This is a genomic window from Candidatus Omnitrophota bacterium (genome assembly GCA_040755155.1).
Taxonomy (GTDB): Bacteria; Hinthialibacterota; Hinthialibacteria; order Hinthialibacterales; family Hinthialibacteraceae; genus JBFMBP01.
The window spans coordinates 57,672-114,051 of record JBFMBP010000139.1; the positions used below are offsets into that span (position 1 = coordinate 57,672).

The 56,380-nt window shown below is 50.3% G+C and carries 46 protein-coding genes (1 of these 46 running past the window's edge); 14 read left to right on the forward strand and 32 right to left on the reverse strand.

Going from position 1 to position 56,380, the window contains the following annotated elements; genetic code table 11:
* The 3 genes from AB1656_21045 to AB1656_21055 all read right to left on the reverse strand — a co-directional run.
* Positions 1 to 143, reverse strand: partial view of a hypothetical protein gene (locus AB1656_21045; protein MEW6237882.1) — the 5' end (the start) only. The gene continues 1,477 nt to the left of window position 1, outside the view; the window shows 143 of its 1,620 coding nt (coding positions 1-143); the start codon lies at positions 141 to 143; its stop codon lies beyond the left edge, outside the window.
* A gap of 691 nt (positions 144 to 834) precedes the next feature.
* Complete coding sequence (locus AB1656_21050; protein ID MEW6237883.1) at positions 835 to 2,196, reverse strand: phosphomannomutase; 1,362 nt, start codon at positions 2,194 to 2,196, stop codon at positions 835 to 837.
* Positions 2,197 to 2,265: 69 nt separating this feature from the next.
* On the reverse strand, positions 2,266 to 3,381 hold the full coding sequence (locus AB1656_21055) for a sugar phosphate nucleotidyltransferase (protein MEW6237884.1): 1,116 nt from the start codon (positions 3,379 to 3,381) through the stop codon (positions 2,266 to 2,268).
* 357 nt (positions 3,382 to 3,738) lie between these two features.
* On the opposite strand from AB1656_21055, the gene AB1656_21060 reads away from it, so the two are divergent.
* Positions 3,739 to 4,500: a class I SAM-dependent methyltransferase gene (locus AB1656_21060; GenBank protein MEW6237885.1), complete on the forward strand. Its 762-nt coding sequence runs from the start codon at positions 3,739 to 3,741 to the stop codon at positions 4,498 to 4,500.
* Positions 4,501 to 4,782: 282 nt separating this feature from the next.
* On the opposite strand, the gene AB1656_21065 is transcribed toward AB1656_21060, so the two are convergent.
* From AB1656_21065 to AB1656_21080, 4 genes are all read right to left on the reverse strand, one after another.
* Positions 4,783 to 5,649 (reverse strand): ABC transporter permease, encoded by an 867-nt coding sequence (locus AB1656_21065; protein MEW6237886.1) that lies wholly within the window; start codon positions 5,647 to 5,649, stop codon positions 4,783 to 4,785.
* The gene (locus tag AB1656_21070) at positions 5,646 to 6,590 is read right to left on the reverse strand and encodes an ABC transporter ATP-binding protein (protein ID MEW6237887.1); all 945 of its coding nucleotides are present in this window, start codon (positions 6,588 to 6,590) and stop codon (positions 5,646 to 5,648) included. Before AB1656_21070 ends, AB1656_21065 begins: the two co-directional genes overlap by 4 nt.
* A 31-nt stretch (positions 6,591 to 6,621) precedes the next feature.
* On the reverse strand, positions 6,622 to 7,518 hold the full coding sequence (locus AB1656_21075) for an ABC transporter permease subunit (protein MEW6237888.1): 897 nt from the start codon (positions 7,516 to 7,518) through the stop codon (positions 6,622 to 6,624).
* 407 nt (positions 7,519 to 7,925) lie between these two features.
* Positions 7,926 to 8,849 carry an ABC transporter ATP-binding protein gene (locus AB1656_21080; protein ID MEW6237889.1) on the reverse strand — a complete coding sequence of 308 codons (924 nt, stop codon included), beginning with the start codon at positions 8,847 to 8,849 and terminating at the stop codon, positions 7,926 to 7,928.
* Between the two features lie 234 nt (positions 8,850 to 9,083).
* Between AB1656_21080 and AB1656_21085 the strand changes: the two genes are divergently transcribed.
* The 3 genes from AB1656_21085 (at position 9,084) to AB1656_21095 (ending at position 13,884) form a co-directional block, all read left to right on the forward strand.
* Positions 9,084 to 9,812, forward strand: coding sequence for a sigma-70 family RNA polymerase sigma factor (locus AB1656_21085; GenBank protein MEW6237890.1), 729 nt, complete (start codon positions 9,084 to 9,086; stop codon positions 9,810 to 9,812).
* A 160-nt stretch (positions 9,813 to 9,972) separates the two neighbouring features.
* Positions 9,973 to 10,698 (forward strand): hypothetical protein, encoded by a 726-nt coding sequence (locus AB1656_21090; GenBank protein ID MEW6237891.1) that lies wholly within the window; start codon positions 9,973 to 9,975, stop codon positions 10,696 to 10,698.
* A gap of 168 nt (positions 10,699 to 10,866) precedes the next feature.
* On the forward strand, positions 10,867 to 13,884 hold the full coding sequence (locus AB1656_21095; protein ID MEW6237892.1) for a hypothetical protein: 3,018 nt from the start codon (positions 10,867 to 10,869) through the stop codon (positions 13,882 to 13,884).
* A gap of 122 nt (positions 13,885 to 14,006) precedes the next feature.
* On the opposite strand, the gene AB1656_21100 is transcribed toward AB1656_21095, so the two are convergent.
* From AB1656_21100 to AB1656_21135, 8 genes are all read right to left on the reverse strand, one after another.
* Positions 14,007 to 14,633 (reverse strand): metalloregulator ArsR/SmtB family transcription factor, encoded by a 627-nt coding sequence (locus tag AB1656_21100; protein MEW6237893.1) that lies wholly within the window; start codon positions 14,631 to 14,633, stop codon positions 14,007 to 14,009.
* A 142-nt stretch (positions 14,634 to 14,775) separates the two neighbouring features.
* The gene (locus AB1656_21105; protein ID MEW6237894.1) at positions 14,776 to 15,843 is read right to left on the reverse strand and encodes a PASTA domain-containing protein; all 1,068 of its coding nucleotides are present in this window, start codon (positions 15,841 to 15,843) and stop codon (positions 14,776 to 14,778) included.
* Positions 15,844 to 16,160: 317 nt separating this feature from the next.
* The gene (gene rsmB, locus AB1656_21110) at positions 16,161 to 17,507 is read right to left on the reverse strand and encodes a 16S rRNA (cytosine(967)-C(5))-methyltransferase RsmB (protein ID MEW6237895.1); all 1,347 of its coding nucleotides are present in this window, start codon (positions 17,505 to 17,507) and stop codon (positions 16,161 to 16,163) included.
* Positions 17,508 to 17,629: 122 nt separating this feature from the next.
* Complete coding sequence (locus AB1656_21115; protein ID MEW6237896.1) at positions 17,630 to 18,322, reverse strand: zinc metallopeptidase; 693 nt, start codon at positions 18,320 to 18,322, stop codon at positions 17,630 to 17,632.
* A gap of 191 nt (positions 18,323 to 18,513) precedes the next feature.
* A complete protein-coding gene (locus AB1656_21120; GenBank protein MEW6237897.1) occupies positions 18,514 to 19,854 on the reverse strand; it encodes a sulfatase-like hydrolase/transferase in 1,341 nt (446 codons plus the stop codon).
* Between the two features lie 32 nt (positions 19,855 to 19,886).
* Positions 19,887 to 23,435 (reverse strand): DUF4175 family protein, encoded by a 3,549-nt coding sequence (locus tag AB1656_21125; protein MEW6237898.1) that lies wholly within the window; start codon positions 23,433 to 23,435, stop codon positions 19,887 to 19,889.
* A 41-nt stretch (positions 23,436 to 23,476) separates the two neighbouring features.
* Entirely contained in the window at positions 23,477 to 24,487 is a 1,011-nt protein-coding gene (locus AB1656_21130) for an HD domain-containing protein (GenBank protein ID MEW6237899.1), read from the reverse strand.
* A gap of 403 nt (positions 24,488 to 24,890) precedes the next feature.
* Positions 24,891 to 26,678, reverse strand: coding sequence for an ABC transporter permease subunit (locus AB1656_21135; protein MEW6237900.1), 1,788 nt, complete (start codon positions 26,676 to 26,678; stop codon positions 24,891 to 24,893).
* A 233-nt stretch (positions 26,679 to 26,911) separates the two neighbouring features.
* Here AB1656_21135 and AB1656_21140 point away from each other — a divergent pair, with 233 nt between their 5' ends.
* The 3 genes from AB1656_21140 (at position 26,912) to AB1656_21150 (ending at position 30,242) form a co-directional block, all read left to right on the forward strand.
* Positions 26,912 to 28,741, forward strand: coding sequence for a heparinase II/III family protein (locus AB1656_21140; GenBank protein ID MEW6237901.1), 1,830 nt, complete (start codon positions 26,912 to 26,914; stop codon positions 28,739 to 28,741).
* A 309-nt stretch (positions 28,742 to 29,050) separates the two neighbouring features.
* Positions 29,051 to 29,221 carry a hypothetical protein gene (locus AB1656_21145; GenBank protein ID MEW6237902.1) on the forward strand — a complete coding sequence of 57 codons (171 nt, stop codon included), beginning with the start codon at positions 29,051 to 29,053 and terminating at the stop codon, positions 29,219 to 29,221.
* Between the two features lie 346 nt (positions 29,222 to 29,567).
* Entirely contained in the window at positions 29,568 to 30,242 is a 675-nt protein-coding gene (locus AB1656_21150; protein MEW6237903.1) for an HD domain-containing protein, read from the forward strand.
* Between the two features lie 211 nt (positions 30,243 to 30,453).
* Here AB1656_21150 and AB1656_21155 read toward each other — a convergent pair whose 3' ends face one another.
* Entirely contained in the window at positions 30,454 to 30,903 is a 450-nt protein-coding gene (locus tag AB1656_21155; GenBank protein ID MEW6237904.1) for a hypothetical protein, read from the reverse strand.
* A 749-nt stretch (positions 30,904 to 31,652) separates the two neighbouring features.
* Between AB1656_21155 and AB1656_21160 the strand changes: the two genes are divergently transcribed.
* The 4 genes from AB1656_21160 (at position 31,653) to AB1656_21175 (ending at position 37,298) form a co-directional block, all read left to right on the forward strand.
* Positions 31,653 to 32,639, forward strand: coding sequence for a DnaJ C-terminal domain-containing protein (locus AB1656_21160; GenBank protein MEW6237905.1), 987 nt, complete (start codon positions 31,653 to 31,655; stop codon positions 32,637 to 32,639).
* Positions 32,640 to 32,842: 203 nt separating this feature from the next.
* Positions 32,843 to 35,485: an ATP-dependent chaperone ClpB gene (clpB, locus tag AB1656_21165; GenBank protein ID MEW6237906.1), complete on the forward strand. Its 2,643-nt coding sequence runs from the start codon at positions 32,843 to 32,845 to the stop codon at positions 35,483 to 35,485.
* A gap of 170 nt (positions 35,486 to 35,655) precedes the next feature.
* Entirely contained in the window at positions 35,656 to 36,423 is a 768-nt protein-coding gene (locus AB1656_21170; GenBank protein MEW6237907.1) for a hypothetical protein, read from the forward strand.
* Positions 36,424 to 36,482: 59 nt separating this feature from the next.
* Complete coding sequence (locus AB1656_21175) at positions 36,483 to 37,298, forward strand: hypothetical protein (protein ID MEW6237908.1); 816 nt, start codon at positions 36,483 to 36,485, stop codon at positions 37,296 to 37,298.
* Between the two features lie 79 nt (positions 37,299 to 37,377).
* Here AB1656_21175 and AB1656_21180 read toward each other — a convergent pair whose 3' ends face one another.
* The 5 genes from AB1656_21180 to AB1656_21200 form a co-directional block, all read right to left on the reverse strand.
* Positions 37,378 to 37,533, reverse strand: coding sequence for a type II toxin-antitoxin system HicB family antitoxin (locus AB1656_21180; GenBank protein ID MEW6237909.1), 156 nt, complete (start codon positions 37,531 to 37,533; stop codon positions 37,378 to 37,380).
* A 9-nt stretch (positions 37,534 to 37,542) separates the two neighbouring features.
* Positions 37,543 to 37,776 carry a type II toxin-antitoxin system HicB family antitoxin gene (locus tag AB1656_21185; protein ID MEW6237910.1) on the reverse strand — a complete coding sequence of 78 codons (234 nt, stop codon included), beginning with the start codon at positions 37,774 to 37,776 and terminating at the stop codon, positions 37,543 to 37,545.
* Position 37,777: 1 nt separating this feature from the next.
* Complete coding sequence (locus tag AB1656_21190) at positions 37,778 to 38,893, reverse strand: hypothetical protein (GenBank protein MEW6237911.1); 1,116 nt, start codon at positions 38,891 to 38,893, stop codon at positions 37,778 to 37,780.
* Positions 38,894 to 38,950: 57 nt separating this feature from the next.
* Positions 38,951 to 40,360 (reverse strand): FAD-binding oxidoreductase, encoded by a 1,410-nt coding sequence (locus tag AB1656_21195; protein MEW6237912.1) that lies wholly within the window; start codon positions 40,358 to 40,360, stop codon positions 38,951 to 38,953.
* A 304-nt stretch (positions 40,361 to 40,664) separates the two neighbouring features.
* On the reverse strand, positions 40,665 to 41,387 hold the full coding sequence (locus AB1656_21200; GenBank protein MEW6237913.1) for a hypothetical protein: 723 nt from the start codon (positions 41,385 to 41,387) through the stop codon (positions 40,665 to 40,667).
* 560 nt (positions 41,388 to 41,947) lie between these two features.
* Here AB1656_21200 and AB1656_21205 point away from each other — a divergent pair.
* Both AB1656_21205 and AB1656_21210 read left to right on the forward strand, forming a co-directional pair.
* Positions 41,948 to 42,241 (forward strand): hypothetical protein, encoded by a 294-nt coding sequence (locus tag AB1656_21205; GenBank protein ID MEW6237914.1) that lies wholly within the window; start codon positions 41,948 to 41,950, stop codon positions 42,239 to 42,241.
* A gap of 189 nt (positions 42,242 to 42,430) precedes the next feature.
* Positions 42,431 to 45,244, forward strand: coding sequence for a beta-L-arabinofuranosidase domain-containing protein (locus AB1656_21210; protein ID MEW6237915.1), 2,814 nt, complete (start codon positions 42,431 to 42,433; stop codon positions 45,242 to 45,244).
* Between the two features lie 26 nt (positions 45,245 to 45,270).
* Here the strand turns inward: AB1656_21210 and AB1656_21215 are convergent, their stop codons facing one another.
* The 11 genes from AB1656_21215 to AB1656_21265 all read right to left on the reverse strand — a co-directional run bounded on the left by AB1656_21215 (position 45,271) and on the right by AB1656_21265 (position 55,979).
* Positions 45,271 to 45,906: a prepilin-type N-terminal cleavage/methylation domain-containing protein gene (locus AB1656_21215; GenBank protein MEW6237916.1), complete on the reverse strand. Its 636-nt coding sequence runs from the start codon at positions 45,904 to 45,906 to the stop codon at positions 45,271 to 45,273.
* A 152-nt stretch (positions 45,907 to 46,058) separates the two neighbouring features.
* A complete protein-coding gene (locus AB1656_21220; protein MEW6237917.1) occupies positions 46,059 to 47,330 on the reverse strand; it encodes a glycosyl hydrolase family 28-related protein in 1,272 nt (423 codons plus the stop codon).
* A gap of 37 nt (positions 47,331 to 47,367) precedes the next feature.
* A complete protein-coding gene (locus AB1656_21225) occupies positions 47,368 to 50,268 on the reverse strand; it encodes a TIM barrel protein (protein MEW6237918.1) in 2,901 nt (966 codons plus the stop codon).
* Positions 50,269 to 50,432: 164 nt separating this feature from the next.
* Positions 50,433 to 51,131 (reverse strand): SOS response-associated peptidase, encoded by a 699-nt coding sequence (locus tag AB1656_21230; GenBank protein MEW6237919.1) that lies wholly within the window; start codon positions 51,129 to 51,131, stop codon positions 50,433 to 50,435.
* A 76-nt stretch (positions 51,132 to 51,207) separates the two neighbouring features.
* Positions 51,208 to 51,678: a hypothetical protein gene (locus AB1656_21235; GenBank protein ID MEW6237920.1), complete on the reverse strand. Its 471-nt coding sequence runs from the start codon at positions 51,676 to 51,678 to the stop codon at positions 51,208 to 51,210.
* A gap of 49 nt (positions 51,679 to 51,727) precedes the next feature.
* Positions 51,728 to 52,087, reverse strand: a complete 360-nt coding sequence (locus AB1656_21240; protein MEW6237921.1) for a type II toxin-antitoxin system HicB family antitoxin — start codon at positions 52,085 to 52,087, stop codon at positions 51,728 to 51,730.
* A 68-nt stretch (positions 52,088 to 52,155) separates the two neighbouring features.
* The gene (locus AB1656_21245) at positions 52,156 to 53,415 is read right to left on the reverse strand and encodes a uroporphyrinogen decarboxylase family protein (protein ID MEW6237922.1); all 1,260 of its coding nucleotides are present in this window, start codon (positions 53,413 to 53,415) and stop codon (positions 52,156 to 52,158) included.
* A 20-nt stretch (positions 53,416 to 53,435) separates the two neighbouring features.
* On the reverse strand, positions 53,436 to 54,119 hold the full coding sequence (locus tag AB1656_21250; protein ID MEW6237923.1) for an SdpI family protein: 684 nt from the start codon (positions 54,117 to 54,119) through the stop codon (positions 53,436 to 53,438).
* A 1-nt stretch (position 54,120) separates the two neighbouring features.
* A complete protein-coding gene (locus AB1656_21255; GenBank protein MEW6237924.1) occupies positions 54,121 to 54,393 on the reverse strand; it encodes an autorepressor SdpR family transcription factor in 273 nt (90 codons plus the stop codon).
* A gap of 239 nt (positions 54,394 to 54,632) precedes the next feature.
* Positions 54,633 to 55,328 carry a hypothetical protein gene (locus tag AB1656_21260; GenBank protein MEW6237925.1) on the reverse strand — a complete coding sequence of 232 codons (696 nt, stop codon included), beginning with the start codon at positions 55,326 to 55,328 and terminating at the stop codon, positions 54,633 to 54,635.
* A 39-nt stretch (positions 55,329 to 55,367) separates the two neighbouring features.
* Positions 55,368 to 55,979: a hypothetical protein gene (locus AB1656_21265; protein MEW6237926.1), complete on the reverse strand. Its 612-nt coding sequence runs from the start codon at positions 55,977 to 55,979 to the stop codon at positions 55,368 to 55,370.
* Between the two features lie 67 nt (positions 55,980 to 56,046).
* On the opposite strand from AB1656_21265, the gene AB1656_21270 reads away from it, so the two are divergent.
* Positions 56,047 to 56,380, forward strand: a 334-nt coding sequence (locus AB1656_21270; protein MEW6237927.1) for a hypothetical protein, incomplete at its 3' end; no start/stop codon positions are given.

Sequence of the window (56,380 nt, forward strand, 5' to 3'; positions counted from 1 at the left end):
GAGACGCTGAATATCCGTCCTAAAGCATCCAGTATCAAAATACCATCTTGATTGGCTGTGGTAGGTTCGAATTGAGCGCTGGCGTTATTTACAAATACAACCGACAATACACTGATGCCGAGGAGCAGCCGTCTTAAGGCCATTTCGACCTCCTTAGAATGCGCATTGATAAACTTTTCCCGCATTATACTCTTATCCCTTGACTTGGCCTATTCGCCAACAAGGGGGCCCATACATAATTTTTATAATTAACCACCTTACCGAATTGGTGAGCCAGACTCAAGTCTTAAACCAGAAAAAAAATCCAAGAAATTTGTCCCGGTATCTCAATAAATTCATCCCATTCGAAGCGAATGAGGCTAAAAATCCTCAGTGCAGTATAAGGAAAAGTCCTCTCTATGTCAAGTGATAAATTTCGCTCAAGTACTGTAAAAACCAGGATCTGCGTGATTATTTTCTTGAAACTTGCCTCTTCCGGGATAAGAAGCGTTGTTGCTTGACCGCAATGCTGCGGGGTAGGAAATCCCCCGTTTCCTCTTTCTTACCGCCATTATTCCTTTGTTCTCTGCGGCCTTTTTATGTTTTTTGTTTTAACCTCCACGAATTAAAGAATTTAAATCGTTAGGCCGCCCAGAAGTTACATCGTTTTTAATATACCATAGAATATCGTACATCTCCAGAGTAAGTTTAATATTTTTTTAATGGTTGATAAAATATTTCTCTTCGATAATAGGAAAACGAGTATTCCCATGGCCGGGATTACAGTATTCGCCTTACGTCCTATCCTGCAAGGAATAAGTTTTCTCGACGATATGGCTTTCTGTGCGTTTTGAATCAACCGGCGCCGATAAGGTCGAGAACCTCCTCCGTTTTCGAACGCATCAACCGAATGTCTCCCCGCGATTCCACGTTCAATCGTATAACCGGCTCCGTATTCGATTTCCTTAAATTCATTCGCCAGGTCTCGAAGGCGATGGAGAGACCATCGATCTCATCGACGATGGGATTCATGCTCTCATAATAACGGCGGACTCTTTCAAAAATGGAGTCCGGTTCCTTCACTCGCCGGTTGATCTCGCCGCTGACTGGGTAGCGTTCGATGCGTTCTGCGATCAATGCCGACAGCGGATTTCCTCGTTGGCTCAAGATTTCCGCCATCAGCAGCCAGGGCGTCATTCCGCTGTCGCAATAGAAAAAGTCTTTGAAATAATGATGCGCCGACATTTCGCCGCCGTAGACGGCGTCTTCCCGCCGCATCATTTCTTTGATGAAAGCATGGCCCGATTTGCATGGTAGGGGAACGCCTCCGGCTTCCTCCACAAGTTCGATCGTATTCCATACCAAACGCGGATCGTAAACGATTTTAGCGCCGGGACGCTTGGCCAGCAACGCTTGGGCTAGAAAACCAACGATGTAATAGCCTTCGATAAACTCCCCATTCTCGTCGAAGAAAAAACAGCGATCGAAGTCGCCATCCCATGCGATGCCTAGCTCCGCATGGGATTCCTTTACCGCCCGGCTGGTATTAAAACGGTTTTCCGGCAAAAGAGGATTGGGAACGCCGTGGGGAAAGGAGGGATCCGGTAGATGATGGATTTTTACGAATTCGAAGGGCAAATGCTTCTCCAATTGGTCCAGGATAATACCCGCTCCGCCGTTGCCTGCGTTGACGACGATTTTCATCGGTTTGAGTTGGCCGATATCCACGCCGCCTAATAGGCGTTGGATATAGGCGTCCGTACAATCGAACGTCTTAACCTGACCGATTCGCTCCGGCGCCGCAAATACTCCCGCCAGACAAAGGCGCTCGATCTCCTTTAGTCCCGTCTCGGAGCCTACGGGCCGCGATTCGCGGCGAACGATTTTCATGCCGTTGTATTCTGGGGGATTGTGGCTGGCGGTGATCATGATTCCCCCGTCCATTTGTTGATGGGCGACGGCGAAATAGACCATTTCGGTTCCGCACAAACCCATGTCGAAAACATCGGCGCCGCCTTCGGTCAGCCCTTTCGCCAGCGCTTGGCTCAGCGCCTCGCCCGAAGCGCGGATATCGCGCCCAATGACGAATGTTTTCGCCGAGAGATATTGCGCGGCGGCGCGTCCAATTTTGTACGCCAATTCGGGATTCAGTTCCGAAGGGACGACGCCCCGCACGTCATAAGCCTTGAAACACGGAATCGAGGATATGCGGTTCATAGGCAGCGCTCATTGTTTTTCTATTTCATGTTTATTCGTGGTTTCAAAATTAATTCGCGTCTTCGCGATTCAAATTTGCGTCGCTCCGCGATTTTTCAATTCCTCTACAATTAGGCGTACATCCTGCGCCCGGTCGCGGCGGCAGACGAGCACGCCGTCTTCCGTAACGGCGATGATGGCGTTTTCCATTCCCGCCGCGCCCACGGCCATTTTCTCCATTCCCGGCTCATTGTAAACGATGACGTTGCGGCAATCCACGAGCGCCGCTCCCCCATAGACGGTGTTTCGATTCGAATCGCGGGATTGGAAGCGGGCGAGCGAATCCCAGGCTCCGGCATCGTCCCAGGCGAAATCCCCCAGGGCGACGTATACGTTTTCCGCTTTTTCCATCAGGCCGTAGTCGATGGAGATATTGGGCATTCTTTCGAAAATTTCCGCAATTTCTTTCTCGGCGCCGGTATTCCGCTGCAATATTTCCGCCATCCGCAAAACGCTTTGCGCCAGATCGGGCAGAGCGCGTTGCAGACTTTTAAGAAAGGTGGAGATGCGCCAAAAGAACATGCCGCTGTTCCAGTAATAGAATCGAGAGGCCTGATACCGTTCCGCATCTTCCTGGTGGGGTTTTTCCAGAAACTGGGCCGCGCGATAGATGGGAACGCCGCCGCTTTCGGTAACGGGCTTGTTCAATTCGGCGATTTGGATATAACCGAAACCCGTCTCTGGGCGCGTAGGATGCGTCCCGATCGCCACCAGCGCTTCGTTCTCCTCCGCCCACCGCAGCGCGGCGGCGAGAGTGCTCCGGAAGCGCCCGTTGTCGCCGATGCGATGATCGGCGGTCGTTACTGACATAAGAATATCTTCCGCATCGGGAAAACGGGCCAACGCATGGGCGGCGGCGAAAGCGATGCAGCCCGACGTATTGCGCCGCATCGGTTCCCCCAATACATTTTCGGCGGGGATTTGCGGCAAGGCGGAGCGAATAACCGCCTGCAAATCGGCGTTGGCGCCGATGAAAATCCGTTCGGGAGGAATTAGGGGCGCCAACCGATCGACGGCTTCCTCCAGCATCGTTTTCGTCTCGCTGGTCAGACGCAACAGCTGCTTGGGACGCAAACGGCGGCTGATAGGCCAAAATCGCTCCCCCGACCCGCCCGCCATAATAATTCCGACGGTAGGAATACTCATCCCGATTCCTCCTAAAAAATTTTCTCTATTGTAACGCGGAATAGACGCAGAAGGAGCCTTGCGGGACAGTGTGACTGCGGAGACGGGGAGAAAGATTGATGGGTCACGTTTTTTGATCCATCAATCTTTTCATCATTCATCATTCATCATTCATCACTCCTCATTCATCATTCATCGAAACAGCCTTTTTTCCCCTTCCAATTTCGGATAGAGTAATCGAATCAGCAATTCCGACTGTTTTTTGTGATAAGATTGGTTGCTATATTGCATAGAACTCGGCTCGGCGGTTAATCCGCTTCCTCCCATAAACCTATGGAGTCGTCAAAGCCGTCCTGATCCCTATCCAAGGAAAAAACGATGAAATTCTACGACCAAATGGCCCAAACCTACGATTACTTCATTGATTGGCCGGAGCGAATAAAGAAGGAAGATCCCTTCTATCAGCATCTTTTCCAAGAATGCTTGGGCAAATCTATCCTCGATCTCGGCTGCAGCACGGGAGGCCATGCGCTTTATTGGGGGGAAATGGGATATAACGTTGTCGGAATCGATAGTTCCAGCAAAATGATCAAATACGCCCAGGAATTGGCGGAAAAGGAAGAAGTCGATATCGAATTCCAGTGTATGAAAATTACCGACTTCGCCTCGCGCTTTCAGCAGAAATTCGACGCCGTCATCTGCGCGGGCAATACGCTCTCCCATCTTTTAGACAAGCCGTCAATCATACGCCTATTCACGGAGTCCATCGCCGTAATGAAGATAACCAGCGTGGCGATTTATCATCTCCTCAACTATCGGCTCATTCTGGAAAACCGGCGCCGCGATTTTCCCGTCAAATCCCGCATCGTGGAAGGAACGGAATACGTCTTCGCGAGATTTTACGATTTCCAAACGGAACATCTCGAATTCAACATGGTTTCCGCCGTGAAGGACGAAAACGGATGGCATTCGCGCAGTTCGCAATTGCTGCATCATCCCTGGCTGGCGGATGAACTGATCGAAATGGCCAAAGAGGCGGGATTCACAGAGATTATGACCTACGGCGATTACGATTTTTCCGAATTCGATCCCGAAACCAGCCAAGACCTATTGCTGGTGTGCGAATTGGGAGAAGCGTAAAAACACTGACGAGTGACAAGTTATAAGCCCCCTACCGAGGAAAGACCCTCGGCGATTGCAGGAAGAAAAGCCCTGCCGCCCCGCTGTTGAAACGGCGGGCTAGTGTCGTTTGCCCCTTTAAAGGGGCATTTGAAAATAGCCCAGCCTTTCAAGGCTGGGATGACGATGAGGGACTGGGTGGCGGGTGGCAAGGGCAAGGTTGTATCCGCCTTTGAATTATCCTCTTTCATCTTTCATCTTTCATCATTCATCATTCATCATTCATCACTTATCATTCCCAGTTCATCCCGTTTCCTGCTGGCCGCCTTTAAATTCCTTGTATTTGAGCGCTAGAACGGTGAGGACGATGCTAGCGGCGATGATGCCCAAGAGAGTAACGATCGAAACCGTTGCAGAGGAAGGTTTATGTTCGCTGAGAAGCGCGATCATAATTTCTTTTACGTCGTTGCCGCCTCCGGAAGCGAAATCCTGCCGTGGAAAAATGGATTGCAGGTAATGCTTGATGGTGAGTTTGTGGGCTGTGCCGGGAATATAAGCGGCGAAGGCGTCCCAAACAAAGAGAAGAAATGCGCCCACTTTCAAAGAATGCTTGAAAAAAATCCCTACTAGCATCATCACGGCGCCGTAGGATGCCAATCCAAGAGCGAAGATGCGCATATCCCTCAATAAAACCCTATACTCGCTGAGAATCATATCCGCCCCGGGCATCGAACCGAGAATCAGATAAACCGCTGTCAGAGAAATGCCGGTTAGAATGACGACGGAAAGAACGTATGCCATGAACTTGCCTAGGACGATGACGGTTCGAGGGATGGGGCGAAGCCGCAGAAAAATCAACGTCCCCTCGTCCACTTCCTCTGACATGACCGATAGGCCGCGCAAGAGCGAAAGCAAGGGAACCACGAATTGCATAAACATACTGGCGCTGCATAAAGTGTAGATATTGAACGGATCGCCTCCGCTCTTGGAAGGTGGAAAGCCATAGATGGCGACAATCAACCGCCAGAACAGCACGGGAAACAGTGGAATCAGCGCCACAATGGCGGGAAAGAGGATTTTCCGCCGCAGCAGCGTCATGCGCAGGTTGATCGTAATCAGGGCGGATAGTGGATAACTTACGCGAGAGAGAAAGACGGTGGATGGGTTCATTTCACTAAGTACTCGAAAACGGATTGGAGATTGTCGTCCATCGTGATCAATTGATCCACGGGAATTTGGCGGTCGAGAACGATTTCGTCGAAGCGGTTGTAGAATTGATCGGGAGACAACGTTTGCACGATCAATTCGTCCGACGTTTCGCCGAAGGATAGACTTTGCACTTCCGGGAATCCCACGAGTAGATTGGAAAGGCGCTGCCTTTCGGGAGTGATGATGCGGACGTGGCGCGGCTGTTCGTCGATCAACTCGCGGATTTCCTGCACCTCGCCTTCCGCCAGAAGCAAGCCGTGATTGAGCACCAGGATGCGGTTGGTCATCTCTTCGACCTCGTGAAGAATGTGGCTGGAGACAAGGATCGTTTTGCCCATCTGCCCATAATGGCGGATGCGCTCGGCGCATTCGTGGCGGCCTATGGGATCCATGCCGGAAAACGGCTCGTCGAGGAAGAGAACTTGGGGATCGTGCAGAATGGCTTGGGCGAATTTAATGCGCTGGCGCATGCCCTTGCTGTAAGCTCCGATCGGCTTGCGCGCCGCTTCCCGATCAAGACCCATAATAACCAGGGTTTCTTTCGCCGTTTCTAAGGCTTTGGCTTTGGGCAAGCCGTGCAGCCGGGCCATATACGTTAAAAATTCCTCGCCGGATAGGGTTTCGTAAAACGTCTCCTGGTCGGGGCAGAAGCCGAGAACTTCATAGATAGGAGAATGATCCCAGACGCAATGGCCGTCGATCTTCACCTCGCCGGTATCGGGTTCCAATTGGCCGGTCATCAACTTGAGCAGCGTAGTTTTTCCGGCGCCGTTCGGTCCCAACAAGCCGGTAACGCCCGGAGCGATGCGCGCCGACAAGTTGCTGACGCCGATCACTTCGCCGTACCACTTGGAAAGTCCTTGAATTTCGATAATAGCCATAGTATTTGATACGCTTTTCAAATCAAATTTTCGCAACCAAAACAACGCACTATCACTTCACGATCTCCACGGCGCGAATCTGCCGGTAAAGCAGCATGGAAGCCAATACGCAAAACAGCAGTAAAGCGGCTAGGTGATATCCCCAATGGATTTCGTAAGGAATTTCCTGATGGAAGATCTCCGCGCCCAGCTGGCTCCATATAGTCTGGAAGGAGACGAGCGACCACCATTCCTTGCTGAACAAAGAGGAAAACAACGGATCGTAGAATAATTGCCGAAAGATGTTGGAAATCGCAAAGGGAACGAAATAGAGGACGCAAAACATGGTCCCGGAGGATATGCGCGATTTCACCAGGGAGGATAGCGTCATAATGCTCAAAAGAATCGGGATAATCAAGATATGCGAGAAAAGGGCAATGCGCAGCATGAGGGAAACGTTGGAACTCAAGTATCCCCAATCCTCGGTAAAGAAGGCATGTAAAAACATCAAAAACAAACCGGGGACGAGCGTGATGAGATAGAGATAGAACAATACGATCGCGCCCTTGCCGAAAAGATAATCCAGACGGGTGATAGGTTTGGAAAGATAAAGCGCCAGAGCTTTCGTGCGCCGGTCTTGGGCGATGAGATCGGCGCCGAAAACGAGCGGTAAGAGAAAGCAGAAAAATTGCTGCGATTGCAGAAAATTGTAGTAGAAGCGTTCGTTCACTTTCAAAAAATCCGTTAATTCCTCCCTGATGCCCATCCATTTCAATAATTCGGCATTGGCGCTCAAATAGAGCTGGATGCTGAGAATAAAGAATACGAATAAGGATACGAACATCAGGATGCGGAACCCTTTTTCCTTCAATAGATGTCCGATCCCTTTCATGGCGATTACGCTCCAGGAAAGTGCGCGCGGGCGGTACGCTCCGGCGTAATGGCTATAAGATTGTTCGTAAACAGGCACAGCGAAACCTCCAAAAGCTTAATTCTTAATTCTTAATTCTTAATTTTTAATTCTAAATTCTTAAATCGCGTTAAGCACGATTATAAACATGATGGAGTTGTTTTGCTTTTCGGATTGAATCGCGAAGACACGAAATGAAAATGAAAAACACAAAAAAAACAAATAGCGCAAGGGATCGCGCCGTAAAAAAGGATTTTTCCGTGGAATCCAAAAGAATCCGTAATATCCGCGATTCAATAATTTCGAGAAATTCGAGCCTTTTCGTGTTTTCGTGATTCAATAACGTAAAAAAATGACGCCCTTCCTCCTCTCTTGAATGGTTTCTCCAACGAGCAGGGGGGATGCCTGCATCCAAAAGCTGCGTAACGTGAGTTTTTAATTCAAAATTCATAATCCAAAATTCAAAATCAAACACTGTCGATGGCGGAGGAAAAAACCTCTTGCAGCGTCATCTCTTCGCGGGCCATGTGGCGGATTTGCACTCCCGTCTCGCGGGCGGAAGAAAAGATCGCCTCCGTTCCCAGCGTTTCGGTCATCTTCACCTGCATCAGCCCGTCGCGCTTGTTGGCGCAGACGCCGCCGCGTTTTTCCAAAGCGGCGCGGAAAGGAGCGTTATCCCCTTTCACTCGCACTTCGTAGGAAACGTAGGCGAGTTGTTTCAGGTCTTTGATCTTTCCCGCCGTCGCCAGCTTGCCTTTGAATAAAACCATCATATATTCGCAAACCATTTCCACATCGTGGAGAAGATGGCTGGAGAGAATAACGGAAATATCTTTCTTGGTGGTAATATCCTTGATTAAATTGAGCAAATCCTTGCGTCCTTGGGGATCGAGGCCATTAGTCGGCTCGTCGAGGAGCAGCAGGCTGGGATCATGGACTAGCGCCTGCGCCAATTTGATGCGCTGCCTCATGCCGGTGGAATAGGTTTCCACCTTGCGGTAGCGGGCTTCGCCCAGGCCGCAGTAATGCAGAACCTGATGCGCGCGCAGCATGGCTTCCTTGCGTGGAAGACCGCAAAGCATCCCATTGTAGGAAACGAATTCCACCGCCGTCATGCCGGGTATATAGGTGTCATCTTCGGGCATATAACCGATCAACTGCCGGATATGAGGGCCTTGGAAGATGGAATCGTAGCCGAAGACCTTGGCGCCGCCGCTCCGGGGCTTGATGAAGCCCATGAGCGTTTTCAACATAGTGCTTTTCCCGGCGCCGTTGGGACCGAGAAGGCCGATGGCTCCGGCGGGCATCTCGATCGTCAGGTCCTGAAGAATCGCCTTAGGGCCGAAATTGACGTTAAGATGCGATAATTCGAAAGCGGATTTTATTTCCATTATGATTAAGGCTCTTCAATCGTTTAAGAAAAAATTATTCCTCGCGCTTGGGAAAAAACATGATTTTCAATGTACGTAACGCCTTCGCGAAGATTTTGTTTCGCCATGAAATTTCTACTAAAATATCGCGTATTCATTTTATACGAATAAGTACGGGCGAATATTCATTTTAAAAAAAACTTTTTTCTATCCATTTTCCCTTAAAAATATGCGCCGGCGCCTTCGTAACATATTATGAACGATAAGAGAACGCTTGAAAACAGCAATCGCTCGTTGGCAAGAAAGAATGAACGGTACGGCATGAATGCTTCAATAGCGGAAGCAGTCCAGGCGGGAAGCGCCTTAATGGCGGAAGCGGCCGAAAATCCGGATGCGCTCTCCTTGCGTTTGTGGAAAAACGGCAATATGCGGGGCTACAATGAATTGGTTCAGCGTTACGAACGCCCGCTGATTCATTTTATTCTCCGCATGATCCGCGACGCCGACGAGGCGAAGGACATTCTCCAAGAAACTTTTGTCCGATTGTATCGGTCGCTGGCCAAATTAAGGGAAGATAAAAGTTTAAAAGCCTGGCTTTACCAAACGGCCAACAATCTATGCATCGATTGGCTGCGCAAACGCAAGCCGGACAAAGTTTTCGCCGCCGATCATCAGGATCCATCCTTCCATGCGATGGTGGAAGAGAGCAGCTTGGAACGCCCTAAAAGGCCGGACGATTGTTATCAAGACCAATGGCTGCAAGAAAAAATCATCCTGGCGATGGAGCAACTGCCTAAGAAACAAAGAACCGTCATGACGCTGCGCAGCTGCAAGGGGCTGTCGATCAAAGAGATCGCCGAAATTTTGGACTGCAACGAAGGCACGGTAGGCACCACCTTGTTCGCCGCCCGCCAGAAACTAATGAAGGTTTTGAAACCGGTTTTGAGCGATTATTATGGCGAATCCTTCGCGGAAATGTTATAGATCGTTCGCGGTGGATGGATTCGAAATGGGAAAAATTGCGCATCGTTTGTTCATAGATATTTGTTAACGCCTTTCCCCCCTCGCCCTCTGGGAGAGGATTGGGGTGAGGGAAACGAAATCGAATATTGCGATGTTCCGGCAAGATAGAAGGAGCAGGGCCATGAAAGAAAAGGAACGTCCCACTCTGCAAGAGATTTCTCTCTATTACGATGGATTGCTGGAGGGGGAAGCGAAGCGGCGGGTGGAAGAATCGCTGGCGGATGGCGGCGCCAGTCAAAAGGCGCTGAAACTGTTCCAGCAATTCGATTGCGCCTTGGAGCCGAAACTGTCCGACGCCGAGATCGATAGTTTGCTCAGCGATACGGTGCAGCAAGTCCGCGTCCGGATTCACCAGGCGCCCCGCCGCAGAGAAGGGGGATGGTATTTTCTATTGAATCCCCGCTTTCTCGCCGCCGCCGTGGGATCGATTCTCCTATTCGCCTTCATCATGACGGATTGGCGGGGAACAGAGCAAGCGCCTTCCGACCAAATAACGTATGATCCGGCGGATTCGTTTGGGAATATCGAAAGGCCCGAGTTAACCTTAGTCCAACAACAAGCGATGCTAGCGGTAACGAATACCGCCAAGTCCTACCTCAGCAAAGGATTAGATTACGCTTCGGAAAAATCGTCCGTACTGAAAGATTCGCTGGCCGTTCTGCCAAAGGATATGGATGCCGTAGTGGCGGTGGATCTTCTCCGAGACGCAGGAAGCGGGAAATCCGATTCGGACAAACCTAACGGCTCCTCGACGCCCTCGAAAGCGAAAGAGACTCTAGCCTGGATGGGAAGACAATTAGTCTTAGGGCTGAGCGTATCGCTTATGACGCTGTTGTCGATTCTCTAAGGAATGATGAATGAAAAAGTAGGATGGGTCGCGTTTTTTGACCCATCTTTACGTAAGGATTGGATTAATCGATGGGTCAAACGGCATGTCCCATCCTACGATCCTTCAAATTTCAACAATCGAACGTTAATCGAAAAATATCCTATCTCCATTGGGAGTAATCGAATCATGACGCGCAAATTCATTTATTCTTTTATTTTCTTGTTTTCCTTCGTTGGATTGGCGGAAGCGGATAAAGCGCCATTCGACCGGATCGTTCCCGCCAACATTCTTTTTTACATGGAAAACAATCCCGCTTCGCCGCAAGGTCCATCTTTTCCCAAATATGAAGAAGCGTTTTCGAAATTCCTGGAAACGATGGACGATTTTCTGGAATGGCGAGTCCTAAAAGCGGAATGGCAAACCTTGCGCGAACAAATGCAAATCGTCCAAAACGGCGAAAAATTGTTCGGCGGCCAGTGGATTTTCGCCTTGTCCGGATTGGACGATTCCGTGAAACTGCCGGCGGCGATTTTCATGGCGCGGCTGGAAAAACCGGAAGAGACCGATAAAGCGATAGCGCAAACGTTTAAAAGCCTTACCGACATGTTCCCCATGCTTCAAGTTGAACAAGACGAATATTCCGGCTATCCCATCCGGTTTCTCTACGGTCCCGGACGCATTCCTGGAATGGGATTGGCTTACGCCTATGATGACGCGTCCCTCTACGCCTGCACCAGCAAGCCCAAACTGATTAAGTTGCTGGATAATATCGAATTTCAGGAAAAATGCCTGGCGGAAGACGAATCCTACAAAACCGTCGTTTCCCATCTGCCCTCCGAACGTTCCTCGACGATGTATTGGAACCTCGCTCAATTGACGCAGCCCCTGAAATCGATTACTTCCGCCATGTTGGGAACTTTAAATTTGATTCCCCAGAATGACGAGACGCCGAAAAATATTGGAGAAGCCATAGAAAAGAACGGCGGAGATGCGCCGAAGGAATTGATCGATGTATTGAGATCCATCCCCATTAGCATCCCCGATCTTCGAGAAGCTAAAGAAGCGGTAACGGTCGTCGACGCGATTCTTTCCTATTTGACCAGCGTGCAAGCGATCGGTTTTTCTACGGTTTACGATGAAAACGGCAATAAAAAAACCACGAGTTATTCGTTGTTGAGCTCCAATTGGAAAGACACTTCTTGGTCGAAAGTATTCGACCGTCCGCCCGCCGTTTTCTCCTTTGAAGATTACATGGTCAGAAATACGGGATCGTTGAGTTCGGGCAACGTCTTTGGACCGAAAGATCTATGGAATACGGTCCATGCGCTGATCGAGCCAATTCCCTTTTTGAAAGAACCCATCGAAACGGCGGAGAAATATCTCGCCGATCGCGGCATTTCGCTTGAAGAAGACGTTTTCTCCTGGATGGGGGACGAATGGTGCATCATGCGCCCGGTGATGGACCTGGAATCCGTCATGCCGATGAACAACGCGGCTTTATTGGTCAGAACGCAGGATGCGGCCAAGGCGGCGGCGGGATTGCAAAAAATTCAAGAGGGGCTTATCGGCTCGTTCGGCGATTTTCTGATCTGTTCGAAGGAAACCTATCAAAATACTCCCATCTCCACCCTGCAATTGAAACTGCCTTTTATCCCCATCACTCCCAGCTGGTGCGTCCACGAGAATGCATTCATCCTCACCAGCAGCAGCCAGTTGCTGAAGGAAATGCTGGACGTGAAGAACCAATCCGCCAGCGGCATTTTGCGCAACCGCTATTATAAAGTGTTGCGTGACAGCGTGATGCGGCCGGCGAATAAAGTTTCGTTCCAGGATAATGAGGCGGAATTCTACGCCTACCGGGAAGGCGTGCGCCGGGCCGCTTCGCTCGCTTCTCTCGGCAAAGGCGAATCGGAGGATGAAAAAGCGCTGCCCTTAATGATCTTGGACCGCGCCTCGTACTTACTCACTATTTTTCAAGCGTTAAAAGGAACGGCGAATCGGACGACGTTCGGCGGCCAGGAAATCCGTTCCGATAAAACGCAACTGATCCAGGACCTGCGCCTGGTTCCCGATACGGAAGCCGTCTTCCGTTATAAGATTTCGCTGGGGGGAGAAAAACTGATCGCGGAATTGGCGGAACAATGCGCAAAGCGGAACGATATAGCCCGCGCCGCCCGCCTCTATTCCGCTATATGCGATTTTTTCCCGAATAACGGGAAATATCTCTCACGGTTAGCGGATCTATATCGGCGAAACAACGATCCCGAATCGGCTATGAAAGTCTATGACCGGGCGTTCGCCGCCGCGCCGGAAACCGCTCTCCTCATCGGCCGCGAATTGCTGCGAAAGGACGCGGGGGCGCAGGAAATCATCGGCAATATTAAAGCCGCCGCCTCGGAAACCCAACGCATCGACGAGAAAACCGCCCTCTTCGGCGTCGCCTTGGGCAAGCGGGACGCAGGAGATCAATCCAACGCCTTGGCCTTGTTCCAAGACATAGACAATCGTTTTTCTCCAAACTCCCAGGCTCAGGCTGCGCGCAACGAAGCGGCGTTGATTCAAGGCCAGAATCCAGGAAACGCGATCCGCCTCGCCATAGCCCTCACGCCTCCTGCTATCGATGGGATCATGGAGGAATCGTGGAATAATGCGGAGGTATGGCCATTGGTCGGCGCTCCCGAAGACTGGAAAGGGGAAATCCGGTTGATGAAAGACGCCCGCAATCTCTACGTTCTCTTCTTGGGTGAAAATCCGGTTCATCCGGATGCGATAGAAAAAGAGACGTTTCAGGTGATGATCGATCCCCGCCGCGATTATACTCATGAAAGCGTATGGACGGTCGTTTTGCAACAGGATGGAGACGATTGGAAGGTGGAGAAAAGCCGAGAGCAAAAGATCGTCGATCCATTAGGAATGACGTTGAAAATAAAAGACGGCGGCGATAAAAAGGCTTTATTCAATATCATTGAAGTGCAAAATCGGCAGGAAAATCTCGAAACCGGCTGGCAGTTCGCTTTTACCCGCGACAACAACTCCTGGTATGCGGAAATGGAGATTCCCTTCGAGCAAATCGATCGGGAAAACCAATCGAAAATTTGGTTGTTCAACGCGGTTCGCGAAGCGATAAGCGAAGGCGAATCGCGCAATCAAGCGCTGACAAAAGCGGACGATCCGTTTTCCTGTCTCATGCTTCGTTTGGATTGATCGGGATTCCGTTTGCGACGATCGGAGAAATGGCGGAGCCATCCGCCGTTTCGTTTTGATCCCCCCTGCCGAGGAAAGGATCTCGGCGATTGCAGAAAGTAAAACCCTGCCGCCCCGCCACATCAGGGCTTTTTCTTTTGGATGCGATAAACGCAGGCCTTCTCGGTTTGGACGAGATGCTCCAATCTCTCGACCGGACAATTCAACAGTTGGCGGTACAATTCCAACTCATTGCGGCAAATTTCTGGGTAATTCTCCGCCACGCAATGAATCGGGCAATTGTGTTCTTTCAAGATAAAATAATTCTCTTCCTCTTCCATCTCCGCCATATAGCCCTCTTCCTCGCGCAAATGCGTAAGGGTCTCGACCTTCTTTTTTAAATCGTCGCCATTAAGAAGAGGAGCGTATTTCTTCAGTAGTTTTTCCCGGCGGTAGTTGAGGACTTTTCCGATTTTATCCCGGCCATCCAATTCTTCCAAATTCCGCAGAAGATCCACAATGAAATTGGAATAACTTTGGGGGAAAAATAGATCCGATTTTTCCGACAGTTTAAAATAAAGGGCTGGACGTCCGGCTTTCTGCCGCACGAATTCCGACTCGATGTAGGAATCCCTCTCCAAGGCGATGAGATGTTGACGCGCTCCCATGGTCGTAAATCCAAGAATCTCTCCCACCTGGCGAGCCGTCATCCTTCCGTTTTTTTTCAGAAGGGTCAATATTTGGAGGGACGTGGATGGTTCTTTTTTCATTATTCCAAATACCGTAAACGAATTAAAAAAACATTAATGGAAATTTAATAAAAATCAAACCATTTTTGGGAAAATCTTGCCAAAATTGCATTGTTAGCTATCCCTTATCGCGCGATAGAGCGAAATCTGTCCTCTCCACCTCTTATCGATTCGTTGAGGGATAGTATTGCGCCGTTAAGGGATAAGCAAAAGAAAGCGAATTTTCGTCCCACCCTTCCATCAATCCCGCCCACGCATCGCCGGAAACGGGAATCCAAACGTCAATATCCTCGGACCAAGGCGATATCTCCAGCGGGAAAAGCAAAGGACGATTCGAGACGGAAACCGTCTCGTCCCACACGGAAACCGTCTCGTCCCACACGGCGATATAGAATTGGCCGGAAAGGGATGGATAGGGTAAAGGAAAAACGATGTGAATCATCCGCGGGAGAGCGATTTCCGTTCCGCTGGAGCCGACGTCAATCGCGATCGGCTCGCCGGTCTCGCCGGTAACGATTTTGGCCCCAGGCTCAGGATTTTGCTTGAGGATGATATTCCATTGGGAGGATTCGGTTTTTACATAGTGGATGTTTTCTTTTACCAGGGGAAAAGGTTCCATTTCCGGGCGATTGAGTATTTCGTCTACATGGACGCCGATCAATTTCGGCATAATATATTCTTCCGGCTGAGGTCCCAAACTGACTAGAAGGTTGATTTTTTTTCCGATGACAAGCCTCCGTCCATAGGGCGGATCCTGGAGAATCACCGTTCCTTTGGGATAGGTGGGATGGTAGACGAAGGCTCGTTGGCCCAATTCCAAACCTGCGCTGCGGATCATTCCCGATATCTCTTCCAGGCGGGCGTCGGTGAGATCAGGTATGAGGATTTCCTGAGGACCGGCGCTGACGGTGATCGCAACGCTGCGTCCCTTTTTAACGAACGTATCCGGATAGGGACGCTGTTCGATGACGATGCCCGGCGGGGCGTTGTCGCTGACGACTTCTTTGACCGGCAAATGGGGAATAAGCTCGTTCTCCACCAGCAATTCCACGGCTTCCGATTTGGTCAGGCCATACAACCGGGGAACCGTTACTTCTTCGCCGCGAATAAGATAATCCATTAGCCATATGCCGCCGCCTGCGATTCCGGCGACGAGCAGCCCTATAAACAATACAATCAAGAAAAATCCATTGATTAATCGCAGAATCGCTTTGGAGATTTTCTTTATCATTGATTTTTGACGAATTAGCTATTGCGGACGATTTTTGAGGCTCTTGCAAAACTATATTATTCCTCCCCCAAGCTTGGGGGAGGTTAGGAGGGGGTTGAGATAAGTTAAACAAAATCAACCCCCCTCTAACTCCCCCCAAGCTTGGGGGGAGAATGGAAAAGAAAATTATACCATTTTTGCAAGAACCTCTTTTGTTACGCTTTTTTATAGAGAAACAAAGAAATTATATCTTTTTCTTGCGCGCTTGGGAACATAATGAATGGGGTAAACGAAACAAAAAATGAGAAATAGCGATTTGAATATCTTATATCTCTACGTTATTCCTTCTTACGCAAACGGGCGGCGAAAGCGCCGTCCAGATTCCATCGTTGAGGAACGAGGCGCATCCATCCTTCCACTGCTGTGGTCTCGCATAAGGCTTCCGGTAAAAAAGGCGCCGCCGGTTCGATTTCATAGCTGGGATGACGGTTCAAAAAACGCTCAACGGTTTTCTCGTTTTCCTCTGGAGAGAGAGTGCAAGTAGAATAAACCAAAACGCCGCCCGGCTTCAAATAAGGATGCACTTTCCCCAGCATCCGCTGCGCTTGTTCGGCGGAGTGCTTTTCTTCTTCCGGCCGCAGCCGCCAGCGCAGATCGGGATGGCGGCGGAAAGCGCCCCAGCCCGTACATGGAGCGTCTAACAGAATGGCGTCAAAGTCGCCAAATCCGGCGGGAGGATCACCGCGCAAAACGTCCAACAATAATGGTTTTATACAAGAGAGGGAAAAGCGTTTTTGCTGATCCCGCAATAGATCCAAGCGAAGTTCGCTGCGATCCGAAGCGGCGATTTCACCCTGATTCCCCATCATATCGGCGAGGAAAAAGGTTTTCCCGCCGGGAGCGGCGCAAACGTCCCATATTTTCCAACCGGCTTTGGGCGCAAGCAGCATCGGAACCAGCATCGCAGCGCCATCTTGCACGGCCCATTCTTCGCATTGCAACGCATCTGGTTTTAAATGTTGGTCGGGAGCAATCTGAATGCGGTTGGGAAACCTTTCATCCCGTTCGAAGACGATTTCCAACGAGCGCAGTTTTTCCAACGCCGCCGTTTCGTTTCCTCTCAGGCGCAGGGAAAGGGGCGCGCGTTCGTTGTTGAAGCGGCAAAACGCTTCGGTTTCCTCTTCCCCCCAAAGATCGAGCCAGCGTTCCACTAGCCATTGGGGATGGGAATGATGCGCCGCCAGATGCACCGCCAGATTCTCCTCGCGTTTGGGATAGGGAATGACGTCCACTTCCCGCTGTAGACGCCGCAGGATGGCGTTGACGGCGGAAGCTAAAGCGGGCAGACGGCGGCGCCGCGTCAGTTCCACGGCGTCAGAAAGGACGGCGTAAGCGGGAGCGCGATCAAGAAAGAACAATTGATAGACGGAAAGTTCCAAGATTCTTTTTACCGCATCGGGCAGGCCGTCGAAATTTTTGGCGGCGTAACGCAAAACATGGCGGATGCGTCCCAGCCAGCGGCAAGTTCCCGATACGATTTCGCGCGCCAGAGCGAGGTCTCGGGCATCGCGGCATTGTTCCTCCAAAGCAGGGAGGACTTCCAACAGAATCCGCTCCTCCGTCAACACCTTATCCAGAACGAAAAGCGCGGCGCAACGAGCGGGAGAAGGCGGTTTTTTCGGCATAATTCGAATAAAACAGGGGATCGCCTGCTAGCAAGCTGCCTGCGATCCCCGGCAAAATCTTCAAGAATGTATAGTAGGGTGGGCTAAAAGCGAAGCGTAGCCCACCATTTTGACTAGTTGCATCAATCCCGGTTGCCAAAAATAATCATGGCGTAGTAAAGCAAAGTCAGTATAGAACCGACAGCCGCCGCCACATACGTCAACGCCGCCGCGTTGAGAACCTTGCGGGTTCCAGCATTTTCTTCCTCATTAACGATGCCATACTCTGTCAGACAAGCGAGCGCCCGGCGGCTGGCGTTGAATTCGACAGGCAGCGTGATGATGGTGAAAAGCACGGCGCAAGCGTACAATACCAAGCCAATTAGAGCGATGGTAAAGCCCGTCGCGCCAAGCTGGAACAAAGTGGCGGCGAATAAACCAATAAAAATCAATCCCATGCCCAAATTGGACCCAACGCTAGCGATAGGGTAGAATCCCTGCCGCAACTGCAAAGCAAAATAGCCGCTTTTGTCCTGCAGCGCATGGCCTGCTTCGTGAGCGGCGACGCCGACGGCGGAAATGGAGGCGCTATTATAAACCGGTTCCGACAAGCGCAAAATCTTGCTGCGCGAGTCGTAATGATCGGTCAAAGCGCCCGCTATGCGCTCGATGGGAATATTCTGCAAGCCGTTAGAGTCGAGAATATACCGCGCCGCCTGGGCGCCGGTAATGCGCCGCCGGATGGGAACTTCGCTGAATCGCCGGAACGTCGCCTGAACGTTTTTGCTGGCGATAGCCATTATCAGAATGATAAAGATCATTAAAATGAATTCCATGATAGGAATCTCCTTTCTCCACGAGAGAGGCCGTTCGTTTCTTTATTATACTCTATTACGATAGAACGGCGAATAAGTTACCGCGTGAAATGACGTTATTTCCCAAAAGAATATCGTTGGTTTTTCGAAAAATTCCTTTTGCGAGCATATCCTTTTTCGCGCGGAATTGCATGGATCAATACATGTAAACGTCAATGGGTATGGAAGCGTTGCAAGGAATCGGCGAGTTTCTTTTTGATCGGAGCATAAGCGGAATCCGCTGCGAGGTTCTTAATCTCTCCCGGATCGCGATCCAAGGCGTACAGTTCCTCGCCGCCTTGAAGATAAAGATTGTACTTCCATTCTTTCGTTCGAATTGTATTAATGGGATTGATCCATTTTTGCTTGCCGTAATATTCCGCATAAATTTCTTTCCGCAAGGGTTGATTTGGCTGGCTGAACAAGGGACATAAACTTATCCCCGGCAATGGTTTCGGCCAGGCGATCCCGCTCATTTCGCAGAGAGTGGGAACGATATCGATAAGGCTGACAAGCGAATCGCTGACGCCGCCCTGAGCAAAGCGTTGGGGATAGGATAAAGTCAGCGGAACGTTGAGCAGTTCGTCGTACATGAACGGCCCCTTGAAGGGCAGCCGGTGAGCGCCAGCCATATCGCCATGATCGGACGAATAGATCGCTACAGTATCCTCGCTTTGCCCTTTAGCCTCTAAAGCATCGAGGATGATTCCGATATGGCTGTCCACCTTCTCAATGAGATTCAGGTAATAACTTCGATAACGCAGCCACTCTTCTTTTCCCCAATTCAGAGTAACCTTGCCTTGGTCTTTTTCCAAATATTGGCGCTGTGGCGCCGGTTTCCCAGCAAGATCGTCATGGAAATTATCGGGAAGAGTCACGTTGTCGCAGATAGGTTCTTGTATGTGATTCGAGATTTGATATATATCATGTGGATTGATGAAGGAAACGACCAGCAGCCAAGGCGTCTCCTCTTGGTTCCGAATCCAATCCGCCGCCGCATTAGCCAGTTCCTCGCCCCGCAAAGCGCTGCCGTCATGCTTGTTCGGAAAGCCGAAAGCACCCAATCCATTCTCATCATTACCCAAATGCCACTTCCCCAAATAGCCCATAATATATCCTTGATCGCGAAAGACGCTCCCAAGGCAGGGAATCGAGGGAGAAAGCGGTTTGCCCAACGAACCGGAATCCACATTCGCCACAACGCCCGCCTGGTGAGGATTAAGACCCGTTAAAAGTGAGGCGCGCGAGGCGGAGCATTGGGGCGTCGCGCAAAAGGCGTTCGTGAAGCGCATTCCCCGCGCCTCCAACCGCCGCCGGTTGGGCAGACGCAGCCAGGATCGGGAAATCCGCTCCGTCTCCTGATCGGAAAGCAGAATCAAGACGTTAGGCCGCCGGGAAGACTTCTCCAATCCCGCAAGCGAGAAGGGCGCCATCGCGGAAACGAAAGCCGATGCGCTGGTCAATAGAAATTGACGGCGGGTTAACATGGTTTGAACTTCGTTTTTTCTGTTCAAGCAGAAGACTCCTTATAATAGGAGAACAGACCTCATCTCCCCGTCTCTTCCGCCAAGCGCACATAAAGGTATTTCAACGCTTCTCGGTATTGCGGGGGGATGTTTTCCGGCAGGGGGCGATCGACGGCGCGGCGCATTTTTTCTTTCAGCGTCATGGCGTAATCGCCGCTGGGCTGAGCGCCTTCCGTCCCGGTTTTCGCCGTCTCTTCCTTGCGGTCTTTGCCGTACTGGTCTTCTTCCTGCATGGTTCCGGCTTCCAACATGCGCGTGAGGATGCGCTTTTGCTTATTCTGCACCTCTTCGTTGTTTTGCCCGTCCTTCAGCAGTTTTTCTACTTCGCGCATTTCGTCGTAAATGCCTTCCAGGCGGTTGCGCAGCTGCTTCGAGTAGCGGTATTGCCGCATCATCTTTTCAATCTCTTGGCGGATGGCGGCCTGGCGCTGCGCCATTTCTTGGAGTTGTTGCAGCATCTCCTTTCCCTTCTCTCCCATCTTCTGCAATTGCTGCATCATCTGGTTCAAGTCCTGCTGTTGGGAAATCATCTGCTGCATTTGCTGCTGCAAATCCTGCGATTGGGCCATTTGCTGCTGCATGGATTGCATGTCCTGCATCATCTTGCTGACAGCCGTATTGAGCGCCATCATCGATTGGCGCGTTTCGTGCAGACCCACCCATTGCACGCCCTGCCCCGCGTCTACCGCCTTTTGCAGCCGTTCTTCGCCGCGCCGCAAAAACGCTTCCACATCCCGGCTCATGAAGGGATTGCTTTGGGATAGCGCCGTCCATTCGCCCTCGATGCGCCTCAATTCCCGATGGAAAGCGCTGGCGCGGCGCAGAGCTAGCGACGCGGCTCCCCGGCCTAGAGGCGATTCTGTCAGCGATTCCATCTGCTCGGAAAGGAACAAGCCGCGATCCACCAACCGCTTGAGGGCGGTCATATCCATCTGCATGTTCATTCCGCCCAAATCGAACGAATTATCCTGAAGTTCCTGCGCCATTTCCTGCAATTGGTTCTGCGCATTTTGTTGATGGGGCTGGGCTTGTTGGCTTTGACCTTGTTGCAGTTTCTGCGTCGCCTGCGCCAGTTCGTTTTGCAGATTCTGCGCCATGGCCTTTTCCGCCATTTCCTGGAGTTTTTGGGAAATGACGGGATTTTTCTCTTGCAGATTTTTTTGCATCCCCTGCATCTTTTGCATCATCTCATTTGCGTCTTTTTCCAGGTTGCGCTGCCGTTCCGCCAGCATGGATTCCTGGTTTTCCAATTCTTTTTTCTGGGCTTTCAGTTCCTCCAGTTTTTGGGCGGCTTCATCGCTTTTAGCAGATTCGTCTCCTTCTTTTTTGCCCTCATCAGGACTTTTTTCGCTGGCGTTTTCGCCGGTTTTAGCGGCGTTTTCCGCTTCTTTTTCCGCCTGCGCGATTTGATCGTCCAAAGATTGCTTGGCTTGCGCGATTTCTTCCGTCTCTCTTTTCAAATGTTCCTGGCGCTGGGCGAGTTCTTCCGTCATTTGGCGCAGCCCTTCCAATTGGCGGACGTCGTAAGCGTCCTCGAGCATATTCAGCGTACGTTCCAGTTGCTGTTCGAAATTCTCCATAGAAAAATTCAAATCCTGCAATTGTTCCGCATTGATCTGCTTGGAAAGTTGTTCGACGGTCTGCTCGAGTTTCTGCATGACCTGCATACTGTCTTTATCGAGTAATTCCTTGAGCAAATCCTGGATGCGCGTCATTTTTTCCAAAGTTTCGGGAGTGAATCCCTGCTGCTTTTGTTCTTCCGGGGAAAGATTCTCTTCGGCGGATTGTTGATATTTTCCCAATTCCTCTTCGATTTTTTTCGCTTCTTCGACCAGCTGCTCCTGCCGATCCTTTAAGGCTTCCAGGTCTTTTTTCTCCATCCAAAGGTCTTTTTCGCTCTCTTCGTTATCGGCGGCGTTTTCGATTTTATCCTCTACGTTGCCCAGCGTTTTTTTGACGTCTTCCGTTATCTGCTTTTGCTCTTCGACCACGTCGCTCAAACCGCCGACCTGCTGCGATTCCGATTCGTCCAGATCGGAGAGAAGATCGACGAGCGAGAGATAGCGGACGATATTCGTCGAAGAACGCCCCATTTTGGGGCCGTCAATTTGATCGCCATCCCACGCCGTGAAATAATAGGACGCTTCGTCGCCGGGGAACATCATCAACGGTTCCATATCCCAATCGAACGTCAGGAAAAATTGCGTCGCCGAACCGACGTCTTTGGCCGTTTCCTGAGTATACGCCCAAAGAAATTCCTCCTTAGCCGTATTTTGATTGTTATTCACGGCGTAGTGAAAATAGATGCGGTGCACGGCGTAATCGTCGCTGGCGCGCACTTGCAGCCGCTGTTTCATGGCGGCGGGCATAGGAATGACGGCGGGCGGTTGAAGAATGGCGATTTCCGGCGTCGCGTCCGGAATAGCCGTTAATTTATAGCCCCGTCCGTTGTTGGATAAGCCATGTTCGTCCGTCAGTTGAAGGGAATATTCGCCCGATCGATCGGCGGTGAATGCGGCGAATATCGTTTTCCCAATGACCTCGGCGGGGCGGCTTTCTTCGTTCCAGAGAAACGAAGCCGATTGCAACGGTTCTGTCGCCGTGGCTTCGATGACGATGCGGCTGTTGCGTAAAACCGATATAGGACGCAGTCCCGATAGGACCTCCGGTGGACGCGCCGTATAGGACGGCGGCGTTATGGTAATGACTCCTTCCGCTAATACGGGAGGATCGAGGGGAATGGCGAAGCCTTGGTTTGAAATGGAGCCGCCGGCGGAGAAAAAATATTCCATTCGTTCATGCAGCGCGGGCACGGAAAACGCGATGCGGCTTCCCAAGACCGCCGCCGGATACGTCTTCCAGCCGGAAGCATTCGCCAAATGAATAAAAGCGGAACTGGCGAAATTGCCGTCGCGCCGGACGGCGGAAAGCATAACCGGTTCCCCCCGCGCCGCTTGAACGGCGCTTGACGTAACTAACGCCGCCGGTTCGACCGAGGTTCCGCGAATGTAAAGCGCCTGAACGATTCGATCTAGCCGTTCTCGCGCCAAATCACCTCGTATGGAATAATAAAGACCTGAAGAGATTGAAACAGCGAGAAAAACGATTGCCAGGACGATGGAAAGCGATTTTTGTTCTTCCTGGCCGATGCGTTCGAGATAGCCCGACAGCCAGCGGTCGTCGGCTTCCAGCAATTCGGACGAATAGCCAAGTCGTTTAATCTCTTCGGGATGTTTCTCCGCATAGATCATTAGCGAAGAGCGATTCGCTGCTTCGGGGTGGCGTTCCTCCCATTGGCGAAAATACGATGCAAGGCGGATTCCATGAGAAGCCCATTCCAAAACATACCGATATAACGTCCTCAAAAATACAACTGCAATCAAAAGAAAAACGATATTGATCGCCAGATTGCTCAGGCGAAAAATCTCCGCCGAAAAATATAAAAATTGCAGGCCCAAAAGACCGCCCGTCAACGCCAATAGAATCAGTTCCAACAAGCGTCGGCTAAAATTCCGCCGGTAAAGGCGATGAAAATGGGCGGGGCTGAGCCACGGCTTATACGACGTCATAAAATTCGTCCGCTTTCCATCCATCCGCGAAATGGGAAATGTTAATCTTCATCCCTATCATTTTGGCTTGGCGAATGGTTTTCTCCAAGGTACAAATAGCGCTGGATCAGGTTGACGTAGCCAGTCCATTCCTTGGCGCCGCTTTCGGCCTTGTCCATTTCCCGTTCGTAAGCGGCCATCTGGGCGTCCATATTTTCGATGTGGTGCAGCAGGTTGGCTTCAAGCGTCATGGGGAGAATAGGAGAGCGCTCGACTTCGCCGTGGTGAGATAAGATGACATGCAACAGCCGGCGGCGTTTTTCCGGGGGAAAATCTGGCAAGCGATCCATCAGATTTTCCGCCAAGGCCGTCCCCATGTAAATATGCCCCAAGAGCCTGCCGTCGGTGCTATAATCGATGCGGTAGTGGTAGACGAATTCCCTCATTTTTCCCGCGTCGTGAAAGACGGCCCCGGCCAGAAGCAGATCTTCCGCCACGCGGGGATAATTGGGCGCAATGGCTCGGCACAAGCGCATGACGCTCAGCGTATGCTCCAACAATCCATGCAAGTAGGGATGATGCCACATCTTGGCGCCGGGCGCGCGGCTGAATTCTTGCCATAGGCTCTCGTCCTGGCGAAAGGCTAGCAATAAGGCGCGGTAATCCTCATCCTTCATCGTCTCCAACATCCCATCGAATTCCGCCGCCATCTCTTCTAGCGGCTTGAGCGAAGCGGGAAGAAAATCCGCCGGGTCCAAATCTTCCGGCGCGGGTACGGCTTGGATGCTTCTCACCGTGATCTGCGTATCGTTCTGGTAGGAATTGACTTTTCCGGCGACGGAGACGAGATCGCCCTCGCGCAGCCGCTTGTACGCCTCCTCGGCGCCGCCCCACAAGACGGCGGAAACTTTCCCCGTCTTATCTCCCAGCCGCAGGTTCAACAACTGCCCCTTGTCGTATTCCCGCAAGGCGATGCGGGTAATGACGAATAGGGATTGCACGTCTTTACCCACTTGCAGTTCGTTGACGTAGATTTTCTTGGTTTTATTCTCTTCTGGAAATAAAGAATCCATCCTCGGCCTCGAATCGTAAAGATATGTGATTGTACTCAATCCCCTTTGAAATGGTTCCTCGGCATAACTCATGTTGCCGAGCCAATATTTTCATGTCCTCGGAAAAATCATTCCAAAAAGGCGTTGAGGTTCCCATGATTATGGCTCTTTCGATACGCAAAAAGAATCGAATGCCGCGAAATTCCTTCTCCCAGCCTTGAAAGGCAGGGCTATTGTCAAATGCCCCTTTAAAGGGGCAAACGAGAATAGCCCGCCGTTTCAACGGCGGGTTTAGGTAGGGATTCCTTTTTCGCGTCTTTCTTTTTCTTTCGCGTTTTCGTAATTCAATACGATGCGAAAACAATCTCAACCTGCTTTTCATCGCGCGTAACATAAATTTATAACTTGTTGCGCCCGCGCCTGGTTATTCTCTCTTTTTAATATAGCCGCAGGCGCCCCACATGAATATGGTTCCAAGAACGATCAAAGCGATGGAATGGACGAATAGGATGGCGTAATGAATCCCATTCCATTCGATCGGCGCGGGAAGACTGAGGGGAGAGAAAAAATAAAGGTAATTGTAAATCGCATTCAACCACGGGTGTTCTTTGATATTCATCGTTTGGAAAGGATTGAAAACGACCGCCGTCATCATAATCGCGGCCGTGACGAGGTAGGGGATAATGGCATGAAGCATAACGGTCCCGAAGGTCTTGCGGGAAGGTGAAATGCCGTCATCGCGGGACAAACTGGAAAACATAATCCCCAAGCAAGTATAAAAGTAGATGCAGCACAGATAAAACGAGAGGAGAAAAAACAAATCCGTTAAATAATAGCGATTGGGCCAACGATTATGCCATAAAGCGAAAAAGAAATTGGCCAGATAATAAAAAATGAACAAAGCCAAAATGGGATAAACGGATTGCTTGAAATGGCCGAAGACTTTGCCGCGAATAATGCTGATGGAGGGTATGGTAGTGGTTCGCAGCAAAGGCCAGGTTTCGCGCCGCTTCTCCACGGTTATGGAATGGCTGGGAGCGATATGGGAAAAGAAACAAGTAATGGCCGCCGAGAGCGAGGCGATGACGACTCGCACGTGCATAAAATCGTTAACATCATGGCCTCCGCCCGTCGCCGCCCAAAATACCCATGCAATCAGAAAAGAGATGATGGCCATGGCGATTATGAGCGTTCGATCCTGCGTAAGCAATTTGCGGTTATAAAACAATGTCTCTTTTTGATAAGCGGCTTTTCCCAAGGCGTCGAAAAAGGGTTGTATGGAATCCTCAATAGTCGCATTTTTCGCGTTTTGGGATGATTGATTTCGGCGCGGAAAGATATTCCAATTGAATCGCGCCGAGAGAAGCGGTCCCAATAAATGAAATAAATACGCCGTTATCAGAAAGAGAATCAACGCAAGCAAGAGATTTACGAATCCGGAGACTACGCCCGGATTGTCGGCGAAAAACTTGAGAATGTAACTTCTCGACTTGCCGCCCCCTGGAACTACGCTGGAAATCGACATAGGAACGTTCACAAGGACGATGGCGGCGAAAGGATTGATAGCCAATTCCAATCCAAAACCGCTCCAATCTTGAGCTGTGGATTTGGCTAACATGATTTTTAAGATTTCCCATATATAACGGAAGGCATAAGGCCCCAAAATCAATAAGATCAACAAGCCGATAGATACCCGGCTGGCGGAGGCAGTAGAGACGGAAAACAGAGAAACGAAGACGCCCATCATCACCGCCAACACGTAAAAACCGAAAATGGCGCTGAAGCATTGCGCCATATCGTTGATCGATATGCCCCCGATGAGGAAGCAAATAGAAAGAAACGGCAGAATGGCGGCGGCGAACAATAAGGCGTAGACCAGGTTGGCGGCGCATTTTCCCCACAAAATCGATAATCGCCTCAACGGCGACGTCAGCAGCAAGTCAAGCGTATCCGCCTCCCGCTCGTGAACGATTCCGGCGGATGCCAACGCCGATAAGGGAAATCCGAATAAACATAAAATATAGATGAGGGGAAAAAAGATTGTCCGGCCATCTCGGTGATCGATCGTCCACGAACGCATACCCACATAATAATTGAAGCAAAATATCAAGCCGGTAATCGATAATACAAGGAAGAGGCTTCGAAAAGCGCGGGGCGAACGCAAATGCCGGATCAATTCGCGAAAAACGACGGGATTGGTTTGCCAATTCATCAAGCGTTCCCCCCATACATGTTGGAACTAGCCGTAACAATTCTTCTTTACATAGGTTATACGATCAATCCCCGTTCGTCAGGGACGATGAACTTGACTCAAAAAAGAAACCCGGCGCCGTTCGCTTGCGACATATAGAAAAAAAGCTTATAAACGAACGACATGACGGCGATTAGCCATGATTCGCCGAAAACCGCTCGCTCAATACTCTTTATTGGAAAGGGAAACCGATTATGCGCCGATGGCTTATTCGATTAGGGATGGCGTTCTTTTTCGCTGCTTATTCCACCGTCCTGCTGCCTGCCATGGAAAAGGGCGATATTCTTAAAACGCTGAAAAAATCGCATCCGCGCCTGATTCTTACTGACGAGCGCGTTGCGGAAATCAAGCAACTGATCGCCAAGGACAAAACCGCCGGCAAAATCTATCGCGATCTCCAAGCGGAAGCCGATCGGATCATGAAAGCCGCGCCGGTGGAGTATAAACTCGAAGGTCCGCGCCTGCTTTCTCAAAGCCGCCGCTGCCTGGATCGGTTGTATACTCTCTGCCTGCTTTACCGTTTAGATAAGAAAAAGGAATACATCGACCGCGCCCGCGCCGAAATCTACGCCGCCGCCAATTTTCCCGACTGGCATCCGCCTCATTTTCTCGATACGGCGGAAATGACCCACGCCTTAGCCATCGCCTACGATTGGTTCTATAACGATCTTTCTCCCGCCGAACGCAAAGTAATCCGAACGGCGTTGATCGAAAAAGGATTCGAACCTTACCTCCGCGCCTGCCGGGAAAATACATGGTGGAGCGTTTGCAGTCATAATTGGAATCAGGTCTGCAACGGCGGCGTAGGCGTCGCCGCCCTCGCCGTAGCGGACGAAGAGCCGGAAATCGCGTCCGATATCCTAAACTTCGCCTTGGAAAACATCAAAATCGCCCTGAAGGAATACGCCCCCGATGGGGGATGGAACGAGGGACCGGGATATTGGCACTACGCCACCCGCTACACAGTCTATTTCCTTGCTTCGCTGCAAACGGCGCTGGGGACGGACTTCGGCCTCTCCGCGATGGAGGGCATGGATCGAACCGGCTTTTTCCGCATGGATTTCACCGGACCAACCAACTTGACCTTCAATTACGCCGACGCCAGCCCCTACGCGGGCGGAGCGGCGGAAATGTTCTGGATGGCGGATCGCTACGATAAACCCGTTTACGCCTGGCATCAACTCCAGCGGCTGAACCATCCTGAAGCGTTGGATTTAGTCTGGTACACGGCGAAGGGTGAGGATCCATCCCAAAGTGGTTTACCCATCGACGCCTTTTATCGCGGCGTCGACGTTGCCTTCTTCCGCAGCGCCTGGAACGATCCCAACGCGCTCTTTGTTGGCTTCAAGGGAGGCGACAATAAAGCCAACCATAGCCATCTCGATCTCGGCGGCTTCGTATTGGACGCCGATGGAATCCGCTGGGCGGTAGACCTGGGTGGCGACGATTACAACCTGCCTGGTTATTTTGGAAGCAAGCGTTGGACTTATTTTCGTCTCAACACCCATAGCCATAATACGATCATGATCGACGGCCAGAACCAAGACCCCAAAGCGGCGGCGCCCATCGTCCGCTTCGATTCCAAGCCGGATTGGGCTTTCGCCGTGGCCGATCTCTCCGCCGCCTACGCCTCTCAGGCGAAAAAAGTCGTTCGCGGAATCGCGATGGCGGATCGTAAGCGCATCCTGATCCAAGATGAAATCAACGCCCTAAATCCTTCTGTCATCGAATGGAGCATGTTGACGCCCGGCGAGATTCAAGTCGACGGTTCAACTGCTATATTGAAAAAAAGCGGCAAAACGCTCCAAGCGGAGATTCTATCCCCCGCCGGCGCTGCGTTCCATATCGAATCCGCCAATCCGCCCGCGCCGGAAAAGCAGCAGCCAGACATTAAGAAACTCGTTGTTCGTCCAGCGGGAAAAACGGAAAATTGCCGCTTCGCCATTCTCCTGACGCCCTGTTCCGATGGCGCCCAGCCGCCAAAATTCTCAAAGCCTATCGTTCCTCTAGACGAATGGAGATGAATCGATTCTATTTTACGTTAGAATTTTTTTCTCCAATGAGGCTCTTGCAAAAAGGATAAAGTCTACGCTTTAATTCTCCCCCCAAGTTTGGGGGGAGTTAGAGAGGGGGGGTGATTTTATTAGGCTTAAGATAATCCCCTCCTAACCTCTCCTACGCTTGGGGGAGGAATAATGGAGTTTTGCAAGAGGCTCTAATGGCAGAAAAATGATTTTTTGATCACCTTTGAAACATTCGGTGGATTGATACGTATTATTAATAAAGGGGATCGGATTTAATAATCGATTTTCCGCCATTATTAGAGGATTGTTATGGAAATATTTCTTGAGGATTCGCTTGAAGATATCGGCATGGTTCAAGCTATTGAAGAAGGTTTGAAAACCCCAAAGGTCGATCAAGAAGAAGCGCTGTCCTGGATTGCGAGCCGGTTACAAAGTTTGAATTACGATTCTACTAACTCAAAGAGGCTCTTGCAAAATTAATAAAATCCGCTTTTAAATTCTCCCCCCAAGCTTGGGGGGAGTTAGAGGGGGGTTGATTATGTTAGACTTAAAGCAACCCCCTCCTAACCTCCCCCAAGCTTGGGGGAGGAATTATGGAGTTTTGCAAGAGGCTCACAAAGACTTAATAAATAGAATCTTGCAAATATATATAAAATTACAGCGAACATAGTATGAGTATTTTGTTAGAAATTTATGAATTTTTTGAATGACATTTCCTGGTTGGCGCGTTATATTCTCAACGTAAGCCATAAGTTAGGCGATAATAATTCATATTGATTCGAATGATGTTTTGAAAATGGATTCGCGTCCAAGAAAGAACGGTCGCATGAAAGGCAATCTGTTGGTCATCGATTCCAAAACCAGCGAAATGCGGTCACTATTGAGAAACGAAGCTTTTCAATGTATGACGAAATTCTTAAAGGATTCCGCCCATTCTATTCAAGTCGGTAAACTGGCGGTGCAACTCTTCGATAAATTATCCCTTTATCATGGCTATGGAGAAGAAGAGCGTTTTTATCTGGAATGCGGCGCTTATCTGCATGATATCGGCTTAGCGGTCGGCGATAAAAAACACCATAAACATTCCCTGCGCTTGATCCTGGACGGCAAGTTGCCTTCCTTCAATCAGCGGGATAAAAGAATCATCGCCAATATCGCTCGCTATCATCGCCGTTCGTCTCCCAAACCGAATCATCACGAATTCCTATTGCTTTCCCCTACGGATCGGGAAATCGTTAATAAAATGGCGGGAATATTGCGCGTCGCCGACGCCTTGGACCGTTCGCGGCGATTGGAAATCGACGAATTGACTTGCATCGTTCAAAATGGAGTTTGCCAAATCTATATCGATACTCCCCTTTCCATTGAGGGAGAAATCAAAGCTTTGGATAAGAAAAAAGACCTTTTTAACAAGGTCTTCGGCTTGGATGTCCGATTGACAGCTGTGGGTGAAACTCGGGAAATGGCTACATCCGAAGCTTCCCCTGGATCTTCAATATGACATAGATGCAGGCGGTAAGGAGCGTTAATCCAACCAATCGCAGCAAATTCCCGAAAGAATGAGGGTTATGTACGGCTTTGTCCGTCATAGGCGCGTCATCCTGTTTAGCAATGATCCCTTACCTGCTCCGCCGTTATTTCCCAGTATACTCGATTCGTTTATAAGAAAAACCATCCGTCTCGCTAAATAATCCCTTTTTTTCGGCTAACTTCTATTTCCCTTTTATCTTATATTTCAAAACCGGTTTGGGAATCGCTCCTTTTCCCTGAACCGGCTTTCGAGAGTTCGCGGGAGGATTGACGAGTATCCTGCTCTGAAAATCTCGCGGTTGGGGATTATAGAGCATGGTATAGCCGATCTTTGGATTGGTTTGCCGAATGTTGATGGGATACTTTTCCAACACCGGCGACTTGCCCATCATTCGATTCCATTCCGCCTCCGACTGCAATAATTCGATTTTTTTCATGGCGCTATCGAGAGTGAGCGGTTGGCAACGAAACATCTTCCTGCGAAGAGAATCGCAACGAGAATCGAAAACATCTAACGATAATGCAGGCTTTGGGGTTATCCATTCTTTTGCCACCCGGCAATCTTTCTTCATGATTTCATCCGGCGTCCCGCCAAGAAAAACGAGCATAAGAAACGCAGCGCTGATATTCATCGGTTCTATCCTCCCTTCAGAAAAACTATCTCATGGAAATTTTCTCCCTTTCCATATAACGATTTTTTAAGAGATTGGTTTTATATTATAAACTCATGTTACGCAGCCAGTACCGTCGCGCTATTGGAAAAATCGTTCAAGAGAGGCGAAAAGAATTGAATTTAGCGAAATTTCTTCTCCCAGCCTTGAAAGGCTATTGCCAGATGCCCCTTGAAAGGGGCATATGAAAATAGCCGTTTCAACGGCGGGTTTATGAAGGGATTCCTTTTTCGTGTTTTTCTTTTTCATTTCGCGTTTTCGTGATTCAAACGGCGAGAGTAAGAGATTCCTTTAATTACCCATTGCGCGTAACATGAGTTATAAAGTAAATACCTGTGCGCCAAATCGGCGCAGTAAAGGGGAAATCCTTTTTCTCTAATAAATATTTTTCGATTTTATATTTTTTAACCTGCTATTTGTAAGCATGTTACGCCGATATCGCTAATCCAAGAAAGAGTTAGCACGCCTTTTGCTTTTCTTCAAAATCAAGGTGAGAGCAGAAGCGCTAAAACTAATGGGTTGACAAGTATTCGAGGATGTATTCGAGCCGGATGATCGATCGCCATATCCTTTGCCGCCATGAAATTCGCGTATTAGTAAAAAAATACCGTCGCAAGGCGCCGCGAATTTCCGAAAACCCTTTATAATGTTTGATTGAATCACTCCTAAATTCTACCAAACGCGAAGAAAGCGGAGACGGCGGCAGGAGCATGGCGGTTAACTTTCGGGATTATTACAACATCCTAGGAATTCCTAGAAGCGCAACGCCAACGGAAGTGCAAAAAGCTTTCCGCCGGTTGGCTAGGGAATTTCATCCCGACGTGAATAAGTCGCCGGATGCGGAAGAAAAATTCAAGGAGATCAACGAAGCCAACGAAGTTCTGAAAGACCTGGAAAAACGGCGTAAATACGACGAACTCAACGAACAACGCAAACCGAAAAATCCGTTCAAGAGTTCCTTCGCCCAAAGCGATTTTTCCCAATTCCAAAAGAAAACCAATGGAAACGGGAAGACAAATGGCGCCCAAACCGGCCGCTTCAGCGAATTCTTCGAAAGCGTATTCGGGCAAAGTTCGCGGTTTTCCCGCAAGAAGAACGGTTCGGCGAAGATAAAACTCTTCGCCCGCGAAAAAAACGAAAACGATCTGGAAGCCGATATGGAGGTGGCATTGGAAGACCTCTATCACGGAAGAACGATCCAATTCGAAATTTACGTAAACCAAACCGGACGGCTAGGAAGGGAAAAAGTCGAGAAAAAATTGTATGACGTAAAGTTGCCCCCCGGCGCACGCGATGGAAGTTGCATCCGCCTGCGGGGACAAGGCGGCAAACGAAAAATCGGCAAAGTGAGGGGCGACCTTTATATCTCGTTGAAAGTAGCCGTCCATCCGCATCTGAAAGTTAAGGGATACGACGTGGAATCGGACATCCCCGTCACTCCTTACGAAGCGGCGTTAGGCGCCTGGATTCAAGTTCCGACGCTGGATGGATCGATGACCATCCGCCTGCCCGCAGGTTCCAGTTCGGGCAAAAGACAGCGCCTGATCGGCAAGGGATTGCCGATGAAGAATGGCATCCGGGCAGATCAATACGTCAACTTTATCATCGTCGTTCCTCCTGCTCTCACCGAAGCGGAAAGGCGGTTGTATCAGTCGTTGTCCCGCATTTCCAAACATAACCCAAGAGAATCGTTCTAGCGGCGCGTTCCCTTAAACCGCGTCCGCCTAATACTACTCACCTATGAAATATCGCTTTTCAAATTCCTCTCCCAAGATTGGGAGAGGTTAGGTGAGGGTTGATAGTATTTAGCTAATAATCCCTCACCCAAATCCTCTCCCAGAGGGCGAGGGGAATTATTAGCAACAAGAATTGGATGCCATTCCATCGCAGGAGGTGGATAATGGATTTGAATCGTTTTACCCAAAAATCGCAGGAAGCGTTGAGCGACGCGCAAAATTCGGCTATTCGCAGCGGACATGTCGAAGTGGACGTGGAACATTTGCTCTTAGCGCTGCTCGATCAGCCGGAGGGACTGATTCCGCGCCTGCTGACCAAGATGAACGCCCCTCTTTCCGCCATTCGTCACCAAATCGCCGCTGAATTGGAGCGGCGTCCTCGCATGAGCGGCGGAGCGACGGAAGCGGGGAAAATTTACGTCTCTGCGCGCCTCAATCAAGTCCTGCTCCGTTCTGAAGAAGAAGCCAAACGGCTGAAGGACGACTATATCAGCCTCGAACATCTGATGCTGGCCATTATTAACGAAGGGCCGACGTTCTTTTCCAGCCGAGTGCTTAACAGTTCCAATGTTTCCGCCAACCAATTTCTAAAGGCGTTGACGGAAGTGCGCGGCAATCAGCGCGTCGCCAGTCCCACGCCGGAAGCGGCCTATGACGCGCTGGAGCGTTACGGTCGCGATCTGGTGGCCGCTGCGTTGCAGGGCAAACTGGATCCCGTCATCGGACGCGACGGCGAGATTCGCCGCATCATCCGCATTCTGTCGCGCAAGACCAAAAACAATCCCGTGCTCATCGGCGAGCCGGGCGTAGGCAAGACGGCTATCGTCGAAGGGCTGGCGCACCGCATCGTACGCGGCGACGTTCCCGAAGGGCTGAAGAACAAGCGCATCTTCGCGCTGGATATGGGCGCGCTGGTGGCGGGCGCCAAGTATCGCGGCGAATTCGAGGAACGGCTCAAGGCCGTGTTGACCGAGATCAAGAAGAGCGAAGGGCGCATCCTGCTTTTCATCGACGAATTGCATACCATCGTCGGCGCAGGCAGGGTGGAAGGCGCGATGGACGCGGGCAACATGCTCAAGCCCATGCTGGCGCGCGGCGAACTGCACTGCATCGGCGCCACCACGCTGGACGAATACCGCAAGTACATCGAAAAAGACGCCGCCCTCGAGCGCCGCTTCCAGCCGGTGCTGGTGGAGCAGCCTACGGTGGAGGATTCCATCTCCATTCTGCGCGGCCTGCGCGAGCGCTTCGAAGTTCATCATGGAGTGAAGATACAAGACAACGCGCTCGTGGCGGCGGCCGTGCTTTCCCAACGCTATATCTCCGACCGCTTTCTGCCTGACAAGGCTATCGACCTCATCGACGAGGCCTGCGCCATGATCCGCACCGAGATAGACTCTATGCCCGCGGAACTGGATCAAAGCACGCGCCGCATCATGCAATTGGAGATCGAAGAACAGGCGCTGAGCAAGGAGAAAGACAAAGCCAGCCAAGAGCGGCTGCAAGCACTGCGCAAAGAACTGGCCGATCTGCGCGCCAAGACCGACAGCATGAAAGCGCAGTGGGAGGCGGAGAAAGAAAGCCTGCGCCAGATCGGCGCTCTGCGCAAGCAGATTGAAGACGCGCGTCATGAAATCGAACTCGCCGAGCGGGCGTACGATCTATCCAAAGCGGCGGAATTGCGGCACGGCAAACTGCCGACGCTGTTGAAGACTTTGGAGAAGGAAGAAGCGGCGCTGACGCGCAAACAGGGTGCAGCGAAATTCCTGCGCGAAGTGGTTACCGAAGAGGAGATCGCCGACATCGTTTCCCGCTGGACTGGCATCCCCGTCACCCGCCTGATGGAAGGGGAGCGGGAAAAACTGCTGCGGCTGGACGAGGTTCTGCATCGGCGCGTCATCGGCCAGGACGAGGCGGTGCAGGCGGTGGCCGACGCCGTCATCCGCGCCCGCGCCGGCATCAAAGACCCGCGCCGTCCCATCGGCTCCTTCATCTTTCTTGGCCCCACCGGCGTCGGCAAGACGGAACTGGCCAAAGCGCTGGCGCAGACGCTGTTCGATTCGGAAGAGAACATGGTGCGCATCGACATGTCGGAATACATGGAAAAGCACGCCGTCTCCCGCCTCATCGGAGCGCCTCCGGGATACGTGGGCTATGAGGAAGGCGGCCAGCTGACGGAAGCGGTGCGCCGCAAGCCCTACTGCGTCATCCTCTTCGACGAGTTCGAAAAAGCGCATCACGACGTGTTCAACGTGCTGCTGCAAATCATGGACGACGGACGCCTCACCGACGCGCAAGGGCGCACGGTCGATTTCAAGAACACCGTCGTCATCCTCACCTCCAACCTCGGCTCGCAATATCTGTTGGAAGGCGTAAGCGATTCCGGCGAGGTCGAAGAATCGGCGCGCAACGGCGTTTTGCAGGAACTGCGGCTGCACTGCCGCCCGGAATTTCTCAACCGCGTGGACGACATCGTCCTCTTCAAATCGCTGCGCCTGGAAGAGATCGAAAAGATCGTCGACCTGCTGCTGGAAGAACTGCGCAAGCGCCTCAAGGACCGCCGTATGACGTTGGAAGTAAGCCAAGCGGCCAAAGAACATCTAGCCCTCAGCGGCTACGACCCCGTCTACGGAGCGCGCCCGCTGCGAAGGCTATTGCAAAAAGAACTGGAAACCCGCCTAGGCCGCGCCCTAGTCTCCGGCGAAATCCTGGACGGAGCGAAGATTACAGTCGACTTGAAGAATGAGGAGTTGGCGATCGCGTTCGAAAATCCATCGCAGGAGAATGGTCTGGCGGGGGCGGCGTAGATTATTGTTTGCGATTATTTAAATCAAGGGAAAAATGAGATGGATGCGGTTGGAGGCGAACGCAAATTTTTTGATAAAGAATTCGATTTTCCGTATACAAATGAAATTAGTAGTAGTAATATAAAAATTGTATAAATAATTGTTTCTGAAATATAAAGGAGGATAATATCATGAAATTGTTTGGAATTTTATTCAGTTTCATTATTATGCTTCAGGGTTGCGCTACAACATTGGCATTGCATCCTCAACCATCAAATGACCAGAAAATTATTTATTTAAAAGGCGTAAGCAGCCTTGTCTCGAAAAAAAATAATACAGTAATTGTTAGTACTTCAGAGTCAACTCATATGTCTAATATCCGGCCCAAATTCATCATTGGCGTCTGCAATGACACAAAAGAGCCTTTCAATTTTTCCATCGAGGATAACATTACGGCTACGGTCAATGGTGAGGCGTGGAAAGTATACACATATGAAGAATTAGTGGAAGAAGTGAGGAGAGCGCAATCTGCGGCTTTAATTGGCGCAGCATTGTTTGGAATGGGGCGCTCTATGCAAGCATCGCAAGCTGGCTATCAATACCAATCAGGTTCATTCAATACTTCTTATTATAATACAAGTGGCTATAGTGGATATGGGTATGGTTCATATTCTGGATATACATACAATCCTGCCGCTGCTGCCCAAGCGCAAGCTGAAGCTAATGCTATAACAAGAGATGAGATCAATTATATCACAGAATCAACCAACCAAACTTTGAATTATATGGGTCAAAATATCCTTCAAAAAAATACGGTTTTTCCGGGTATGTTATACGGTGGTTATGTTCTCATATGCTTTACAAAAATTCCTAAAGATATAAATGATATTCATATTTGTGTAACCCTACTAAGTGAGGAACATGAATTTATTTACTCCGAATCCAAATGGAAGAAATAATAAAATGTAATTGAAATATTATTATCTTTATAACTTATTAATAGAAGAAGTAGAATTCGATGACAAGCCAGATATTAACTAATGATGAAATTAGAAACATATATGGAGCATTAAGTTCCGAACTTAATCGCTTGTCAATTCCGAACATTAGGAACACAGTACGCGCGGCAGGCTTTGACGTTACAAGAATTTCACATAAATCTGAAGATAAAGGAGGAATAGGCAGTCGAGCAGAAGTAATGCCTATAATTGATGAATTATTTGGCAAGTTACCAAATGATGACAAGATAAATGCACTTCGTATAATTGCAGAAAAATTGATTCATGAAAATTCCTCATTAGAGGAAAGAGTACAAAATATACTTGGAAAACATGGTTTTCAGTTTATTGATAATTCGTTTATTCCAATCGATTTATTGGATCAAAGAGAATCAAAATTTTTGCCTACTAATTCAGCATCTCATATAGCGCAGGCAACATCTCGATTGATAAATAGTGATTATAGTGGAGCCATTACTTCAGCCTGTGGCGCTGTAGATATTTTAATGCAAAAAATCTATAAGGAAAAGGAGTTAGGCGAACCTGGCAAAGTTGGTTTCCAGGCTAAAGTTAATACTTCTTTGAAGGAATTGCATATATTTGAATTACTAAGACAAGATTTTCAAGATATCGATATGACTGAAATGGACATAACATCATTAGTTGAAGAAATGAAGAAAGCAACTAATCATGCTGTACAATTTTTAGAAGTATTAAGACGGTCTATGGGTGATGTTCACGGTTCAAAACCTGCACTACGTCATACCGCTTATTATGCAATCAAGTTGGCTTCCGCTATTTGTGGACTTTTTGAGAATTCGTTAATAGAAAAGTAGGATGGGTTGCATTTTTTGACCCATCGGTCTTTATGGATATGATATTTGATGGGTCAAATGACGCGACCCATCCTACGATTTAACCTTCCATCATCAAAGCGTAAGCATCTTTTATATTCTCTTCCAAATCTTCCAAAGTCTCTCCTTGGCTGAAAATCCCCGGAATTTCTTTCAGTTTGCCGACATACCAGCCATCATCGATCCAATATTCGAGAGTAAAGTTTTTCAACTTCATTTTACCTTCTCACGCCGCGTTGATCGCCGCGTCGACGTCCACCTCGACGTATTCGCAATGCGTGGAGGGTTGGGGGATAGACTCGCCGTCTTCCTTGAGTCCCTCGAAATGAAACTCAAGGGCTTCTTTAAAGAGTTGGAGGGTTTCTTCGAAGGTTTTTCCGGTAGCCATGCAGCCGGGAACGTCCGGGCAATGAGCGCAATAATTCGATTTCATTTTCGCGACGATAACGGTGTATTTCATTTCAGTTTTCTTTTGGTTTAGTCTTCAACCGTCCAAGATACCATTCCACGTTTTTGCGCAGCGCCGGGGTTAAGTTCATGGAGCGCGCTTTGAGGAAGGCCTCCCGCGCCAGATCGAGGGAATGAGGATCGCCTTGGGAATAGAGTCCTACGCCTTCATTGTAAACCAAGACGGCGCTTTGAGGGTGCAGTTTCTCGGCGGCGCGGGAGAGTTCGACCAGCATTTCGTAATCTTTTTTCAAGTAATAAACGCCGCTGAGGCTGATGACGGTGGGTTCGGACGTATCCTGGACAGTCTTGGCGAAAAACTCTTCCGCAAAATCCAGCCAGCCGTAATGCTTGTAAAGGTCGAAGAGTTTTTGCTGGGCGGCGGGATCTTGGGGATTTTTCATGACGCTCTCTTGCAAGGGCGCCGCGCCGGATTGCCGCTCCAGATATTCTTTTAGCGCATCGATTTTTTTCTCTTTGGGATAATAGGCTTTAAGACGAAAGTAGTCGTCTTCCACTATGCCGTAATGCTTTAAATGGAATAGTGATTTTTCACGCAGAATTAGCGCGTTGATGAGATCGTTTCCTTTCAGTTTTTTTTCCAGAATTTTTTCCAATTCCGTCAACGCCGTCTCGTATTTTCGCCGCTTGATAAGATCCTCGACGTACTCGAATTTCTTGTCCAGCGGCATGTTATCCAGCAAATCGCCGATGGCGTCGCTGGCGCTTTCCGGCGGTTGCGAAGGATAGGCGGGATAAGACGGAGACGGCGGCGGGATTGCGCCTTTTTCGACTAACTTGTCGTAAGTTTTTTGAGGATCGCCCGCCGGGCCGATGTATTTGGAAAGATCGATCGGTTCCCTTCCCGCGCGCGCGCCGCCCAGTTCGGGGCGGGGGCGGCGGGCGCGGCTGCCGTCCTTTTGGATTTCGTCTTGGGTTTGGATAAAGCGCTTCATCAAATCGTTGCGCAGAAGATCGGCCAGCGAGTTTTTCTCCGAGGAAGAGTCAAGCAGGGGCGGGATGGGCGAGTCCTCTTGCGTTGCGGCGATAGGACTCATCAGCGCGAAGGAGAATAGAAGAAAAACAGCATAAGTGAGGATTAGAATAACTCGGATATCTATCCTGATCATCCTTTCATCCTTGCCATCCAATTTCAGTTTTTAATTATCATAATTCCAAAAAAGGCTTCAGACAACGATTTTTTCGGGATTGAGGATGTTATGCGGATCGAAGAGTCTTTTGATGTCCGTAATCAACTTCCGTTCGCATTCGCCCAATTCGAAGGAGATATAAGGCGCTTTGGCGATGCCGATGCCGTGCTCGCCGGAGATGCTGCCGCCCATGTCCACGACGGCGCGAAACAAATCCTTGACGGCGGCGATGACGCTGGGATCGTTCTCTAGGCGCGACATGAAATTGACATGGATGTTGCCGTCGCCCGCATGACCGAAGCAAAGAGTCATCACCCGATGGCGTTCGCTGATTTCATAGGCTTTTTGCATTAGAAGGGGATAGGCGGAGACGGGAACGCAAACGTCTTCGTTAGTCTTAAAAGGCGCCTTGGCATACATGGCCGGGCTGAGAGAGCGGCGGATGTCCCATAAGGCCTGGCGTTCCTCCTCCGTCTGGGCGGGGCGGATTTCACTAGCCCCTTGTTGGCGGCAGATATCCGCCAGAGCGCGGGCGTCTTGTCCAACCAGCAATTCGTCAAAGCCGTCGGTCTCCACTAGGAGCAGCGCCTCGGCGATGGGAATGCGGCGATCCTGGACGTATTCGTTGGCTGCCTCCAGGCATTGGCGGTCGATAAACTCCAAGGCGCAGGGCGTAACGCCGCTTTTCAGAATGGCTTGCACCGCCTGGGAGGAATCGTCGATGGAATCGAAGAGCGCCGCAAAGGCGGAATGGGCCGATGGATTGGGAATCAGCCTCACCGTCGCTTCCGTAATCACGGCCAGCGTGCCTTCGGAACCAATCAGCAGTTGCAGAAGGTTGTAGCCCACTACGTTCTTGCGCGCTTTGGTTCCCGCTTTCACGATTTCGCCGGTAGGCAGAACCGCCTGGATGGATTGAATCCAATCCTTCGTCGTACCGTATTTTACGCAATTGAGTCCCCCGGCGCATTCGGCCAGAGTTCCCCCCAAGGATGCGGTTTTGGCGCTGGAGGGATCGGGAGGATAGAAAAGGCCGCGCTTTTGAGCAGCGGCTTTCAAGACGCCCAGCGGAACGCCGGGCTGGGCGGTGAGCAGGCGGTTCTCTTCGTCCAGATTGAGGATTTTATCCATGCGTTCCATGGAGAGCAATACGCCGCCATGCGTCGCCAACGCACCTCCCGAAAGGCCGGTCCCGCCGCCGCGCGGATAAACGGGAACTTGGTATTCGCAGGCAGCGCGCAATAGAGCGGATATCTCCTCCGCATTTTCCGCCCATACCACCATTTGCGGAAGATACTCTTTTTTCGTAGCGTCATACGAGTAGGTGAGCAAATCGACGGGATCGGCGGACAGGCGCTCGGAGGGAAATAAGCCGCGCAGGATTTTAATAAAGGCTTTATCCAAAGGCTTGTTGGAATGGTCTGGCTTGTTATTGTTCAACATCATTAAATATCCGGTAGAATCGCAACGCAACGAGATGCTGACGCCCTGCTTCATTCGGCATGAACTATCATTATTCAATGGACTTAACTATCGCCGTTTTCGATGGCGATTCAAGGGTGAACTATTGCAAGAACGGGCGTCTCTTGAATTTCGATGGGAACATAACGTAGGATGGGTCGCGTTGTTTGACCCATTGATCGCTCAAAGAAAAAAAAACAAGGGCGGAGAGATTCCCCGCCCTTAGTTGGTTGAATGCGTAGAACAATTCGATGCGGCGCGTTGCTTGCGCGCATGATCGTTCGATAAGTTATTGCTGCCGTCTCGGCGCGCCGCCACCCATAGCGGCAGCCGCTTTGTCAAATTCTTCCTGAATTTTCGCCGTTTGCTCTTTTAAGGCTTTCGCTTCATCGGTGGAAAGAAGGGCTATTACTTTTCCATCATACTCTTTGGTGATTTCTTCCCGTTTTTTTGCGAATTCCTCTTGTTGTTTTTGCCGATCTTCCTGGGAAAGTTGTTGGCCAGGTTGCCTGGCTGGACGCGCTTCTTGCAGGGTTTTTACGTATTCCGCCGCCAGGGGTTGCAGTTTGGCGCGTTTTTCCTTTTCCAAATAGAGAAGCCGCAACGCCCGCAGGTTGGCCAAAGGTTGGATCATGCGCATTTCCATTACGGGTTCGACGGTTTTCATTTCGTCGGCGGAGAGAAGTTTGCCGAGGCTTTCTTTCTTCGCCTTCGCGCTTTCGTCCCGTATCTCCTGGAACATAGTCCGGCGTTCTTCGCCGGATACGCCTTCCAGTTTCGGCATCCATTTATCGCTGAGTTCTTTTATGGCTTTTCCGTAAGCCTCGGCGACTTTCTCGGCGTTTGCTTTATCGAGTAAAAGATAATCGCAGATAAAGTTTCCTTCGTCGGGATTGAATAAGAATCGTCCGAAACCCCGTCCCTGGCCTGGAGCCGGTTGCGCCAAAACAGACCCGGCGACGAAACTAACGGCAAGTAAAACCAATCCTAATCGATACGCCCATTGCTTCATCTCTTTCTCCCTTTCTTCCTCGTTATGATGGATTGTCATTTCGCAATTTATTTTTCTTCGCAACGCAATAAGCCTATATTAAAAACATATTCGAAGGGATGGCGTTTCGTAGAAAATGAATTGCGTTTATGCGCCAATAAAATTAGTCAGAAGAAAAGAGAAAAAGGTTCGTTCGAAGAGAAAAAAAGTCGAGGATTTTAGTCTTTCACTAAAAAATTATGGATTGCTGATATTAGCATAAGTCTTGACTAACGTGCATATTACAATATGCTTTTCTCAAGAAATGAACAAGAGAATCTGCGTGTATCTTACAAAACCTTTGCACACAAGCGATTCCGAAAAAAAAACTCCTTCACCCATCGGCTTGCTCCCGCCGTTAAAACGGCGGATTATTAAAATTTGCCCCTTTTAAAGGGGCATTTTAAAATAGCCTTTCAAGGCTATCAATTATACGCAAAAATTTTACGAAGAATGTCGGGATGATCAAAGGCTTCCTGGATTAATGATCCATGGAGTGAAGCGGCGTTAAAAATCGTCAAGACCTGAACCAATCCTCTCATTTGGATGGTAAGCCCGATGGGATCGTTTTTCCGCCCAAGCCAGCCGCCGATTATCTTCTGGTGGATTTGATTATGCCTCAAATCAACGGCGAACGCGTCATTCAATATTGCCGCGAACTCTGGCGCGACGCCGTCCGCATCGTCGTCATCACGGGCAAGGACCTCAGCCCAAAGGAAATCCGCGAGTTCGAAAGCAAAGGCGCGACAGTCATCCTAAAAAGCGATGAACGCAACCAAGGCATCATCAAATCCCTCGACGCCGTCTTTTCTCTCCCCGCATCCCAAAAATTGTAGAATCTTTTTCCACTCTTGATCCCCTTGCGTCTCATGATAGGGTAGTCGTATCCATAGGGTGGTCTTAAAGCAAAGCGCAGCCCGCCATTATGACGAAGTAATATCAACTCTCGCCTAACCTCATTCCATCTTGGAGAGGAATTGTTAAACAACGCATCTAAGATATTGGAATTCTTGGGGGAATACGCAATGAAACAACGCTCGCTTCATGCCATCCATTCCATCGTGAAATTCTTTTTCGGCATCCTATTCGCCTTTGCAACATTTTCCGCTCATTCTCTGGAAACGGAAAAAGGCGCTCTGGCTTTTTCCATCCCCGAAAAAATATCCCTTCGTTTTTCCGGACCAATGGGGGAACGGATCGACGCCAATCTGCATAACTGGCTTCTTACCGCCCCGGACGCCAATCCGGGGATTCTGGAAATGTTCCGCGAAAGAGACCGGAAACCCGAACCGTCCATTGTTCCCTGGGCGGGCGAGTTCGCCGGCAAATATCTGATATCGGCGATTCAAGCGCGCAGGATGACGAACGATCCTCATCTCGATGTACTTCTGCAAAGGGTGATCGGCGAATTAATCGAATCGCAGGACGAGGACGGTTACCTTGGCCCTTTCAAAAAAGAAGAACGCCTCTTGGGCTATTGGGATCTATGGGGGCATTACCATTGTCTGTTGGCGCTTTTAATGTGGCATGAAGACGCCAATGACGCCGACGCTAAAGAATGCGCCATTCGCGCGGCGGATTTGATTTGCAGAACCTATCTGGACGCAGATCGGCGGATTCTCGACATGGGTTCGCATGAAATGAACATGGCCATTATCCATGTCTTTGGCCGCCTCTATCGCATTATCCAAGACGAACGATACTTGAAAATGATGTTGGAAATCACAAAGGAATGGGAAGAAAGCGGCGACTATTTCCGCATGGGCTTGAAAGGCGTCGATTTCTATAAACTCCCCCGGCCTCGCTGGGAAAGCCTGCCCGACATTCAGGGGATTCTCGAACTCTACCGCATAACAGGCCGGGAAGAATATAAAAAGGCCTTTGAAAATCTTTGGCGAAGCATCGTTAAATTCGACCGCCATAATACCGGCGGATTCTCCACCTTCGAGCAAGCCATCGGCGATCCCTATACGCCCGGCCCCATCGAAACCTGCTGCACCATCGCCTGGGCGGCGCTGACGGGTGATATGTTGCGATTGACGGGGGACTCGGCGGCGGCCGACGAGTTGGAATGGTCAACCTGGAACAGCATTATGGGTTCGCAGCATCCTTCCGGCCGATGGTGGACTTACGACACGCCGATGGATGGAGCGCGGTTGGCCTCCGCTCATCACATCGTTTTTCAGGCGCGGGCGGGAACGCCGGAATTGAATTGCTGCTCCGTCAACGGCCCGCGCGGATTGGGAATGCTTTCCGAATGGTCGTTTCTGACGGATGAGGAAGGCGCGATCGTCAATTATTATGGTCCCGTACAAGCGCGTTTTACGATGCAAAATGGTTTACCTATTCAAATCGAAGAAGAGACGTCCTACCCGGCGGACCCGCGCATCGTTCTTCATATCGTTCCCGAAAAACCGGCGGAATTTACGCTGAGGCTGCGCATTCCGAATTGGTCGAAAAATACGAACGCATCGATCAATGGAAATTCGCTTGCGGGCGTCGAAGCAGGAAAATATTTATCCATCCGGCGGACATGGAATCCCGGCGACCAAGTGGAACTAAATCTGGATTTTTCCATTCGCGCTTGGATCGGCGACGGACATGCCTTTGGCAAAACTTCCGTTTATTATGGACCGCTGCTCTTAGCGTTCGATTCTCATTTCAATTCGCTGGATGCGAACGATATCCCGCCGCTTGATATGCGGAACCTTTCTCTTACGAAATATAATTCTTACTTAGGACGTTTTAAGCCGATCGTACAATTCCACTATACGGGAAGCGATGGCCGGATCGCGGAGTTGTGCGATTTCGCCTCGGCGGGCGCATATGGAACGAATTACGTCTCCTGGCTTCCCGCCGTGAACGCGCCGCCGCCTCCTATTGTTCTAAAACAACCCGCGGATGGAGAAATCGTTCCCGCCGGTCCCATGAAATTCGAATGGAGCGGGATGAAAAGCCAAACCGATAGAACCTACGCGCTGCGGATTTCCAACAACAAGGAAATGCAAGAACCAATCGCGAAGATCGACGGCCTCCATTTTCCGGTTCAAATCGTGAACCAATCCCTTGAACCAGGCAAAACCTATTATTGGACAGTCGATTCTCGCAATCCCTGCGGCGAACAAAAGGCTGGCGATTCGCCCAATTCGTTTACCGTCGATTCGTCCCTTGCTAATCCGTTGGCGGGGTTCGCCGATAATCCGGCGCTGGTCCTAATCCGCGGTGACGGTCTCTTGGCTTCATCTCCCTTGGATGGAAACGGAACGCCCACCTATGGCTGCCTGGCTGAAACGCGCCATATTGAACCGGCCAAGGATCGATTCGGAAACGAAAACGGGGCCGTCCGATTTTCCGGAAATGGAATGCTGCGCTACCAACTGCCTTATTTTCCAGCGGATGAATATACGTTTCTCGTTTGGGTTTATCCCGAAACGCCGCCAACCGTCCATATCGCCCAGATCGTCAGCGCTTGGATTCGAGGCGGCGACGATCCCCTGCGGGTGACGCTGCAAGGCGGAAAAATCTATGGCCGCATCGAAGGCTTTACCGGCGCCAATACGAAAGGCATTCCCGTCAATAACAAGGAATGGCTGCACGTCGCCGCCGTGAAATCGGGCAGTCAATTGTCGCTTTACATCAACGGGAAACTAGCGGATTCCACCAACGCTCCCATTTATCTGCCCACCCTAGCGCAAGATTTCGCGCTAGGCGCCAATCCCCATTACGAAGGAAACGAGTATTTCACGGGATGCCTGGACGACTTTGCTTTCTATGCGAAAGCCATGAACGCCGAACAGATCGCAGAAGCGTTTAATAATGGAAATCGCAGTAAAGAATGATAGCCCCCAGGGCGAAAAGGGGGAGCCTAAAAGAACGACGTCATATCGTCGCCGAGCGATTTCTTGAAGTCCGTATGAGTGTTCGAGCGGCCTAAATCGTAACCGATCCAGATATCCCCATCGGACACCACTCCGTTGGACGGTCGGTAGGCGACGGAGCGGCCGCCTCCATAATTGACGTCCAGCTCGTCCTTATCGGGTCCGCATGCCATAAATGTCCACATCGAACCGTTGGGGGTGTTCGGGCAATCGCTGGTGCCGTACGCGTAAAACAAGCCATTGGCGAAGGGATCGATGGGGATGGAACTAATATAGGATACCGGAGTCGTCAGCAGCGCGTATACGCGTCCGTCATGATACGGTTCGTAGCATCCAAGGATATTCGCCTTGGCGCAGGTTTGCCCGAAATAATTCCCTTTCAATGCGCATAATTCTTCTGGTCCCACTCCCGCATCGTTTCCATCCTGCATCCAGACATTCTTATCCATTTTTCGCATGATGTTCTGCTGGTATAGCATTTTCAAATCGCTCATAGAACGGGACGCCTTGGCGCGCACTTGCGCATTTAAGAAATTCGGCACAGCGATGGCGGCTAAAATTCCAATAATGGCGACGACGATCAGCAATTCGATAAGAGTAAACGCCTTTTTGGAGTTCACCATAATCGCTCTTCCCTTATTCGTTTTCGGCGCGGCGCTGTTCGCATAAAGTATAGACTATTCCGCCGTATAGATTATATTCGTCCAATCTTGGCGGAAGACAAGGGCGGAGTTTTTTTTGCTCTTGCGTTATTTCCTAACCGCCATGATTCGCGTTATCGTTCTTTTACGAATACATTGCCCAATATCTGCACCTGTCCTGGCCGATCCAAAGGCGCGGAAATTTTATCGGGGCCGCTGAGTTTATTGCCCATGACAACGGCGGTTTGGATATTCTCGCCGATGAATATGTCCGGCGCAGCAATAAGTTTGTTGAAAAATTCGCATCCCTGCGCGATCAACGAACCGTTAAGCGCTTTGACATACGGCTCGACTTTGGGCTGTCTTCCTTGTGTGAAGTGGCAGTTCATGAGGGAAATCGTCCCCGATCCTTCATGAATAATTTGGGAACCGGATCCCGAATTGCCCCAAAAACCGCAGTTTGTCAGTTTAACGGGGCCTTCGTTGCCGGGACGGACTTCCAAGCCCGACATAAATTGGCAGTTTTCGAAAACCACGCCGGCGTGTTTTTGCACTTTTTCGATCAAGACGCCGAGCGGCATAATATCCGGCCCGCATTGCGTCAGCATAGCATTGGGCAATCCATGCCCCAGATCGGCGAAACGATAGCCTACTTTCGCCCAGATCACGAAACAGTTGGACATGTATTCCCAATCCGTCCGGCCGATGATAAATCCTTCCAAATGTTGGAGAGTATATTGTTCCAATTGTTTCACTTGCTCGGCGTTCAGACGGTACGGTTCGCTGACGCGCCACCAATAGACGTTATGGATATGGACGTTTTCCACTCGTCCAATATCCGTCGTTTGATCGATGAGTACGCCGCGCCGCAGGGCGCAAATATGCAAGTTGCGCAGATGATGCCCTTCGTTATGATAGGTCCCGCAATCGACGCCGTTGTAGGCATTTACGATCGTTACGTCAATCACGTTGTAATGCTGTCCGCGCCCCTGGATCGTCCACGGATAGGGCTGGATGTCTTCTACGGTTTGTTCGGGATAAAAAATCGTCAACCCCTTCGCCGTGCTGGAGGTATACAGCGATAGGAAAGGCGTTCCCTCCTCGACGTTGCGGTTGGCGTATGCCAGCAATACTGTTCCTTTATCCAGATGCGAAGTATGCGGCCCTTCCCAGACGCCTTGCAACGTCGCGCCTTCCGGAATCGATAACGTTCCATTCACCCGATATTGTCCGGCTGGCAAGCGAACCGCATCGCCCTTTTCGGCGGCTTTATCCAATGCCGCTTGAATCGCCGCCGTGCAATCGCTTCCATCCGTCTTCGCTCCGAAATCGGCGGCGTTGATCTCGCACCATGTGGCGCTGCAAAAAATGGAAACAATGATGAGAAGGGTAAATGTGATTCGCATAATAAAATTCCTCCAATATTATTTGCATTCGATTAGGCTATCGAATTTCCAACGCCTGCGCATCGAGATATTCCTCGTCCAACGAGCGATAGTCCACATCGAAAAGAATCGGGACGTCGGCAGCCATTGCCAGAATTTCTTGCAGCCTGTCCTTATCTTGATAACTGGCGATGGCGGCGTTCGCGCTCCAAAGCTGTCCGCGGGCATCGTAAGCGGGAGCGCATGCCAGCCACATGCCAATTCGGTTCTGTACTACATCGGTTATCTCTTCCTTTGCGTTGCGTTGCGATAAAAGCAGCGCCGCGCTTGGGGCCAGGCGAAAATTCGGCGCGGCGATGCGGTCCAAAAATTGCGCGGCTTGCTTCAAATTCCATGGCGGCTTGCCTGGTCCCAGCCGCAGATGAACGGTTATCGAACGTTTTCCGGCGAGTTGGCAGATTTCTTTCAATGTTTTGTCAAATGAATTCCAGGTTTGCTCTTCGGTAAAATTATTTTCGGGAAAACGATGCAGCGATAGCAGCAGATCATGCGCTGAAAGAATTTCCATTTTTTCGAGAACATCTTTGACGATCGCGATGCTTTTGGCGTATTCTTCCGGATCGTTGTCGATCAGCCGCAAGTCGGGATATAAATTGATTCCCGATGACATATCCACTATCACGCGCAAACCTTGCCGGACAATCCATCCCGCTTCATTTCGTAAAACGTTTTTATCTCTCCTGCGCAGATAATTCCAGTCGATCGCCGCGCCGTCGTAATGTTCGAAAAACGTAGGCCGGGCTAGGATGGCTTCTTTAAGGGAATCGATATTGCGCAGCGGCAAAATGCGGCCTACGGGACGCGCGGGTGGTTTTTCATGAGCAATGAGTTCGATGGCTTGCTCCTGAATTTTCACGATGAAGATGCGGTAATCCCCTCCGGCGATCTTATCGCCGTCGCTGGCGCCTAGTGCTGGATTCTTTACGGTCTCCGGCAAGTAACCAATGGCTTGTTTTTCCGATGAGTCAAACGGCGATTCCTGGATTTCTAAGATAGGGCCGCCATGAGAGACGATCTGCAGAGGCTTTTCCTCCCAGCTGTTATTGCCGATTCCCAGCGTATATTCACCTGCGCGTTTGCGGCAAACGATGAGACTGAGATCGTCTCCTGCGCCGAACAACATCTGTTGGCGAAAAACCTTATCCAATACGATGCGGACATGATTTAGGAGAGGATAAGGTTTGGGCAGCGATCGATCGTCTCTATTTTCAATCTCCTTGACTGCTGGTTGGCTGCATACCCCAAAAGAACTGGCTAGCGCCGTAATGCGTCCGGCGCCAAAATCGATTTCGACAGCGGCAGGCCGCTCGCCGCATTGCGCTAATACTTTCGCCCGTGGGGGAAACCGCAGCGGATAAAGCATGAAGGAAAATTCTTCCTTGCGCGTCTCGCCGCCGATCTGCAAGACGCCCGCTTCGATCTTTTGCGCTGGGCCGTCAACCTGGATGCCAGCAAGTCCATCTACGAACTTCGCCAGATTGCCAGACGTAATAATCAAATGCCCTCCGGATTCGGCGTAGCGCAGCAGCTTATCCCGAATCTCCAATCCCCCGTTCATCTCCCCGGCGATTACGAGCACCGCATAACGTTTCAACAGCCATAAGGGAGCGTCGCTGAGCAGGCAATCGGCGCTGTCGCCGTAGGGCGTCGGCGTCAGAAATCCTTTCTCGTCATGGAAATAAGAAGAATCCTGATAACCGGGATAAAGCATATCCAAAACGCCGTCGGTCAGGTAATCGCCTTCTTCATAAGGTAAATTGCCCCAAACCCGGTAGACGTCTCCCGAATATAAATGGCGGGGGAACGACCAGCCGGAGTAAAAATCCAGCATCAAAGCGATGGGAACGATCATCTCTCCCGGTTGGCCTTGTTCTTGCACCCATCGGTTGGCGGACGCCTGCATTTTGCCGATGGGCGAAAATTCGCCTTGAGCGTCGAACCAACCATTTTCGAATCCAACGAATACGCTGTTGTAGAGAATATGGCTGTAGATCAACCGTTTGAATAAACTCAAACTGGTTCCTTTGGTTGGACTATGATCCACTCCCTCGCTGCCGTAGGTTTTGTATCCCCACCGGTTGAAAATCGAGGCGTTGCCAAACCACGGAACGCCGTACTGCTTCCCCGCCCCGCGAATGAAGGAATAATAAACTTGCCCATTGGGAAGTCCTTGGGCAGTCTCCGCTCCAATCAGCGTATAGACGCCCTCCTTCAAAAAGTAATGCCCGAAATTGAGCGAAACCAGCGTCGACATCTTATTGCCCAAATCGTCGCACATCCGCTGAAAATGCCGTTGGAAATTCAAATATTGTTTAAAGCGATCCGAGGATTTGAGAACCATCTGCGAAGCGTAACCGCCGATGTATCGCCCATCCTGCTCCCCCACGTCCATGCCCAGCCAACGCTCGCCTAATTTCTCTTCCAACAGATCGAAGACGCCTTCCGGCGGTTTGTATTGCTGCCAATAGCCGCCCGGACCGGAGCCAGGAACATAGCCCCAGATATCGAACAGGAAAAGATTTCTACACTTGATCTCGTCAGCTAGATCGCCGAGATTCTTGGCGAATAGAATAGGATACGACGGCCAAATCACATCTCCCAACGCAAAGTCGCGAACGTATTTATCCAATTCCTTCTCATAATCGATAATTTGATCGTCCTGAACGGCGAATCCGCGCAGAGCGGCGAATCGCGTCCGGTTGCCGAACGTTTCCCAATCCGGCGGCTTCACGAAACGGCGGGAATCGTCGGGATTCTCTCGCGGCTCCAGGCGATGGCTGTAGATGCGATGCTTTTCGGCGTCTCCGTAAGCGTAAAGGCGCGCCGCGCTTAAAACGATAAGAATCAAAAAAACATAGACCGGCCAATATTCAAGAAGGCGTGAATGGCGTAAACGCATCGTTTACCCTCGCAGACATCGATTTCGAATCGAACGATATATTGGAGATAAATTAAGAAACCATTATTTCAAATTCATTGAGTAAATGATAGATGGGCGCGAGGGAAACAAAACTATGGATAGCTTGTAGGATGGATCGCATTGTCTAGACCACAATGGATAAATCAAAAAGAGAACAAATCCTCTGTCTCATCCTCGCGGACTTCAATGCAGCGCGGGCCATCATGAGCGGCGCTATTGACCCAATCTCCCACGGCTAACGCTTCCATCGCGTTGGCGGGATAAGGACGAAACATAGGCTGGATGTTTTCCGCCTTTTGGTTTTCCGGATCGAGCCAGGCGCCGTAATCCTCCGGCGGCAGGATGACCGGCATTCGTTCGTGCAGCGGTTGGATCAAATTGTTGGCCGCCGTCGTCAGGATGGCGCAGCTCTCCACCGGCGCCTCCGGCGTTCCTTGCCAACGTTCCCAAATTCCCGCGAAGGCGAAGGTTTGTTCTCCTTTGAGCCGAATGAAATATGGCTGCTTTTCTCCCTTCGTTTTTTTCCATTCGAAAAAGCCGTCCGCCGGAATCAGGCAGCGCCTGCGCAAAATCGGAACGCGAAACGCGGCTTTTTCGAATACCGTCTCCGAACAGGCGTTGATCGATTTTGCGCATCGAGTTGCGTCTTTCGTCCAAGCGGGAATCAATCCCCAGCGAAAAAAAGCAAGTTGGTTCTCCTTTTTCCCCGCCGAAAAAATTACGCCGGGAACCGCCTGCGACGGCGCGATGTTATAACGGGGAGCGATAGGCGGGACATCGTTCAGCTTGAACAGCCGGGCGAGAATTTCTTCGGGACTAATGAGAGAAAAGCGTCCGCACATAATATGGTTGGCTCAAATGATTCTATGATCCTGGGAGCGCGGGCATCCTGCCCGCATAATAAAGAGATTTCATAATTTACTGTTTCATTAACGATTTTTCAAAATTTTCAACGAGATATTTCTTGCCTTTAGCGACGATCTTATGTCCTTCCGTTTCCAAACGGGCTTTAACATTCTCGATTCCGCCGGGGTATTTCGCATTCAACTCGCCGCCCGCTTTTAGCGTCCGCCAATAGGGCGTGATTCTTTTTTTCCCTTCCATTTCCTCGTCGTTGGCGGCGTTGGCGGCAATCCAGGCGAAAATTCCCGTCGTGATGGGGCATCCCATCGTCGCGCCATGCCTTTGCGCCAGGATCGAACGGATTTCGTTGATAGTGATTAATTTCCCTTTGGGGACGGTTTTCATGATCTCGTCCACTTCTATCGGCGCAGGAATCACAACGCTTCCCGATCCCCAACGTTGGCTCATCTTTTCCGTAATTGGCAAGACTTTGGGCAAGTCCTTGCTGTCCGCCAATTTCTCCCGCCAGGTTTTTCTTTTTTTCATGGCGTTTTACCACATTGTGTTAGGGATGAAATTAGAAGGCTGGCTCAAATTATTCTTCAACAGCCATCTTGATCGCTTCGACAATAAGTTGATTGACGCTTTTGCCTTGACGTTCGGCTGTTTGCGCCGCCTGGGCGTGAAGATCGGGCGGCATTCTCAGATTGAATTTTCCGGAAAAAGATTTTTGCGGTTCGATTCCTTCTCGCGCGCACTGGTTAAGATATTCGTCCACAGAATCGCGAAACGCTTTTTTCAGTTCCGTCATATTCCGCCCTTCGAACATAATTGTGTCCCTAATGCCTCGCAGTTTCCCATGAAAGCATTGATCCCGCTCGCTGAATTGGGGTACGGCGTAATACTCTTTATAGACGAGCATGTTGCTGGCCTTAGCGGCGTTTTTTTTCTTCATCGGCGATTCCTCCCCCTTTTTTTTGTTTAGAATACGGGAAAGATCGAATAAAGCCCAGCCCAGCGTTTCTATTGCCCGCCATTAAACTCCTTCAGCGCCTCGATCATAGCGACGATGTTCTCCATCGGCGTGCGCGCTTGGATGTTGTGCACGGGATTGAAGACGAAGCCGCCGCCGGGAGCGAAAATTTCGCAGCGGCGCAGGACTTCTTCCCGCACTTGCTGCGGCGTTCCGAAGGGCAGCGTTTTTTGCGTATCCACGCCGCCGCCCCAAAAGACCAGCCGGTCGCCGTATTTCTCCTTTAACCGCTCCGGCGCCATGCCCGCCGCCGAGCATTGCACGGGATTGAAAATATCGAAGCCCGCGTCGATGAAATCCTCCAGAAATTTTTCCACCGCGCCGCAGGAATGCTTGAAGGTCATCCATTTCGTATTTCGATGAATCCAATCGTTTACCTTTTTATAATAGGGTTTGTATAAACGGCGGAAGGTTTCTACAGAACAAAACGACGTTTGCTGCGCGCCGAAATCGGTCCCGCAGATAAAGGCGATATCCACCGCATCGCCTACGGCGGCGTGGATTCTCGCCAGGTTGGCCAGCGCGATATCGCATTGCCGCGAGAACACTTCCTCGACGTAATCCGGACGCGCAGCGATGGACATATACCATTCCGACACGTCGCGGATGCCTTTGGGATATTTCAGCGACGTCCCCGGCACGCGGGCGATATCGCCAAAGCTAGTCCCGCCGAACGCGGCGATTACCGCCCGGCCCGAAGCCGCCGCTTTCTCTACGGCCTTTCGATAATAATCGATATCCGCCTCGGAAATCGGACCGTATTCTTCCAGGTTGTCTTGGGGATCGAGTTTTTCCTCGTCCAGCGGCGGCTGTCGGATGATGGCGTCGAAGAAATAGCCATCCTTAGGCATGCGTCCGCTGGGCGGCGCGGAAACGTCGCCTTGGGGATGAATCAGCGCGTCGCCGTTGCTGTCGTAGGTAACGGCGAAACCGCCGCCTACCAGCACCTCCAGCCCGTCGAACATGCGCCATGTCTTCCAATTGTCGTTGGCGTATCCGAAATTCGTCTTCGGCGGAAAGACGCATTCCGTATCGATGCCGATAGCTTCTTTGAGATCGTCGTCGATCCAGCCCAGCATCTGCAACGGCTCGTGAACCGTGACGGGTTTCTTTTCCAAACTGTAATAATCCCGCAACGCCGCTACGGCGCTGACATGGATTCCGGTGGTGTTGGTTCCTCCCAGATCGAAGGGAATCCGGTCCGGTTCTCGATGGTTGACCGCCGCCGCTGTTCGTTCTCGTCCGTTCATCTAGCCCCTTCCGCGGGGCGTCAGCGCCCCGATGTCTGTTTGTTGGGATCGGATTTCCAAACCACGTACGAGTATATTACCATGACGCCGACGCAAAAGAGCATACTGATAACGGGAATCAAGATATGGATTTGAAATATCCCCGCCGCCAACATAACGATACCCATCAAAACGAACAACTTCCCGCCCAGCCGATGCGTTTTGTTCCATGACAGTTCGCTTGACAGCGTCCACGGCGTGCGGATGCCCATGAAGAAGTTGCTGCGGATTTTGCCCAGATAGTTGCCGATGACGATAAAGAGGATTCCTACTCCCGCCGGAACAATGGCGGCGATTTTCACCGGGTAGCCCAAGGCGAACATGATCGTGGCGAAATGAATCCCAGCCATAAAGAACATTACGCAGAAGATGATGATATAAAAAACTTTCCGCGATTGTTTGAAATTTTCTTTCCGGGGTTCGAGATAGGGAATGAATATCGCTAAGGGGATAATCAAAGCTCCTATGATGATCGGCATAAGAAACAAGCCTTCGAATTTACTGCCATAGCGGTCGACTTCGCCATTCGCTCCCCAATGCACGGGCATCTTTTGATCCGGCGGGATTTGCTGCCAAGCCCACGCTGAAAAGAGAAGCATGATAATGAGGATCATTCCGCCAACGAATAGAATCGTTTTGGTTTTGAATGCAGTGGTTTCTTCCATTTTATTCGCTCCTTGGATTGATGTTGAACGTATTCATCAGCGCCATCAGAGCCTCTTCCAACAGCGAGACGTTGAGACGGTAGGTGATCGTCGTCCCGTTTTTGTCGCCTTGGATCAGGTCAGCTTCTTTGAGAATGGTGAAATGGCGCGACAGGGTAGGCTTGGCCAGATCGAAATAGTCGGCCAGCTCCCCCGCCGTACGATCCCGTTCCCGCAGCAGTTCCAAAATCCGCCGCCGGGTGGGGTCCGATAGCGCTCGATAGACTTTGTTCATGGGCATCGCCTCTATTTAGCTGATGAGCTAATAATATTTCGCAAGGATGAGTTCGTCAAGAGTATTTTTATATTTAGCTAAATAAAAAATTTATCGCGGGAAGAGGATTCCAATTGTTGGGGAAGAGGATAAAGGAAAACGCCGATTCTCGTTATTGTTTGATTCAATCATAACGATTACAATAAAATCTCCGAAAAAAAATATGAAATCGTAGGATGGGTCAAACAACACGACCCACCCTACGATCCTGAATAACGATGGATGTTTTCTTCGATTTTTATCTTTAATGAATCCCATTTTCCTGAATCAAGTAGATTCTTTATTGTTACATTCCCGCTCTCAAAAAGAAGAAAATGAGATATTTCGAGACATAGCATAGAGGCTTCGAGCAAATCATGGCTATCAACTAAGTATATTTTAGGAATAAAATGTTCAACTTCATTTCTTACTTTCTCGTGAAGCCATTCAAGAGTTTTCATATCTTCATCATTAATAGAGATGGTTTTACTCATTACATAACGCTTCATAAAATATTCGGATTGGATCATCGCAAGGAGATCGTAAAATCCGTGAAGAAAATTATCTACTTTTTGGGACCGCTTCTCAAAATCATGTAGTTCTTCCTCTAATATATCTATCGGCTCAGAGAATCTCCATGCGCGTTTGCATCCATTAATTTTGGTTTTCTGTATTTTCTTCCAACCTCCATCTCCTAACTTATATAATGTTGTCCGTGTTTTATCTTTAGAACGACCAGTAATCGCGAGGTTGGCAGTACCTTTGAGAGATTCGACCATTGAACGAAGCAGTATTTGATGGCACTCAACGGCAATTCTTACAAAACTTAGATTATCATCTTCAAAGGCCACCAATGCGTGATGAAGGTTGTCGTTGACTAATGTTTGATTATTGATTCGTTCGTAATCCTCTTTCATTTGCAATCCTTCTAATTCTCTCGAATTAATGAGAAATCCTCACTCCACAATCCCGCCCTCTTTCCAAGACGTTTTCGGCGGCAAATTCGACGCCCAAATGTCTCCTCCGCTGCTGCGCTTTTCCGTGAAGGGAACGCCGAGGCCGTTGGTGGGGTCGAAGGTATAGGGGCTTATATTGTCTTCTCCGAGCAGGAAAGCGAGGGCGGTTTTAGAGTCGATATCCAGTTTTTGGTCCGGGCCGGGGCTGACGAGGAGATACTTGTCCTTCAACGTGTAGTAATAAAAGAGAGGCGTCGCTCGTATCGCAAAGGGATCCATCGCCGCCAACGGCAGGGCGGCGATGGGAACGCTCAACGCCGCGCCGGAGGCGTCCAGGATGCGCAGAGTGGAGAGATCGAAGCGATCCTGCATCGGCGGCGGCGGTTGCTGGAGGAGAGAACAATAGGCGTCTATGGCGGAAGACAGGATTTTCAAGTTCTGCTGCGTTAACGCGATTCGCGCTTGCGTGCGGATGAAATGATCCTGCCGAATCTTTCCTAGAATGAACCATCCCGCGAGAACGAGCGCGAGTCCGGCAATCAGGATTTTTAAAGTCCATGACGCTGCGATATGTAATGCGCGGTTCGATGGTTCGCGGGACGCCTCATTCATTCTATAATCTTCCGTTGTGGAGTTGAAAAGATTATAACGGAAATTGGAATAGAAACGATCCTTCGCGATGAATTCCGCCCCTGCCTCGCAGCGTATGGCTCGTAAGGACGCCATGATTCTTCTCGCCGTCCTCTTGGCGGCGGCGGCCTTGGCTCTCGCCATCAACCAATATGCGCTGAATAACTTCCCCAATTCCGCCGACGAGCACGCCAATCTTTTTCAAGCGCAGATTTTCGCAATGGGGAAGCTGACGGTTCCCGCCCATCCTCAGCAGCCTTACATTTCCCCATTTTATATTGTTGCGCGGCTGGATCGCGTATTCTCTATTTTCCCGCCCGGCTGGCCAGCGATTCTCTCGCTCGGCGTAATGGCGGGAGCGCCGCAGATTGTCAATCCATTGC

What these genes read in the sequence shown, in the direction of transcription:
- AB1656_21050 (MEW6237883.1), bottom strand. Translation starts at nt 2,196, where the DNA reads ATGAACCGCATATCCTCGATTCCGTGTTTCAAGGCTTATGACGTGCGG.
- AB1656_21055 (MEW6237884.1), bottom strand. Translation starts at nt 3,381, where the DNA reads ATGAGTATTCCTACCGTCGGAATTATTATGGCGGGCGGGTCGGGGGAG.
- AB1656_21060 (MEW6237885.1), top strand. Translation starts at nt 3,739, where the DNA reads ATGAAATTCTACGACCAAATGGCCCAAACCTACGATTACTTCATTGAT.
- AB1656_21065 (MEW6237886.1), bottom strand. Translation starts at nt 5,649, where the DNA reads ATGAACCCATCCACCGTCTTTCTCTCTCGCGTAAGTTATCCACTATCC.
- AB1656_21080 (MEW6237889.1), bottom strand. Translation starts at nt 8,849, where the DNA reads ATGGAAATAAAATCCGCTTTCGAATTATCGCATCTTAACGTCAATTTC.
- AB1656_21085 (MEW6237890.1), top strand. Translation starts at nt 9,084, where the DNA reads ATGAACGATAAGAGAACGCTTGAAAACAGCAATCGCTCGTTGGCAAGA.
- AB1656_21090 (MEW6237891.1), top strand. Translation starts at nt 9,973, where the DNA reads ATGAAAGAAAAGGAACGTCCCACTCTGCAAGAGATTTCTCTCTATTAC.
- AB1656_21095 (MEW6237892.1), top strand. Translation starts at nt 10,867, where the DNA reads ATGACGCGCAAATTCATTTATTCTTTTATTTTCTTGTTTTCCTTCGTT.
- AB1656_21100 (MEW6237893.1), bottom strand. Translation starts at nt 14,633, where the DNA reads ATGAAAAAAGAACCATCCACGTCCCTCCAAATATTGACCCTTCTGAAA.
- AB1656_21105 (MEW6237894.1), bottom strand. Translation starts at nt 15,843, where the DNA reads ATGATAAAGAAAATCTCCAAAGCGATTCTGCGATTAATCAATGGATTT.
- rsmB (MEW6237895.1), bottom strand. Translation starts at nt 17,507, where the DNA reads ATGCCGAAAAAACCGCCTTCTCCCGCTCGTTGCGCCGCGCTTTTCGTT.
- AB1656_21115 (MEW6237896.1), bottom strand. Translation starts at nt 18,322, where the DNA reads ATGGAATTCATTTTAATGATCTTTATCATTCTGATAATGGCTATCGCC.
- AB1656_21125 (MEW6237898.1), bottom strand. Translation starts at nt 23,435, where the DNA reads ATGACGTCGTATAAGCCGTGGCTCAGCCCCGCCCATTTTCATCGCCTT.
- AB1656_21130 (MEW6237899.1), bottom strand. Translation starts at nt 24,487, where the DNA reads ATGGATTCTTTATTTCCAGAAGAGAATAAAACCAAGAAAATCTACGTC.
- AB1656_21135 (MEW6237900.1), bottom strand. Translation starts at nt 26,678, where the DNA reads ATGAATTGGCAAACCAATCCCGTCGTTTTTCGCGAATTGATCCGGCAT.
- AB1656_21140 (MEW6237901.1), top strand. Translation starts at nt 26,912, where the DNA reads ATGCGCCGATGGCTTATTCGATTAGGGATGGCGTTCTTTTTCGCTGCT.
- AB1656_21145 (MEW6237902.1), top strand. Translation starts at nt 29,051, where the DNA reads ATGGAAATATTTCTTGAGGATTCGCTTGAAGATATCGGCATGGTTCAA.
- AB1656_21150 (MEW6237903.1), top strand. Translation starts at nt 29,568, where the DNA reads ATGAAAGGCAATCTGTTGGTCATCGATTCCAAAACCAGCGAAATGCGG.
- AB1656_21155 (MEW6237904.1), bottom strand. Translation starts at nt 30,903, where the DNA reads ATGAATATCAGCGCTGCGTTTCTTATGCTCGTTTTTCTTGGCGGGACG.
- AB1656_21160 (MEW6237905.1), top strand. Translation starts at nt 31,653, where the DNA reads ATGGCGGTTAACTTTCGGGATTATTACAACATCCTAGGAATTCCTAGA.
- clpB (MEW6237906.1), top strand. Translation starts at nt 32,843, where the DNA reads ATGGATTTGAATCGTTTTACCCAAAAATCGCAGGAAGCGTTGAGCGAC.
- AB1656_21170 (MEW6237907.1), top strand. Translation starts at nt 35,656, where the DNA reads ATGAAATTGTTTGGAATTTTATTCAGTTTCATTATTATGCTTCAGGGT.
- AB1656_21175 (MEW6237908.1), top strand. Translation starts at nt 36,483, where the DNA reads ATGACAAGCCAGATATTAACTAATGATGAAATTAGAAACATATATGGA.
- AB1656_21180 (MEW6237909.1), bottom strand. Translation starts at nt 37,533, where the DNA reads ATGAAGTTGAAAAACTTTACTCTCGAATATTGGATCGATGATGGCTGG.
- AB1656_21185 (MEW6237910.1), bottom strand. Translation starts at nt 37,776, where the DNA reads ATGAAATACACCGTTATCGTCGCGAAAATGAAATCGAATTATTGCGCT.
- AB1656_21190 (MEW6237911.1), bottom strand. Translation starts at nt 38,893, where the DNA reads ATGATCAGGATAGATATCCGAGTTATTCTAATCCTCACTTATGCTGTT.
- AB1656_21195 (MEW6237912.1), bottom strand. Translation starts at nt 40,360, where the DNA reads ATGATGTTGAACAATAACAAGCCAGACCATTCCAACAAGCCTTTGGAT.
- AB1656_21200 (MEW6237913.1), bottom strand. Translation starts at nt 41,387, where the DNA reads ATGAAGCAATGGGCGTATCGATTAGGATTGGTTTTACTTGCCGTTAGT.
- AB1656_21210 (MEW6237915.1), top strand. Translation starts at nt 42,431, where the DNA reads ATGAAACAACGCTCGCTTCATGCCATCCATTCCATCGTGAAATTCTTT.
- AB1656_21215 (MEW6237916.1), bottom strand. Translation starts at nt 45,906, where the DNA reads ATGGTGAACTCCAAAAAGGCGTTTACTCTTATCGAATTGCTGATCGTC.
- AB1656_21220 (MEW6237917.1), bottom strand. Translation starts at nt 47,330, where the DNA reads ATGCGAATCACATTTACCCTTCTCATCATTGTTTCCATTTTTTGCAGC.
- AB1656_21225 (MEW6237918.1), bottom strand. Translation starts at nt 50,268, where the DNA reads ATGCGTTTACGCCATTCACGCCTTCTTGAATATTGGCCGGTCTATGTT.
- AB1656_21230 (MEW6237919.1), bottom strand. Translation starts at nt 51,131, where the DNA reads ATGTGCGGACGCTTTTCTCTCATTAGTCCCGAAGAAATTCTCGCCCGG.
- AB1656_21235 (MEW6237920.1), bottom strand. Translation starts at nt 51,678, where the DNA reads ATGAAAAAAAGAAAAACCTGGCGGGAGAAATTGGCGGACAGCAAGGAC.
- AB1656_21240 (MEW6237921.1), bottom strand. Translation starts at nt 52,087, where the DNA reads ATGAAGAAAAAAAACGCCGCTAAGGCCAGCAACATGCTCGTCTATAAA.
- AB1656_21245 (MEW6237922.1), bottom strand. Translation starts at nt 53,415, where the DNA reads ATGAACGGACGAGAACGAACAGCGGCGGCGGTCAACCATCGAGAACCG.
- AB1656_21250 (MEW6237923.1), bottom strand. Translation starts at nt 54,119, where the DNA reads ATGGAAGAAACCACTGCATTCAAAACCAAAACGATTCTATTCGTTGGC.
- AB1656_21255 (MEW6237924.1), bottom strand. Translation starts at nt 54,393, where the DNA reads ATGAACAAAGTCTATCGAGCGCTATCGGACCCCACCCGGCGGCGGATT.
- AB1656_21260 (MEW6237925.1), bottom strand. Translation starts at nt 55,328, where the DNA reads ATGAAAGAGGATTACGAACGAATCAATAATCAAACATTAGTCAACGAC.
- AB1656_21265 (MEW6237926.1), bottom strand. Translation starts at nt 55,979, where the DNA reads ATGAATGAGGCGTCCCGCGAACCATCGAACCGCGCATTACATATCGCA.